The 46,529-nt window shown below is 68.7% G+C and carries 40 protein-coding genes, 2 tRNA genes and 1 other RNA gene (1 of these 43 only partly in view); 12 read left to right on the top strand and 31 right to left on the bottom strand.

Going from position 1 to position 46,529, the window contains the following annotated elements:
* Positions 1 to 71: 71 nt before the first annotated feature.
* Positions 72 to 1,382, bottom strand: a complete 1,311-nt coding sequence (locus tag ACYVK3_RS08985) for a type 2 periplasmic-binding domain-containing protein (protein WP_460496925.1) — start codon at positions 1,380 to 1,382, stop codon at positions 72 to 74.
* 333 nt (positions 1,383 to 1,715) lie between these two features.
* Here ACYVK3_RS08985 and ACYVK3_RS08980 point away from each other — a divergent pair, with 333 nt between their 5' ends.
* From ACYVK3_RS08980 to ACYVK3_RS08970, 3 genes are all read left to right on the top strand, one after another.
* Entirely contained in the window at positions 1,716 to 1,970 is a 255-nt protein-coding gene (locus ACYVK3_RS08980) for a hypothetical protein (protein WP_460496924.1), read from the top strand.
* A gap of 405 nt (positions 1,971 to 2,375) precedes the next feature.
* Positions 2,376 to 3,065, top strand: a complete 690-nt coding sequence (locus ACYVK3_RS08975; RefSeq protein ID WP_460496923.1) for an ABC transporter ATP-binding protein — start codon at positions 2,376 to 2,378, stop codon at positions 3,063 to 3,065.
* 5 nt (positions 3,066 to 3,070) lie between these two features.
* A complete protein-coding gene (locus ACYVK3_RS08970) occupies positions 3,071 to 5,305 on the top strand; it encodes a hypothetical protein (protein WP_460496922.1) in 2,235 nt (744 codons plus the stop codon).
* 321 nt (positions 5,306 to 5,626) lie between these two features.
* Here the strand turns inward: ACYVK3_RS08970 and ACYVK3_RS08965 are convergent, their stop codons facing one another.
* The 10 genes from ACYVK3_RS08965 to ACYVK3_RS08920 all read right to left on the bottom strand — a co-directional run bounded on the left by ACYVK3_RS08965 (position 5,627) and on the right by ACYVK3_RS08920 (position 15,501).
* Complete coding sequence (locus ACYVK3_RS08965) at positions 5,627 to 6,856, bottom strand: MFS transporter (RefSeq protein ID WP_460496996.1); 1,230 nt, start codon at positions 6,854 to 6,856, stop codon at positions 5,627 to 5,629.
* A 194-nt stretch (positions 6,857 to 7,050) separates the two neighbouring features.
* Entirely contained in the window at positions 7,051 to 7,653 is a 603-nt protein-coding gene (locus ACYVK3_RS08960; protein ID WP_460496921.1) for a TetR/AcrR family transcriptional regulator, read from the bottom strand.
* 334 nt (positions 7,654 to 7,987) lie between these two features.
* Positions 7,988 to 8,363: a transfer-messenger RNA gene (gene ssrA / locus ACYVK3_RS08955) on the bottom strand.
* Positions 8,364 to 8,504: 141 nt separating this feature from the next.
* Entirely contained in the window at positions 8,505 to 9,008 is a 504-nt protein-coding gene (gene smpB / locus ACYVK3_RS08950; protein ID WP_460496920.1) for an SsrA-binding protein, read from the bottom strand.
* 47 nt (positions 9,009 to 9,055) lie between these two features.
* Positions 9,056 to 10,291 (bottom strand): peptidoglycan DD-metalloendopeptidase family protein, encoded by a 1,236-nt coding sequence (locus tag ACYVK3_RS08945; RefSeq protein WP_460496919.1) that lies wholly within the window; start codon positions 10,289 to 10,291, stop codon positions 9,056 to 9,058.
* A gap of 71 nt (positions 10,292 to 10,362) precedes the next feature.
* Complete coding sequence (gene ftsX, locus ACYVK3_RS08940; RefSeq protein WP_460496918.1) at positions 10,363 to 11,238, bottom strand: permease-like cell division protein FtsX; 876 nt, start codon at positions 11,236 to 11,238, stop codon at positions 10,363 to 10,365.
* Positions 11,239 to 11,260: 22 nt separating this feature from the next.
* Positions 11,261 to 11,941 carry a cell division ATP-binding protein FtsE gene (gene ftsE, locus ACYVK3_RS08935; protein WP_026928872.1) on the bottom strand — a complete coding sequence of 227 codons (681 nt, stop codon included), beginning with the start codon at positions 11,939 to 11,941 and terminating at the stop codon, positions 11,261 to 11,263.
* A 239-nt stretch (positions 11,942 to 12,180) separates the two neighbouring features.
* Positions 12,181 to 13,293, bottom strand: coding sequence for a PCRF domain-containing protein (gene prfB / locus ACYVK3_RS08930; RefSeq protein WP_460496917.1), 1,113 nt, complete (start codon positions 13,291 to 13,293; stop codon positions 12,181 to 12,183).
* A 124-nt stretch (positions 13,294 to 13,417) separates the two neighbouring features.
* A complete protein-coding gene (locus ACYVK3_RS08925; RefSeq protein ID WP_460496916.1) occupies positions 13,418 to 13,927 on the bottom strand; it encodes a PadR family transcriptional regulator in 510 nt (169 codons plus the stop codon).
* 251 nt (positions 13,928 to 14,178) lie between these two features.
* Complete coding sequence (locus ACYVK3_RS08920; protein ID WP_460496915.1) at positions 14,179 to 15,501, bottom strand: serine/threonine-protein kinase; 1,323 nt, start codon at positions 15,499 to 15,501, stop codon at positions 14,179 to 14,181.
* Between the two features lie 283 nt (positions 15,502 to 15,784).
* On the opposite strand from ACYVK3_RS08920, the gene ACYVK3_RS08915 reads away from it, so the two are divergent.
* Positions 15,785 to 16,594 carry a PP2C family protein-serine/threonine phosphatase gene (locus tag ACYVK3_RS08915; protein ID WP_460496914.1) on the top strand — a complete coding sequence of 270 codons (810 nt, stop codon included), beginning with the start codon at positions 15,785 to 15,787 and terminating at the stop codon, positions 16,592 to 16,594.
* A 16-nt stretch (positions 16,595 to 16,610) separates the two neighbouring features.
* Here ACYVK3_RS08915 and ACYVK3_RS08910 read toward each other — a convergent pair whose 3' ends face one another.
* On the bottom strand, positions 16,611 to 17,303 hold the full coding sequence (locus ACYVK3_RS08910; protein ID WP_460496913.1) for a TetR/AcrR family transcriptional regulator: 693 nt from the start codon (positions 17,301 to 17,303) through the stop codon (positions 16,611 to 16,613).
* 130 nt (positions 17,304 to 17,433) lie between these two features.
* Here ACYVK3_RS08910 and ACYVK3_RS08905 point away from each other — a divergent pair, with 130 nt between their 5' ends.
* Positions 17,434 to 18,102, top strand: a complete 669-nt coding sequence (locus ACYVK3_RS08905; RefSeq protein WP_460496912.1) for a hypothetical protein — start codon at positions 17,434 to 17,436, stop codon at positions 18,100 to 18,102.
* Between the two features lie 399 nt (positions 18,103 to 18,501).
* Here the strand turns inward: ACYVK3_RS08905 and ACYVK3_RS08900 are convergent, their stop codons facing one another.
* The 4 genes from ACYVK3_RS08900 to eno form a co-directional block, all read right to left on the bottom strand.
* Complete coding sequence (locus ACYVK3_RS08900; RefSeq protein ID WP_460496911.1) at positions 18,502 to 19,410, bottom strand: Ppx/GppA phosphatase family protein; 909 nt, start codon at positions 19,408 to 19,410, stop codon at positions 18,502 to 18,504.
* Between the two features lie 5 nt (positions 19,411 to 19,415).
* Positions 19,416 to 19,949, bottom strand: a complete 534-nt coding sequence (locus ACYVK3_RS08895; RefSeq protein ID WP_460496910.1) for a DUF501 domain-containing protein — start codon at positions 19,947 to 19,949, stop codon at positions 19,416 to 19,418.
* Complete coding sequence (locus tag ACYVK3_RS08890) at positions 19,946 to 20,464, bottom strand: FtsB family cell division protein (protein ID WP_460496909.1); 519 nt, start codon at positions 20,462 to 20,464, stop codon at positions 19,946 to 19,948. The genes ACYVK3_RS08895 and ACYVK3_RS08890 overlap by 4 nt, the downstream gene beginning before the upstream one ends.
* 74 nt (positions 20,465 to 20,538) lie before the next feature.
* Entirely contained in the window at positions 20,539 to 21,822 is a 1,284-nt protein-coding gene (gene eno, locus ACYVK3_RS08885; RefSeq protein ID WP_460496908.1) for a phosphopyruvate hydratase, read from the bottom strand.
* A 240-nt stretch (positions 21,823 to 22,062) separates the two neighbouring features.
* Between eno and ACYVK3_RS08880 the strand changes: the two genes are divergently transcribed.
* Both ACYVK3_RS08880 and ACYVK3_RS08875 read left to right on the top strand, forming a co-directional pair.
* Complete coding sequence (locus ACYVK3_RS08880; RefSeq protein WP_460496907.1) at positions 22,063 to 22,698, top strand: hypothetical protein; 636 nt, start codon at positions 22,063 to 22,065, stop codon at positions 22,696 to 22,698.
* Between the two features lie 240 nt (positions 22,699 to 22,938).
* Positions 22,939 to 23,011 (top strand) — tRNA-Glu (locus ACYVK3_RS08875).
* A 181-nt stretch (positions 23,012 to 23,192) separates the two neighbouring features.
* On the opposite strand, the gene ACYVK3_RS08870 is transcribed toward ACYVK3_RS08875, so the two are convergent.
* The 5 genes from ACYVK3_RS08870 to ACYVK3_RS08850 form a co-directional block, all read right to left on the bottom strand.
* Complete coding sequence (locus ACYVK3_RS08870; protein ID WP_460496906.1) at positions 23,193 to 24,236, bottom strand: restriction endonuclease; 1,044 nt, start codon at positions 24,234 to 24,236, stop codon at positions 23,193 to 23,195.
* Positions 24,237 to 24,663: 427 nt separating this feature from the next.
* A complete protein-coding gene (gene argS, locus ACYVK3_RS08865; RefSeq protein ID WP_460496905.1) occupies positions 24,664 to 26,427 on the bottom strand; it encodes an arginine--tRNA ligase in 1,764 nt (587 codons plus the stop codon).
* A gap of 452 nt (positions 26,428 to 26,879) precedes the next feature.
* Positions 26,880 to 27,173 carry a hypothetical protein gene (locus ACYVK3_RS08860; protein WP_460496904.1) on the bottom strand — a complete coding sequence of 98 codons (294 nt, stop codon included), beginning with the start codon at positions 27,171 to 27,173 and terminating at the stop codon, positions 26,880 to 26,882.
* A 218-nt stretch (positions 27,174 to 27,391) separates the two neighbouring features.
* Positions 27,392 to 27,889 (bottom strand): hypothetical protein, encoded by a 498-nt coding sequence (locus tag ACYVK3_RS08855; RefSeq protein WP_460496903.1) that lies wholly within the window; start codon positions 27,887 to 27,889, stop codon positions 27,392 to 27,394.
* 117 nt (positions 27,890 to 28,006) lie between these two features.
* Entirely contained in the window at positions 28,007 to 28,414 is a 408-nt protein-coding gene (locus tag ACYVK3_RS08850; RefSeq protein ID WP_460496902.1) for a hypothetical protein, read from the bottom strand.
* A gap of 235 nt (positions 28,415 to 28,649) precedes the next feature.
* On the opposite strand from ACYVK3_RS08850, the gene ACYVK3_RS08845 reads away from it, so the two are divergent.
* Positions 28,650 to 29,309 (top strand): HNH endonuclease family protein, encoded by a 660-nt coding sequence (locus ACYVK3_RS08845; RefSeq protein ID WP_460496901.1) that lies wholly within the window; start codon positions 28,650 to 28,652, stop codon positions 29,307 to 29,309.
* Between the two features lie 57 nt (positions 29,310 to 29,366).
* Here the strand turns inward: ACYVK3_RS08845 and ACYVK3_RS08840 are convergent, their stop codons facing one another.
* The 8 genes from ACYVK3_RS08840 to cobA form a co-directional block, all read right to left on the bottom strand.
* Entirely contained in the window at positions 29,367 to 29,879 is a 513-nt protein-coding gene (locus ACYVK3_RS08840; RefSeq protein ID WP_460496900.1) for a DUF4190 domain-containing protein, read from the bottom strand.
* A gap of 9 nt (positions 29,880 to 29,888) precedes the next feature.
* The gene (locus ACYVK3_RS08835; RefSeq protein WP_460496899.1) at positions 29,889 to 30,104 is read right to left on the bottom strand and encodes a DivIVA domain-containing protein; all 216 of its coding nucleotides are present in this window, start codon (positions 30,102 to 30,104) and stop codon (positions 29,889 to 29,891) included.
* A 94-nt stretch (positions 30,105 to 30,198) separates the two neighbouring features.
* Positions 30,199 to 32,328 carry a transglutaminase TgpA family protein gene (locus tag ACYVK3_RS08830; RefSeq protein ID WP_460496898.1) on the bottom strand — a complete coding sequence of 710 codons (2,130 nt, stop codon included), beginning with the start codon at positions 32,326 to 32,328 and terminating at the stop codon, positions 30,199 to 30,201.
* Positions 32,325 to 33,527, bottom strand: a complete 1,203-nt coding sequence (locus ACYVK3_RS08825) for a DUF58 domain-containing protein (RefSeq protein ID WP_460496897.1) — start codon at positions 33,525 to 33,527, stop codon at positions 32,325 to 32,327. The genes ACYVK3_RS08830 and ACYVK3_RS08825 overlap by 4 nt, the downstream gene beginning before the upstream one ends.
* Positions 33,524 to 34,504, bottom strand: a complete 981-nt coding sequence (locus ACYVK3_RS08820) for an AAA family ATPase (RefSeq protein WP_460496995.1) — start codon at positions 34,502 to 34,504, stop codon at positions 33,524 to 33,526. The genes ACYVK3_RS08825 and ACYVK3_RS08820 overlap by 4 nt, the downstream gene beginning before the upstream one ends.
* Before the next feature lie 53 nt (positions 34,505 to 34,557).
* Positions 34,558 to 37,182, bottom strand: coding sequence for a fibronectin type III domain-containing protein (locus ACYVK3_RS08815; RefSeq protein WP_460496896.1), 2,625 nt, complete (start codon positions 37,180 to 37,182; stop codon positions 34,558 to 34,560).
* Positions 37,183 to 37,413: 231 nt separating this feature from the next.
* Positions 37,414 to 38,502, bottom strand: a complete 1,089-nt coding sequence (locus ACYVK3_RS08810) for a DUF1611 domain-containing protein (RefSeq protein ID WP_460496895.1) — start codon at positions 38,500 to 38,502, stop codon at positions 37,414 to 37,416.
* A gap of 241 nt (positions 38,503 to 38,743) precedes the next feature.
* Positions 38,744 to 39,943, bottom strand: coding sequence for a siroheme synthase family protein (gene cobA / locus ACYVK3_RS08805; protein WP_460496894.1), 1,200 nt, complete (start codon positions 39,941 to 39,943; stop codon positions 38,744 to 38,746).
* 216 nt (positions 39,944 to 40,159) lie between these two features.
* On the opposite strand from cobA, the gene ACYVK3_RS08800 reads away from it, so the two are divergent.
* Positions 40,160 to 42,334 carry a transglycosylase domain-containing protein gene (locus tag ACYVK3_RS08800; protein WP_460496893.1) on the top strand — a complete coding sequence of 725 codons (2,175 nt, stop codon included), beginning with the start codon at positions 40,160 to 40,162 and terminating at the stop codon, positions 42,332 to 42,334.
* On the opposite strand, the gene ACYVK3_RS08795 is transcribed toward ACYVK3_RS08800, so the two are convergent.
* Positions 42,297 to 43,073: an SURF1 family cytochrome oxidase biogenesis protein gene (locus ACYVK3_RS08795; protein ID WP_460496994.1), complete on the bottom strand. Its 777-nt coding sequence runs from the start codon at positions 43,071 to 43,073 to the stop codon at positions 42,297 to 42,299. The genes ACYVK3_RS08800 and ACYVK3_RS08795 overlap by 38 nt on opposite strands.
* A 39-nt stretch (positions 43,074 to 43,112) precedes the next feature.
* On the opposite strand from ACYVK3_RS08795, the gene ACYVK3_RS08790 reads away from it, so the two are divergent.
* On the top strand, positions 43,113 to 44,453 hold the full coding sequence (locus tag ACYVK3_RS08790) for a M20/M25/M40 family metallo-hydrolase (protein WP_460496892.1): 1,341 nt from the start codon (positions 43,113 to 43,115) through the stop codon (positions 44,451 to 44,453).
* A 49-nt stretch (positions 44,454 to 44,502) separates the two neighbouring features.
* On the opposite strand, the gene ACYVK3_RS08785 is transcribed toward ACYVK3_RS08790, so the two are convergent.
* The gene (locus ACYVK3_RS08785) at positions 44,503 to 45,498 is read right to left on the bottom strand and encodes a M48 family metallopeptidase (RefSeq protein WP_460496891.1); all 996 of its coding nucleotides are present in this window, start codon (positions 45,496 to 45,498) and stop codon (positions 44,503 to 44,505) included.
* A gap of 364 nt (positions 45,499 to 45,862) precedes the next feature.
* Here ACYVK3_RS08785 and ACYVK3_RS08780 point away from each other — a divergent pair.
* Positions 45,863 to 45,936: transfer RNA gene (locus tag ACYVK3_RS08780), tRNA-Arg, on the top strand.
* A 284-nt stretch (positions 45,937 to 46,220) separates the two neighbouring features.
* Positions 46,221 to 46,529: the 5' portion of a VOC family protein gene (locus ACYVK3_RS08775; protein ID WP_460496890.1), read on the top strand. 132 nt of this gene lie beyond the right edge of the window; only the first 309 of its 441 coding nucleotides appear in the window; it begins with the start codon at positions 46,221 to 46,223; its stop codon lies off the right edge, out of view.

Below are 46,529 nucleotides of genomic sequence, written 5' to 3'. Positions count from 1 at the left end.
CCGCGCGGGGCGCGGTCCGAGGCCGACGCGGGGACTTCGGAGGTCTCGGTGGTGCTCACAGCGGCCGATCCCTAGAGTCCGTGCAGCTCGTTGTAGGTCGCCACTGCCTTCTCCTGGGCGGCGGCGGAGTCGGACAGGCCGTCCCACACGTCGATGACCATCGCGTTGCCGGTCTCCCAGAAGTACTGGGGCACCTGCGGGATCAGCTCGGCATAGGCCGACTGCTCCACGATGCCGGCCACGTGCGGATCATCGGCGATCCCCTCGATCCCGGCCAGCAGCTCGGCGTCGACGGCCGGAATCTGGCCGGTGGCGCCGTAGACGGCGGCGGCACCGGCGTCGGAGGCGAGGAAGTTCGCGAAGACGCGGGCCGCGGCCGGGTACTGCGAGTATCCGGAGACGACGGCGACGTGCATGCCGGCGAAGGACCCGGCGGGCTCGCCGCCTTCGACGCTCGGCAGGGTGGTCACGCCGTACTCGAAGCCGTTGGCCTCGGCGCCTTCGTCGAAGGTCGCGAAGCTCCAGGGGCCGGTGATGACATAGGGTGTCTCGCCCTTGGCGAAGCCCTCCTCGATGGTCTCCCACGTGCTGTCGGCGCTGGGCACGTCGTAGATCTCACGCAGGCCGGCGTAGTAGTCGAGTGCGGCGGTCAGCGACGGGTCACCGAAGCCGGGGTCGTCCACGTCACCGTCCGGATAGACCTGCCAGCCGGCGGCGGAGAGGATCGGGTAGGCGCGGTAGATCTCGCTGGTGGACATGCGCAAGGTCCACCGGTTGGCGGCCGGGTCGTTGTACTCGGCGGCCAGGGCCCGGATCTCCTCCCAGGTGTCGGCCGGCCGGTCGGAGCCGGTCAGCTCCTCGAGAAGGGTGGTGTTGTAGATGAGCGCCAGCGACTCGGTGGTGACCGGGACGGCGTACATCTGATCCTCGACGGAGACCACGCTGGTGAAGGTGTCGCTCATCCGCTCGGCGAGCACGCCGGTGTATTCGCCCAGCGGAGCGGCGGTGCCGTCGTCGACGGCGCGGGCGACCTGGTCGTAGAAGCTCATGTAGACGTCCGCGCCGTTGCCGGCCTCGCCGGACAGGGACATCTTCTCGACCGCGTCGTTCTTGGCGACGAGCTCGTACTCGATCTCGATGTCCGGATACTGGTCCTCGAACTCGTCTTTGAACGCGGCGATGGCCGCCTCGGCGAGGTAGTCCTCCTCGAACCAGACCTTCAGCGGCACTGCGCCCGAGGCGATCTGTTCCTCGATGACGTACTGCTGGGACTCGGCGTCCCACTCCAGTTCGGAGGCCTGCTCCTCTTCGGCGGGCCCGCCGCAAGCGGCCAGCCCCAACGCGGCTGCCGCCACGACGGCGATAGCTCCTTTGCCTCGCATGCTCTGTCCTTGTCTCAGTTTGAGGGATGCCGTCGCTGAACTTCAGCGGCAGACTGTGAACGTTTACATCAAAGTAGCGACATGCGCCACTGAACGCAAGACGTGTTCGCACCTTAAGCGGCTTTGGCCCGCCACTTTTTCGATATAACGATGACAATTTCATCACGAAGGGCGAAATGAAATCGCTTTCCTCAGCATGAGCGCCAAAGTTGCGTGCACGTTCACAAGCCCGGGCTCGGCCGCAGAGCAGCGAGAGGCCCGGCCCGTCGTGGTCGGTCACGCGCGCGACGTGGGCCCATGGGCGCGGATCCCCTGCCAACTTACGGAGACACGATGACCATCGAGATCACCAACCCCGCCGACCTCCACGACCCCGTCGCTTTCGGCTACAGCCACGTCGCCCGCGCCTCCGGCGAGCTGGTCCTCATCGCCGGCCAGTACGACTCGGACGCGGAGGGCCACACCACGACCGACGATTTCCACGAGCAGGTCGAGCGCGCCTTCGCCAACCAGGCTGAGGGCCGCTTCGCGCTGGGCGCCAAAGCGGTTTCACCGAGCCTCATTCCGGGGCCGCCGCCAGACGACTGACGGCACCGCGGTGGCGTCATCTCCGGTCCCGGTGGCGCGAAATGGCGCTATGGCGCCACTTTCCGTCGGCCACTTGCCAAAACGAGTTTGCGGCCGATAACTTGTAGTCATCTTCTCGCGCCGAGGGAGAAGAGGTGGAACACTCTGGCGCAGCAGCGTACCGACCGTATTCACGGCAGTAACAGCGAGAATCGGATCGAAGCCGTCACCGGCGAAGGCACGAGCGACCAGACCAAAGACTACTCAGCAGGGATCAGCAAGCAACGCCTGCGACAACGACAACGACTTTCCGGACGACTGTTCGAGCTGGGCCGACCCGTAGGGCACCTTTGCAGTAACCGGTTCGCGGCGCGGCGGTTGCCTCCGCGCCGCGAGCATTGACCGAATCAAGACGAGAGGCTGGCAGTGGGTGACGACCGACAGGCGCCACTTTCCATACGAGAGCTCTCCTACCGGGTCCGCGAGCGCGCGCTGTTCGTGAACGCCGAACTTGAAGTGACGCGGGGGGAGTCTGTGGCGATCATGGGGCCGAGCGGATGCGGCAAGAGCACACTTCTCTCGATCGTGCTGGGACTGGTGCGTCCGGACAAAGGCCGGGTCGAATTGATGGGGCACGACGTCGTTCGGTCCCGCGGAGACCGACTCGCAACGTTGAGGGCAGAGCACCTCGGCATGGTCTTCCAGTTCGGAGAGCTCGTCCCCGAGCTCACTCCGTTGGAGAATGTGCTCCTCGCCGCGCAGCTATCCGGCCGAGCGGGTCCTGAGGCGCGGCGACGGGCCGAGGCGCTGCTGGAGGAGTACCGGATTCCGCCCGCCGCGATCACCGATGACCTCTCGGGAGGCGAGCGCCAGCGCGTGGCCGTCGCTCGCGCGCTGATGAACCGCCCTTCGCTGATACTGGCGGACGAACCGACTGGCTCACTCGACCGAGCGAACAAGGACCAGGTGGCGGACAGCCTCTTCGCGCTGCCGGAGCAGCACGGTTGCGCGATAGTGGTGGTCACACACGACCCCGCTGTGGCAAGGCGGGCACACCGATGCCTGGCGATCGAGGCGGGCACGCTCGTGCCCCTCGATGCGGCGGAGGAGCGGTGAAAGGCGTGCCCGAGCGGATCCGGGTGCTGTGGCGGATCGGACGGCGTATCGCTGCGGAGTCCGACGCTGCCGCACTGCGACGGGCGATGCTCGCGGTCGCGGTCGCTTGCCTGGTCCTGGGCAGCGTCGCGGCGACCGCCGTGCTGGTCCTCGACTCTGCGCGCGACAGGCGTGCGGACGGCTCCGGCCTGTTCTACGCGAACGAGGCGGCGGCGAGCGAGGAAGTGACTCTGATTTCGACTACCGCCGACTCGGTTGGCGAGAGCCGGCAGTACGGCGTGATCTACGTCGATCCGCTCGGATCCGAATCGCCGCTCCCTCCCGGGCTGCCGGAAGCGGGGTACACGACCGGGGACGTCTTCCTCTCCCCCGAACTCCGCCGCTGGGCTCCACATGTCGCCGAACGGTACGGGACCACGCTCAAGGGGACGATTTCTCCCGAGGGTTTGGCCGACCCGGGCGAGCTCCTGGTGATTGCGATAGCCGAGCTGGATGACCTATCGCGAGTCTCCTCGGTCGTCGGCGACGATTCGCCTGCATCCACGGGTTCGGAGGTCAGCTTGCATACACAGTTGGTCTCCCAGGACTTTGTCCCCACCTCGATTTCGGTGCTCTTGCTCGGCCTGGTCATCGTTCCGGCGATGCTGCTGCTGATCGTGGCGGCACGCGTCGGCGGTCAAGCGCGTGACCGGCGCTTGATGGTCTTGACTGTCTTGGGCGCCAGGCGGAAAGACCGCCGGTGGATCGTGCTGGCCGAGTCAGCGGGGCCACTGGCGTTGGGCGTCGCCCTGGCTTGCGTTCTGGTGCTGCCCTTCCTGTTGTGGGACCTCCGGTTGCCCTTTGTCGGTTATCTCGTCTCCTCGGACGACTTGCGCGGTGGACTGTGGATGCTGAGCCTCGCCGCAGCGGGAGCCGTCGTGCTGTCGCTCCTCATCGCCGCCGCCGGTGCCTACGCTGCCCAATCCCGTGAGCACCGAACGCGCCCGAAAGCCCGGCAATCCATCCGCGTGCCATGGCTGTGGACAGGACTTTTCGCGGTCGCCATCGTCGGAGCCGTAGTCCTGCCGAGCTCCTACCATGGCGGGCGGCAGTTCTACACGATGGTCTGGTTGACCACGTTCACCGTGATCATCACTGTGGCCCCGATGGTGACCGCACTGACCTATTGGATCGCCCGCCGGGCGGCACGGGCGGCGGATGGCCGTGACCGACCTGTTACAACGCTGATCGCACGTCGCGTCATGGCCGCTCCGAAACCGTTCGGCCGGCCTTTGGCCATTGTCACCATGGCGAACCTGCTGATCATCTTGATCGCCACCCTGCAGGGCCTCTTGGGGGAGGCCGGCTACAAGACCAAGCAGTGGCTCGAGACCAGCACTCGATCGATGGTCGTCGTACACGGCGCCGGGAACGCCGATATAGACAGTCAGGCACAGTGGCGCCAATCGCTTCCCGAGCGCCTCGAAGTGCTCGGCTACGGCATTACCGAGACCGAGACTCCGACCGAACCCATCTACACGCTGCAAATCTATGCCGACTGCGACCGGCCCGAGCCGCAAACGGAATGTGAGCGGGAGATGGGCCCCTCCGAGCTGGCTAACGTTCTGTCCGCTATTGGGAATGCCGATGTCATGCGCGCCCTTCAGGAGGAATCCGAAGTTCTCGAGGTCGAGACCGCTGTGCTACATCCGCTTGACGAGGTGGATCCCGCGCAAGCCAGAGTGACCTATCTGGTCTTCGATCCCGAGGAGGGCCGCGTCGACTCGGAGGCGGTGAAGAGCGCCGGATCGGTGCTCCCGGCAGGCGCGCAAGTGCTCTATCCACGAGAAGAGCAGGTTCTCGGCACGATTCCGAATATCGAGCAGTCCCGTTGGGTGACCGGCATCGGCGCCATCGGGGCCTCGATCCTGGGACTCGCCATGACGGTCGCCTTCTCCACAGTCTTCGGACGCGAAGCGCGCCGGCTCGCACCGCTGTCGATGTTGACCGGCGACCGGACGGTGTACCGGAAGCTGGCCATCGGATCGGTGGCACTTCCGATCATGCTCGCGATGAGCGCGGGGCTCGTCATCGGGCAGGTCGCGACCACCGCGATGCGGCGCTACATCGAATCGTCCGCCACGATTCCATGGACAACGTCGCTGATTCTTGTCAACATGGCCGCCGCCCTCATCGTGAGCGTGTGGGCCGCTAGCGCCGTCCTGCGGTACCGCGACCACTGGAAACCATCAAACAACTGAGGGAGCTCGCCAGCTACTCGCAAGGCGACCGAACCTGACGGCAGAGCTGTGCCGTCAGCAGACGAGCGCCAGGAATTGTGTTCGTCTGTAACCGGCCACTGCCGGTCACAGACGAACACATGGGCAGGTCTCGATGCCGACCAACGGTTCATGCTGCCCTACGACACCGAGTCGCCGCGAGCCGAATGACTCGCGGCGATCACATGCCGGCGAAGGCCTCACCGATGGGCTTCGGGCCTCGGCTCGGTCACGATCGCGGTGACAGGCGAGGCCGTCGACGTCACGGCCGAGGACGGTTCGGCTATTGAACGGTGCGGCACGTCACTGCCCATGCCCGACCGTCTCCAGACGCCCGTCGTGCGCGGCCGAAGTGGTGCTCGGTGGCTGGCTGCCGTCGCGCAGATGCTGATCGCGCAGCGCGGGCAGGATGGCTGCGATCGCCAGAACGGCCAAGACGACGCCCAGCACGATCGGCGCGCGCAGGCCGTAATCTGGGATGAGGGCGGAGCCGATGGCCGAGCCGAGGATGACGCCGAGGGTGATGAACGAGGCGTGCGCCGTGTTGACGAGTGGTCGGGTGCTGCCGGCGCGTTGGACGCGGACGGCCATCGCCGGGTTCATGGTGACGCCGACGAGCCCGATGCCGAGCATGAAGGCGAAGGCCAGCGGTGGAATGTCGGTGAAGGCGGCGAACCCGGTGAGGCATGCGACGTTCAGCAGTGTGCCGGTCAGGAGCGTCGAGACGGTGTGGCGGTCGGCGAGCCGGCCGACCACGGTGTTGCCCACGACGGTGGCGGCTCCGTAGGCGAGCAGCAGCAACGGGACGGTGCCCTCGTCGAATCCGCTGACTCCGGTCAGGATGGAGGCGGAGAAGCTGAATACCGAGAAGGTGGCGCCGATGATGAGGGTGCTGGAGACGAGTGCGAGCAGCAGCTGGGGGCGGCGGAACACCTTGAATTCGGCGGCGAGGGTGGAGCCGACGTCGGGTTCTTCGGCGACCGGCTGAGCGGGGTTGCGTACGAGCGCGGCGGTGAGGGCGGCGGCGAGCGCGGTGAGGACGGCGATGGTCCAGAAGGCGGCCTGCCAGCCGAGACGGCCGCCGACGTATGTCGCCAGCGGCAGGCCGAGGAGGGTGCCGAGCATGAGTCCGTTCAGGACCACGCCGACGGCCCGCCCGCGCACCCGTTCGTGGACGAGTTGCGAGCACAGTGAGATCGCGATGCCGAAGAACGCCTGTGAGGCCACGCCGCTCACCACGCGGGCGGCGACCATCGTGGAATACGAAGTGGCGAGCGCGGCCAGCAGGTTGCCGACGAGGAAGATCGCGAAGACGGTCATCAACGCCGTCTTGGGCCGTACGCGGAGGAGCGCCAGCGCCAGGACAGGGCCGCCGACGGTCATGGAGACGGCGAAGACGGTCACGAGGTAGCCGATCTGCTGGATCCCGGTGTCCAGGCCCTCGGCGAGCTGGGGCATGAGCCCCGCGACGGCGAACTCGCTGGTCACCATGGCGAAGACGCCGGCTCCCAGGACGTAGACGGCCGCCGGCACCGCGCGAGCGGGGCGGGTCGATGTCGTTGCGGTCAAAGTCGACTCCTGTCAATCATTTTGTAATGTTCATTTCAAAACTTGAGCGCGCGACGCCCGTGGCCGGTCGCGCGGCAGGGAATTTGGTCGAGCATGATTTGGAACGCTCAGTGCATAATGGCGCGGGTCGAGGACGGTTCATCGCCGATGGGACACGTCTATGGGTCCAAGGCCCGCAGTGTCGTCGCGACGATGTCGTCCAGCAGGTCCGACGCCGTGCCGCCCTGCGAGGTGATGCGCAGGCCCGCTATGGCCGCGTTGACGAACGCGGCGAGGCCCTCGGCGCTCACCTGGTCGGTGATCTCGCCTGCGGCCTGTCCGACGCGCAGCACATCGGACAGTAGGTGCAGGCGTGCCGTGGTGTCTTCATCGACGCGCCGCATGCTCTCGACGTACTCCGGGTCGTCGGCCAGCTCGGCGACGGTGTTCACGGCCAGGCAGCCTCGCGGATCGCCGGCGGCGACGCGCTCGGTCTCCTCCGAGGCGATCAGCCGCAGCAGGGCCGCGATCCGGTCCCGCACCGGACGAGCGGTGTCGCTCAATATGGCTTCACCGCGCTCGCGCGTCTGGTCCAGGTAGGAGTTGAGGCACTCGGCGAACAGTGCGTCCTTGCTGCCGAAGCTGTTGTACAGGCTGCTGCGCCCCAGGCCTGTCGCCCGGCACAGGTCCTCGGCGCTGGTGGCGTGCAGTCCGTGGCGCAGGAACGTCCTCGTCGCCGACTCGATGACGCGATCTCGCTGGAAGCTCAGTGGTCTGGCCATGGGCGTACCGTACCAGATTCTGTAACGCAATGTCCATAACCGCTCGCGGCAGGGGATCGACTCGGTCATCGGTTCGGTCCGGGGTCGGCTTCGAGGTAGTCGAACCCACCGCAAAACATGATCGCCTGTGACCAGCTACCGCCCGGCCATGGGCAATCTCAAGCGGTCACATGGGCCCCATGAGAGGGCCGGTGGTGTGGACTCCATGGCGATCGAACCCGCCACCGGCGTCGTTTGGATAACCGACGACCGCCATGAAGCGTGATCGCCTGTGACCGGCAACCGGCCACAGGCGATCAACAACGGTCACATGGCCCCCATGAGGGGGCCGGTGGTGTGGAGCTGCAGGGAATCGAACCCTGGTCCTCCGCTGCCTTTGTGAGGCTTCTCCGGGTGCAGTCCGCTGTGCCTTTTCTCGAGCCCCACCGATCTCGCGGACAAGTCGGTGAGACGGGCTCCAGCCGCCGAAAGTGTCGTGCGACGACCCAGCGACCAAGTCGTCGACCTAGCGTCCTAGATGATGCCGCGAATCCGGAGCGGACGCGCCTCCGGTGCGACAGAGTACGCTATCGCTTAAGCAGCGAGGGCGTACTCAGAAGTGCTTTTTGCGTTGGCACTTGTTGTTTTCCAACGTTGGTTTACGAGACAGCGTTGGCTTCCTCGACCCGCTTCCCTCACATCAACACACGGAGTCGAAACCGATCAGCCCCTGGTTGAGGTGAGATACCCCTGTTGAGTTGTGCTCAGCGATTCTAGCGCAGTCCGGCTCCGGAGAGCCACCGCATTACCGCGGGGCATCTCCCCGCACTGCGTCTCAACGAAGCCTACCTCGCGGATATTCCCCGCTGCCGCTAACCGCCGCGCTTGGCGGCGCGGCCGATGGCCCGCTCGATCTCCCGGTCGGCCTCACGCTTGGCGATGGCCTGCCGCTTGTCGTACGTCTTGCGGCCTCTGGCCAGTCCCAGCTCCATCTTCGCCCAGCCGTTCTGGAAGTACACCGACAGCGGCACCAGCGTCAGGCCGGCCTCGTCGAGCTTCGGCTCCAGCTTGGCGATCTCGCCGCGGTGCAGCAAGAGCTTGCGGATGCGGCGCGGCGGGTGGTTCGTCCACGTCCCGTAGTCGTACTCGGGGATGTGGAAGTTATGGACGCGCGCCTCGCCGTTGCGGACCTCGGCGTAGGCGTCGACGATGTTGCCGCGCCCTTGGCGCAGCGCCTTGACCTCGGTCCCCGACAGGACCATCCCGGCCTCGTAGGTGTCCAGGATGTCGTAGTCGTGACGGGCCTTGCGGTTCGTGGTCACGACGGTGCGCTCGGGGCCGGAGTGCTTGGGCTTCGGCTGCTTCTTCTTGGACACGGGCCAAGCTTAACGATCGAACAGGCGTATGTCGAAAGGAATTGCCGTCACCTGCACAGACAGGACGGGAGGTACCCGAGCGGGTCGACGCGCTCGCCGCCCACGCGGACCTCGAAATGGAGGTGTGCTCCGGTGGACGCCCCGGTGGAGCCGACCGCGCCGATCTTCTCGTTGCGGGAGACGTGCTCGCCGTTGTTCACCCAGATGCTCGACTGGTGGGCGTAGCAGGTGGTCAGGCCGTCGCCGTGGCTGATGCAGGTGAGCATCCCGTACCCGCCGTTCCAGCCGGAGTACACGACGGTGCCGGAGGCGGCGGCGTAGATCGCCGCGCCGTGCCCTGCCGCGAAGTCGGTGCCGCCGTGGAATCGGGAGGTGCCGTAGATCGGGTGCGTGCGCCACCCGAAGTCCGAGGACTTCCAGCCGTTCACCGGCTGGGCGAAGCCCGAGCCCGAGCCGCCGGACGAGGAGCCGCCGCCGTCGCTGGAGCCGTTCGAGTCGTCGGCCGCCCGCAGCTCGTCGGCGAGCCGCTCCGATTCGGCCTCGAGCCGCTCGTACTCGGCCGCTGCCTCGTCCTCGGCGGCCTCGGCGACTTCGAGCGCGCTCGCGCGATCGGCCACGAGCTGCTCGACCTCCTCCTTCGCCGCTTCGGCCTCGGTGTAACGCGCCTCGGCGGCGGCCAGCGCCTCCTGGGCGGCGGCCTCGGCTTCGGCGGCCTCGGTCTCGGCGAGCGAGGCCGCGCCCTCGGCGTTGGACGCGATGCGGCGTTTGAGGGTGACGTCCTCGACCGCGACGTTCTTGCCGTCGATCATGAACTCGAGGTAGGAGAGCCGGTCGATGGCCTGGGAGGTGTCGTCGGCGGCGAGGATCGCGTCGACGGTGAGCAGCTCGACGCCCCGGTACGTGGCGGTGAACATGTCGGCGCGCGCTTCCTGGGCCTCTTCGACGGCCGCTGCGGCGGCCTCGAATTCGGCCTCGGCCGCTTCCAGGGCCTCGCGGGCCTCGTCCGCTTCCCGCTCGGCCTCGGTGGCGACGGCTTCGGCGGCCGCGACCCGTCCTTCGGCCTCGGCGACGGCCCGCTCGGCGCCGGGCAGTTGGGCCTCGGTCTCGGCGAGCGTCTGGCCGGCCTCGACGACCTCTTCCGAGGCGCCTTCGAGTTCGGCGGCGATGCGGGCCTTCTCCCGCTCGATGGCGTCGAGGTCGGCCTGCGAGGGGGTGCCGGAGACAGGGCTGCTCGCGACCGCTCCGAGGAGCAGGGCCGCGAGCAGCAAACCAATCCGTCTCATGTGACCCGAAGCTAGTCCATGAGTGACTGTGGCTCGGGTCTTTGGGACTTACTACACCTTTCGGGTGACACCTAGACCTTGATGTTGAACCGCAGGGTGATCCAGGCGGTGATGGCGCTGATGACGGCCGAGATCGCGGCGAGGATCGGCAGCAGCATGAGCACCGAGTTCCATTCGATCGGCGGCATCAGGCTGAACAGGTTCGAGAATTGGCCGTCGATGACGAAGACCTTCGCCGCGCACAGGGTGCCGAAGGCGAACAGGGCGCCGATGATGCCGGCGAAGACCGCCTCCATGACGAACGGCGCCTGCACGAACCAGTTCGGCGCGCCCACCAGCTTCATGATCGCGACCTCGCGGCGCCGCGAGTAGGCGGCGACCTGGATGGTGTTCGCGACGAGCATCAGGGCGGCGATGCCCTGGACGAGCGCGACGATGAGCGTCAGGCGCTGCGCGCCGCCCAGGATGTCGAAGACCTGCTGGAGGATCTCCTTCTGGTTGGTGGCCTGGTAGACGCCCTCGCGGTCGACGAACTGGGCGATGAGCTCGTCGGCGTCGTCGATGTTGTTCATCTTGATGCGGAAGGCGGCCGGGAGGACCTCGGCGTCGACCGAGGCGACCAGCTCCTCGGATTCCTCGAAGGTCTCCTGGAACCGTTCCCAGGCCTCCTCCTTGGACTCGAATTCGACCTCGGCGACCAGCTCGTTGGAGCGCAGGTCCGACTCGATCTGGTCGGTGACCTCCTGGTCGACGTCCCGGTCGAGATAGATGACCACCTCGAGGTTCGTCTGGTAGTACTCCTCGATCACATCGACCTGGTTGTACAGCAGCAGGCCGGCGCCGAGCATGGTCAGTGACACCGCCATGGTGATGATCATGGCGACGGTCATGGAGATGTTGCGCCAAAGTCCGAGGAACACCTCGGACATCACGTACTTCGCGCGCATGTGCTCTGTCTCTGCCTTCCGCTTAGCCGTAGACGCCGCGAGCCTGGTCGCGGACGATCTGGCCGTTCTCGATCTCGATGACGCGACGGCGCATTTGGTTCACGATGTTGGAGTCGTGGGTGACCATGACGATGGTGGTGCCGGTCCGGCTGATGCGGTCGAGGAGCCGCATGATCTCGATCGAGGTGTCGGGGTCGAGGTTACCGGTGGGCTCGTCGGCCAGCAGCAGCAGCGGGCGGTTGACGAACGCCCTGGCCACGGCGACGCGCTGCTGCTCGCCGCCTGACAGTTCGTGGGGGTATCGGTGCTCCTTGCCGCCGAGGCCGACGAGTTCGAGGACCTCGGGCACGACCCGGCGTGCGACCGACCGGGGCTTGCCGATGACCTCGAGCGCGAACGCGACGTTCTCGGCCGCGGTCCGGTTGGGCAGGAGCCGGAAGTCCTGGAAGACGCAGCCGATGCTGCGCCGGTAGGCCGGCACCTTCCACCTGCGCAGCTTCGTCACGTCCATGTCGCCGACGGAGATCTTCCCCTTGTCGGGGACTTCTTCGCGCAGCAGGAGCTTGATGATCGTGGACTTCCCCGCGCCGGTCGGGCCGATGAAGAAGACGAACTCTCCTTTGTCGATGAAGACGTTGACGTCCTCGACTGACGGACGGTTCGACCGGGGGTAGTGCTTGGTTACGCCCTCGAGCTGAATCACGAGCCGGAGTCTAGCCGCCAAAGCCCCGCCCCGGTCGGGCGGCTCCAGTACATGCGTGGCATACCGTGGCACTTACAGCCCATATGTCCCGTCCGTGCGGGAGTAACGACTCGATTTCGCCCGAACGGGTGAAGCGACTATGGTCACGCGGCCTACTATGTGCCGCTATTCGCCATAATCCGCCGCACGCTCGACCCGCTCCCCCGCGTCGCGGCCGGCGGGCCGCGGCGCCGGGGACCCTAGGCGGATTTCTCGCCGCTCTTGCGCCAGCGGATCCCCGCCTGCAGGAAGTCGTCGATGTTGCCGTCGTAGACGCCCCGCACGTCGGAGGTCTCGAAGCCGGTGCGCAGGTCCTTGACCATCTGGTAGGGGTGTTCGACGTAGGAGCGCATCTGGTCGCCCCACGAGGCGGTGACCGAGCCGCGCAGCTCGTCGACCTTGGCCCGCTCCTCCTCACGCTTGAGGACGAGGAGCTTGGCCTTGAGCAGGGCCATGGCGGTGGCCTTGTTCTGCAGCTGCGAACGCTCGTTCTGGCAGGCGACGACCAGGCCGGTCGGAATGTGGGTCAGGCGCACGGCGGAGTCGGTGGTGTTGACCCCCTGGCCGCCGGGCCCGGAGGAGCGGTAGACGTCGACGCGGATCTCGTCGTCGGGGATGTCGATCTTGTCGGTCTGCTCCAGCGCGGGGACGACCTCGACGGCGGCGAAGCCGGTCTGGCGGCGGCCCTGGTTGTCGTATTTGCTGATGCGCACGACACGGTGCGTGCCCTGCTCGACCGAGAGGGTGCCGTAGGTATAAGGCCCCTTGACGGCGAACGTGGCCGAGCGGATGCCGGCCTCCTCGGCGTAGGAGATGTCGTAGACCTCGGTGGCGAAGTCCTGGGCCTCGGCCCAGCGCAGGTACATGCGCATGAGCTGCTCGGCGAAGTCGCAGGCGTCGGCGCCGCCGGCGCCCGAGCGCACCGAGACGACCGCGTTGCGCTCGTCGTACTCGCCCGAGAGCAGCGTGCGCACCTCGAGTTCGTCGATGGACTTGCGGATGGAGCCCAGCTCGGCGAGGGCCTCGGCCTTGGCGCCGGCGTCGTCCTCGGAGCCGGCGAGCTCGAACAGGACTTCGACGTCGTCCATGCGCTCGTGCAGGTCGGCGAGCTTCTTCAGCTCGGTCTGGACGTAGGACAGTCGGGAGGTGATCTTCTGGGCGTGCTCGGCGTCGTCCCACAGCCCCGGGTCGGCGGCGGCGGCCTCGAGCTCGTCCTTCTCGCGTCGCAACGCGGGAAGGTCGAGCACGGCCTCGACGCTTTCGAGGGTCGCCTTCAATTCACGCAGATCGGCGGATACATCGACACTGGTCACAACTGATCAGGGTACGCCTGTATGCCCGCTCATACGAAACGGGACGCTGGACCGAATGCGGTCCGCGTCCCGTTCCGTGCTTGAAGTGCTGAGCCGTTGTTCGCGCGCTGCCTAGTGCTTGAAGCTAGGAGGCGCGCTTCTTGAGCCAATTGAGCGCGGCCCGGTGGTAGCCGATCGCGAAGTCCATCGCGGCGGCGGCACCCGGGTCCTCGGACGAGTAGTCCTTGGCCGCCGCTCGCGCCTCAGACAGCGCCTCCTGGTGCTGCTCGGTGGCATCGGCGAGCATGTCGTTCAGCGTGTCGGCGGACATGTAGTCGGTGAAGGCCGTGCGCAGCGCGACGGGGTCGCGCAGCTGGCCGATGCGGGCCGGCTCGTTGAGCCAGCGAGTGAAGGCGCGCTTGCCGTTGGCACTGATCGTGTACGGCACCGAAGCGCGCGGGCCCGGCTTGCCGACGCGGACCAGGCCCGCCTCGGCCAAGGCCGGGAGTTCGCGATAGACCTGTGAGCGCGTCATGGTCCAGTACGGACCGAGACGACGGGTCGCCTCTGCCATGAGTTGCCCGCCGGTCATTGGACCTTCGTGTAGCAAGCCCAGCAATGCTGCTGAGGTCGCGTTCAGTTCTTTTCCTGCCATGCCCGACAGGATGCCATGTGGATACGATTCTGACAAGTGGACGGCTCCAATGTGTCGATTGACCGCCACGAATACGTAGTTGTGGACTGTGCATCGAACTCGTTGCCGGGCTTATGGTCCGGTCGGAAGCTTCCAGCTCGGTGCAACGTGTGTTTGGAGAATCTCAATGTTGTGATCCCGATCGCCTCACGATTCGGCAAACACAGTGTCGCGCTCTAGTTACGCAACATTATCGACGGTCGACGTCTCATTCAGTTGCCCGGCATTTGCGAACCGATGATGTCCGATCCGGGGAACTCATCGACAGGAGTGCCCTCATTGGATTCTTCATTGCCGTCGCCGGCGCCCTCTGAATCGGACAAATCATCCGTTTCAGTAGCGGCACCGTCGCTATCCGTCTCCGGCCCTTGGGGACCGGGCGAGACCGTGTCGTCCTCGGAGGGATCCTCGGCGGGTCCCTCGGAGACCGGCTCCGTGGGCGTGTCGGACGCCTCGGGACTCTCGCTCGGAGCGGTCGACTCGGCCGTGGGCGACGGGTCGGCCACGTCGGCGCCGTCGCCGCCGACCCCGGGGAGAGCGAAAAGGACGAATGCCGCGACCGCCGCCAGACCGACCGCGCCGGCGCCCGCCAGCGCGAGAGCGCGGCGCTTCGGACGTCGGGCGCCCTCGCGCACCTCCTCGGCCGCGAGATCGGAGGCGGGCGGCGTCAGCGGCGAGTAGGCGATCGGGTTTCCGGCGCCCCGGTCGCGCAGCTCCGGCTCGATCGGCGCGGTCGCCTGATCGGACAGGCCCGGGGCGAGGCGCCGCAGTTCCGCGGCGATCCTGGTGAGGTCGCCGCGGTCGGCCGGATCGAGCGAGAGGAGCGTCTCGACGATCGCCCACAGCTCGCCGTCCACGGCGCCCGGCTTGACGGGGATCTTGGCGCGGTGGCGGTCGAGCACGTCGGGGATCGAACCGCCGCGGTAGGCGCTGTGGCCGGTGAGCGCCTCGTACAAGACCAGTCCGAGCGCGTAGTTGTCGACGCCGGTGCGAGCGGGCTCGCCGGCGGCGACCTCGGGGGCGGTGTACTCGGGAGTGCCGTGGGACGGCGTGGCCTCGGCACCGGCGGCGCGGGCGATACCGAAGTCGATGAACTTGACGCCCTCGGCGCCGTCGAGCATGAGGTTTCCGGGCTTGACGTCGCCGTGGAGGTAGCCGGCGCGGTGGACCGCGGCGAGGGTCTCGGCGGCGACGGCGCAGCGGCGGGCCGCCTCAGCTGCCGGGAGGGGGCCGTGGCGTCGCAGGTGCTCACGCAGGTCGGACCCCTCGGCGAGCTCGAGGACGATCGCCAGGACCGCGTCGGTGACGATGAAGTCGCGCACGCCGATGACGCCGGGGTGCTCGATGGCGTTGAGGATCTCCGCCTCGGCGAAGAAGCTCTCGACGATCTCGGGCTCCGAGCGCAGCTCCTCGCGGAGGACCTTCACGGCGACCGGTTCGCCGGTGACCTGGTCGTACCCGCGCCATACGACGCCGACCGCGCCACGGGCGATCTCGGTCTGGAGGACGAAGCGATCTGCCAGGACGGTGGTCATGGCGGCTCCTCGGGTTGGTGCGGGCCTTGGCCATTCCACTGTAAATCCAGTCTTCACCCAGGTCAGGGGCCGAATGGAAGGGTGGCACGATCAGGGGATACAAGGCGCTGAGCGCGGCGCGCGGGGCCGCCTTCCTGGGGGTCTGCGCCGCTCGCGCGGCTCGGCGGCGCTCGACGGTGGCCTCTCGTGTCGGGCCAACCACTACACTTGCGCCCATGTCCCTCGAACGGCCATGCTTCATACAGAATGCCGAATCCCGGTGCGAGCTCAGTGGTGATCGCCTGTGACCGAACTACGTTGGCGCTATGGCGCCGCCACCGACGTGGGCAAAGTCCGCGACCTCAACGAGGACTCCCACCTCGCGTCGCGGCGCCTGCTCGCGGTCGCCGACGGCGTCGGCGGGGCCGCGGCGGGGGAAGTGGCGAGCGGCGTGACCATCGCCGAGGTGACGCGACTGGCCCGACGGTCGCCGGTTGAGGCCGAGGCCGAACTGGGCGAGGTCGTCGACGCGGCCCGCGACCGGATCCGCGCGGCGGTGGCCGAGAACCCCGAGTCGGAGGGCATGGCGACGACGCTGACGGCCCTGTGGCTCGGCGACGGCTCCGTCGACATCGTCCATATCGGGGACTCCCGGGCGTACCAGTTGCGCGGCGAGGACTTCGTGCAGGTGACGGTCGACGACTCCTACGTCCAGCATCTGGTCGACGAGGGTGCGATCACTCCCGCGGAGGCGCAAGACCATCCGTACAAGTCCGTGGTGACGCGCGTGCTCCAGGCCAATCCCGCGCCGGCGCACTTCGAGACCCGCCCGGCGGCGCTCGGCGACCGGTACATGCTCTGCTCGGACGGGTTGAGCGACGTGGTCGACGACGCGGCCATCGAGGAGACGCTGCGCGACTTCGCCGATCCGCAGGCGGCCGCCGACGAGCTGGTGCGGCTGGCGCTGGAAGGCGGCGGTCCCGACAACGTGACGGTCGTGGTCGGCGATGTCTCCGAGCACAAGCGGTTCAGGCGCTGGCCGTGGATCGTGGCGGCGATCGCGGTGGTGCTGGTGGTGGCGGCGATCGCGCTGGGCTTGGCGCTGCGAGGCTAGAGCCGCTCTCGCCGCCTCATTCGATCCGCAGGCCGGTGAACGCGCCGCAGACCCGAGCGGTGTAGTCGAAGAACCCGGCGTCGTCGACGGTCACGTTCTTCAGGTGGCCGTGCAGCTCGTAGGAGACGATGCCGACCAGCCGGTTCCAGGCCAGGATGATCCGCGCGGTCTCCTCGGCGGTGAACTGCGCGCCCGGCAGGACCGAGGTCATATCGGCCTCGATGAGCGCGGGGTCGCACGCGGGCGCGGAAGGCGGTCGCAGCTCCCCTGCCGCTTTCGCGTCGGCGACCACGCGCGCCAGCGCGAGCGGCATCCGCCCGGCCGCGACGGCGGTCTCCTGCGGTGCCGCGTACCCGGGCACCGGCGTACCGAACAGCAGCGCGAACTCGTGGCGATTCGCCAACGCCCACGCGCGCACGCCCCTCCAGACCGCCAGCCACCGCTCCCCCGGCTCGGCCGCCGGGTCGTCGGCGCTTTCTGCGGCGTGCCCGATGTCGTTGTAGGCCTCCAGGATCAGGGAGGTCAGGAGTTCGTCGCGGCTCTTGAAGTACCGGTAGATCGCCGAGGACGCCATCTCGAGCTCGCGGGCGACGGCGCGGAGCGACAGCGCCGAGGGCCCGACTTCGGCGAGCTGGCGCCGCGCGGCGGCGAGGATCTCGCGGGTGAGCTCGGCGCGGGCGCGTTCTCTGGCGGTTCTCGGAGCGTTCATGAGATCAGTGTACAGATAACAGAGCACTGCTCTTGCGCTTGCTCGACAAACATGAGACTATCGATCTGAAACCAGAGCGCCGCTCTCAAGTGCAACACCCCGGGAACGGCCCGACTCCAGGAGAGCAACCATGAACACCCACCCGACCCGCATCCGCCTCGGCGCCCTCGGCATGGCCGTCGCCGGCATCCTGTTCGTCCTCTACGAAGCGGTCGCCCCCAGGACCGACCAGACCACCCTGGAAGGCGCCGAGTCCTGGGCGTCCGCCGGCTGGGCCTTCTCGCACATCGCCGCGATCGTCGGCCTCATCCTCATCCCCATGACCTGGGGAGCCCTGCGCATGCACCTCGACGGCATCGGCGCCGCGAAGCCCGAAAGGACGGCCTTCCTCGCGGGCGCCCTCGGTGTCATCGGCTCGGGCCTGACCATCTCGTACTACGGCGCCGAGGTCTACGGTCTCAAAGCGATCGGCGCGCGGGCCGTCGCCGACGGCGATGCCTCGCTGACCGAGGTCGGCGAGGCCTTCCGGATGGACCCGACGGCCGCGACGGTCTTCGTCATAGGCCTCGGACTCATCGCGGTCGCCGCGGTCCTGGCCGCTGTCGCGGTGTGGCGCTCGGGCACGATGCACCGCTGGAGCGCTGTCCCCATGGCGGTCGCCATGGTGCTCTACCTGCCGCAGTTCTTCGTTCCTCAGCCCGCCCGGATCGCCTGGGGCGCACTGGTCGCCGTCAGCGCACTGTGGATCGCCGTTGAGCTGTGGCGGGCCGCGGCCAAGCAGCCGACCGGGAAGCCCTGAACGCATAGGCGGCTCCGGCTTCCGCGTTTTGGTGGTGGGCAGGGGTCGGCCGGCTAGCCCCCGAAGCCTGGTCCTGCCCACCGGTTCCTGCATCGGCGCTTGCGGCCGGGCCCTCGGGCCCTGCGGGCCCGGCCGCTCGCGCTTACTCCCGGGAGTCTGGCGGAGGTGCCGCAGCGCGGGACGCTATCCCGCGCTGCGAACTTTCGGCGATCCGCGGTCTGACCCCCCACTGACCGCCTACCTACACCAAAACTCCGGCCAGCGTTACACAGCACCGCAACACACTCAAGGAACGTTTTTCCCGCCTGTGGACAACGCACGAGTCCGGGCCCGTTCACCCAGGTGGCGGCCGACACGCCGATCGGTCACGGTCGGCTTCACCACCTGTGGATATGGTGCTCAGGCCGAGAGGGCGATGCCGTCGAGGATGTCGTGCTCGCTGATGAGCACGGCGTCCGCGCCGCTGCGCTCCATGATGGTGCGCAGCACCAGCGCACCTCCCACGATCACGTCGGCACGGCCCGGGTGCATCACCGGGATCGCCAGGCGCTCAGCGTGATCGGCCGTCGCCAGATCGCCGGTCACCTTCTCGACCTGCTCGTAGCTCAGCCGGGTACCGTCGATGACGTCCGGGTCATAGGCCGGCAGTTCGAGGGCGATACCGGCGATCGTCGTCGCCGTTCCGGCCACGGCCACCAGCTCGACGGCCACGCGCTCGGGGTCGGCCACCGCGAGGCCCTGGTCCACGATGGAGGCCATGTCGGCCACGGCGGCCTCGATCTCGGCCGGCGCCGGCGGGTCGGAGCGCAGGTGGCGCTCGGTCATCCGCACGCAGCCCACGTCCGTCGAGATCGCCGCCAGCACGCGCGATCCCTCGCCGCGCACGAACTCGGTCGAGCCGCCGCCGATGTCGACCAGCAGCCGCTGGCCGTCCAGTCGCGGCAGCGTTGCCGCCGCTCCGGTGAAGGACAGGCGCGCTTCCTCGTCACCCGAGATCACCTCGGGGCTCGCGCCGAGCACGGATTCGACCATCGACGTGAACTCGTCGGCGTTCTCGGCGTCGCGACTCGCCGAGGTCGCGGTCATCCGCACCGCCTCGGCGCCGTGGGCGCGGATCTGCTCGGTGTAGTCGGCCAAGGCCGCCCGGGTCCGTTCGAGCGCGGCCGCGGAGAGGCGCCCGGTGTCGTCGACGCCCTCGCCCAGGCGGACGACCTCCATGCGCCGCACCACGTCGTGGAGTCGCCCGTCGGCGTCGATGTCCGCGATGAGCAGACGGATCGAGTTGGTCCCGCAGTCGATTCCCGCCACGCGCCTCATTCGTGGGCCTCCTGGTCCGTCACGCAACTGCCGTGCTCCCACCATTCGCCGAGCCGCTCGATCGCCTCGTCGCCGAAGGGGTCCACGCCCGGGCCGGCGGCCAATGCGTGGCCGACGAGGGCGTGCAGGCATTTGACGCGCTCGGGCATGCCGCCGGCCGAGATCCCGTCGATCTCGGGCACATGACCGAGCTTGGCGCGGCGCGCGATGTAGTCCTGATGGGAGAGCCGGTAAGCGGCGGCGAGGCTCTCGTCCTCGGCGAGCCGGTCGTTCATCTCCTTCATGACCCCGCCGCCTTCGAGCCGCCCGATGGCCGAGCAGGCTTTCGGGCACGTCAGGTAATAGGTGGTGGGGAAGGGTGTCCCGTCGGGCAGTCTCGGCTCGGTCTCGACGACGGCCGGCTGCCCGCAGGGGCAGCGCCAGGCGACGGCATGCGCGCCGCGGATCGGGCGTCCGAGCTGATCGGAGACGGCGGCCGCGTCGGCCTCGCTCACCGGTTCGTGTTCTTGGGGCCACGCGTGGGGCTTCAATCCTCTACTTCCTCTTCGTCGAGCTGGTCGGCGTCTTCAAAAGTGGTGACGAGATCGTCGTACCAGGGCTTGTCGTCGGCGTCATCGCTTTCGTCGTCGCCGGTGCGCCCGGGGTCTTCCTCTTCTTGGACGATGACGAGGTTCTCACCGGGTTCGACGAGGAGGAGGCTGGAGCGAATCTGGGCCTTGACGTATTCGTCGTCTTCCCACTTCATGCGTTCGGCCTCGAGCTCCTCGATGCGGTCGCGCTGCTCTTCCTGTTCGGCTTCGAGCCGGTTGATCTCGATGCGCTGCTCGACATAGGTGCGCAAAGGGTAGGCGTAGGCGAGGGCGAGCGCGGAGAGGACGAGGGCGATGACGGCGGCGCGGCGGGAGAACTTGCTCTGGGCGCGCACGCGGACGCGTTTGACCTTGGGCTTGGCGGGGCTGCCGGGGGCGGACCTCCGACCGGCGCGGGTGCGACCGGGGCCGGTCGATCGTGCTCCTGGGCGGCTGGGTCGTCGGCTGGCGCTCACCCGCCCAGCGTAGTCGATCCGGGTGCGAAGCGGCCCCCGCGCCGATCGGCGCGGGGGCCCGACGGCGGTGCCGCTTAGGCGGCCTTGTACTTGGGGAAGGCGGAGGCACCCGCGTAGCGGGCGGCGTCGCCGAGGCTCTCCTCGATGCGGAGCAGCTGGTTGTACTTGGCGACGCGGTCGGACCGGGCGGGGGCGCCGGTCTTGATCTGGCCGGTGCCCATGGCGACGGCGAGGTCGGCGATCGTGGTGTCTTCGGTCTCACCGGAGCGGTGGCTCATCATGCAGCCGAAGCCGGCGCGGTGGGCCATCTCGACGGCGTCGCTGGTCTCGGTGAGGGAGCCGATCTGGTTGACCTTGACGAGGAGGCCGTTGGCGGCCTGCTCCTCGATGCCGCGACGCAGGCGCTCGGGGTTGGTGACGAACAGGTCGTCGCCGACGATCTGGACCTTTTCGCCGACGGTGGCGGTGAGGGTGGCCCAACCGGACCAGTCGTCTTCGGCGAGCGGGTCTTCCATCGACACGAAGGGGTAGGCGGCGAGGAGCTCCTCGTAGTAGGCGCTCATCTGCTCGGCGGTGCGCTTCTCGCCTTCGAAGACGTAGGCGCCGTCGGTGTAGAACTCGGTGGCGGCGGCGTCGATGGCGAAGGCGATGTCGGTGCCGAGCTTGTAGCCGGCCTTGTCGACGGCGACGCTGATGAGGTCGAGTGCGTCGCGGTTGGAGGCGAGGTTGGGGGCGAAGCCGCCCTCGTCCCCGAGGCCGGTGTTCAGGCCTTTGTCCTTGAGGACGGACTTGAGGGCGTGGTAGGTCTCGGCGCCCCAGCGGAGGGCCTCTTTGAAGGTGGGGGCGCCGACGGGCGCGATCATGAACTCCTGGATGTCCACGTTGGAGTCCGCGTGGGAGCCGCCGTTGAGGATGTTCAGGCAAGGCACCGGCAGCAGGTGGGCGTTGGGCCCGCCGACGTACCGGTAGAGCGGCAGCTCGGAGGAGTCGGCGGCGGCCTTGGCGACGGCGAGGGAGACGCCGAGGATGGCGTTGGCGCCGAGGCTGGACTTGTCGGGGGTGGCGTCGGTGTCGAGGAGGGCCTGGTCGACCAGGCGCTGCTCGGAGGCTTCGAGGCCGATCAGGGCGTCGCGGATGGGGCCGTTGACGTTGTCCACGGCCTTCTCGACGCCCTTGCCGACGTAGCGCTTGGGGTCCTTGTCGCGCAGCTCGAGGGCCTCGAAGGCGCCGGTCGAGGCGCCCGACGGGACGGCCGCGCGCTGGAGCGTGTCGTCGTCGAGCAGGACCTCCACCTCGATGGTGGGGTTTCCGCGGGAGTCGAGAATCTCCCGTGCCCGAATGTCTTCAATTGCAGCCAATGTCACTCCTGGTATAGCCGAGTCTGACTTGGGGCCCGATTCCGGGGCCCGTGTCCCGATGGTTTCGACCGACCCGACACTGCGCCGGCCACAGCTTCTTAGCGTACGCCCAGGGGTGTCGACGGCGCGCTATAAGGTGGAGTCGAACCTCAGATCAGACACCTGTGCTAGGCGTGCCCCGTCGATGTCAGTGCGCCACTGGCATCTCCGAACGCCCGCACCATTGGGAATTGGAGCCCCATGCCCATTCAGAACCCCATCCGCCGCTGCGCTGTCCTCGGTGCGGCGGCGGTGCTCGCGCTCGCGGGCTGCACGGACGACGCCGGCGAGAGCCCCGAGGACGTCTCGAAGGACCAGGCCGCGCTGGTGGAGCTCGGCGAGCGCTTGGCGGGCGCCGACGAGCACGCCTATACGGCCGAATACCTGGTGGAGGCCACCGGCACGTCGGTGCTCGTGGCAGTGGACCCCGAGGCCGGCACGGCCGCGGTGGTGATCGATGACCGGGCCGTGTTCTGGGCCGGGGAGGGTGCCGAGGACTTGTCGGTCTGGTTGAGCGAGGAGCTCGCCGGGATGCTGCCGACCGGCGACGAGGTGTCGGACTGGTTGACGGCGACGTCGGACGACGCCTCGGCCAGCGCCGAGTTCTCGGACACGACCCTTGCCGGGCAGCTGTCCGACTGCGTGACGGTGCAGGGCGCCGCGGAGTCGCCGGTGGGCGCCTTCGAGGTGTGCGTGACGACGGTCGGGGTGATCGCGTCGGTCGCGGCCGATGTCGGGGACTTGGCGTACATGGTGAAACTGGTGAAGTACCACGACGGCGTGGACGGGGCGTGGCTGGACGACCTCGCCGGTACGAGCGCGCACAGCAACGAGTAGTTCCGGCGGCGGTGCGCCGCGGACCGGGTTAGAGTCGCTCGGCGGGCCGGGCTCGGCGCTACGGGGGTTTCGTCCGAGAGGGCGGCAGCGCCGGCCCGGTCCGCCTCGCACCCGGCGGCCAGCTCGGAGGAGCGCCGGCACGTATGCCGCGTCACAAGCGCTATCCCTGTGGAGGGGGCGCGAAACCGTCAGGTAAGCTTGTCGACGTTGCCGCGGTACGAGGTGCGGCGACAAGGCCAAGCTCCCGTCGTCTAGGGGCCTAGGACGCCGCCCTCTCAAGGCGGAAACGGCGGTTCGAATCCGCTCGGGAGTACAGATAAATACGCAGCTCAGGGGCCAACTCCGGTTGGCCCCTGACTGTTGTCTGCCCTTAAGGCGACATCGTGGTGGGGGAGCCGCCCCTCATTGACGGTGGACCGAGCCCGCGCCGAGCTGGTTCTGCCATTCGAGTCCGCCCGGGAAATAGCTGCATGGAGCCATGCCCGACTGTGTGTTCAGCCCGGCACGCTCGCCCCGGGCTGCTCCGGACGGTGCAGGGCGCCTTCATCACCACTCGGGTCATATGGCAGATACCAAACCCTTCTTCTGATGACGAACGTGTGCACGTTCGCGAGGATCCACGAGAAGACCAGCCAGAGTTCGAAGGCCAGGCCGTCGACGGCGCCAGGTCCGCCGTCTGCGTACATCCACACGGAAAGGCCGAGGTACACGGCCGCGTAGGCGACCATCTCGAGGCTTCTGCGCCGGACCGCGGCGATCCCGAAGGTGATCGGCGTCCCGAATCCCAACGTCACGAGCGGGCTCAGCGACCAGGCGATCGAACCGATGACCCGGCCCGGCCGCGGCTTGTACCAACGCGGAATCGCGGGTCGCGCAGGAGGCGGCGCGAAAACACCGGGCGTTGCCGCTTGCGTGGCATCCGGCGTGCCTACGGAGCGCACGGCATCGACCGGCGATGCGGATGCGGCCACTGGCGGCGACGAAGGCGGATCGAAATAGGAGGAAGGCGAAGGGATCGGTGGAATCGGGGCGGGATTCAAGGGAGGAGAGGGTGGGACAGGCGGCGGAATCTGACTGTGGTGGACCGATGAGGAGGATCCGGCTTCATATGGACTCGGCGTTGTCTGGACAGGGGGTCGATAAACGTGCGGCACCGTTTGCGGAGGCTCAGGATCCGATAGCCCCTTGTCCAACTGGATCGCGACCGAGGTGACCGGTTCGGCGACATAGTCACTCAAATCGAAGACAAACAGTGCAATGTTGTTCTCCTCGGCCCAGAGCTTCGCCTCCCTGGAATATCCTGCAAGGCTGTAGAACAACCGGAGCTTGTTCGCCGGTGCGGCACCGTGGAAGCGTTGCACATCGGGGCGTGAGACCTTGCTCCGCAAATGCTTCACTTGGCCTGCCGCCGCAGCGGATTCAAGATCGATCCCGCCATCGGCTCCGCCGCTATTCATCCTGGCATCCTTGAATCCCAGGTGGCGCATGTGATCGAGGGCGAATTCCTCGGCGAGTTCCCAATCGCTGCTGTGCTGCATCGAGGTAGCCGTCTTTCTGGCGCGCATACCGCACCGATCGAGGGGTGCCGGTCGAATCCCCTTTCTGGGGCGCCCGGCCGAAAAGCACAGGGTAGACAGGAACCCCGTCCCAGTGCACCCGTCAACACCCGCAGACCGAGTTCTGTCGGAATACGGACACCTCTGGCGCATGGGCTCCCTGAGAGAGCAGGAACCAACGCCCTGTCTTCTCCAGAACGCGTGGCACTTGTCGAGTCAGGACTCACCATCGAGCTGACGACGACCCTTGCGCGTAGTTCGCGAAAGCGCGGATCTTCCGACTCTTTGAAGACGTGGGGATCGCTCAAACAACATACAGCTGCTCGAAGGGGAAACGATGCTTCGAGGCTCGAAGTACGAATTGGGCGGTGCAGGATCCGCTGTCATACACCGCCCAGTCAGATGAGAGCTACATTCGCTCGGGCGCCGCAATGCCCAGAAGGCCGAGACCGTGAGCCAGCGTTTCCTTCGCGAGGCGGACCAAGGCCAGGCGGTTGGCCCGGGCGGATTCTGTCTCGGCTTTCAGGACCGGGTTGGCTTCGTAGAAGCCGGTAAAGGTCCGGGCGAGGGTGTAGAGGTGGCCGCAGAGGCGGTGGGGCTCGCGTTCGGCCATGGTTTCGGTGAGGACCGCGCCGTAGGCGTCGAGATGGAGAGCGAGGGCCCGCTCTTCCTTCGACATCGGAGCCGTCGAGTCCACTGCCGCACGGTTCTCGCCTGCCTTGCGGAGTATGGAGGCGAGGCGAGTGTGGGCGTATTGGAGGTAGACGCCGGTGTCGCCGGTGAGGGAGACCATGCGGTCGGTGTCGAAGACGTAGTCCTTGATGCGGTTGTTGGAGAGGTCGGCGTACTTGACCGCCCCGATGCCGGTGGCTGCGGCGAGCGTGGCGAGGTCATTCGGGTCGGCGTCGGGATTCTTCTCCGAGATGACCTCGCCGGCTTTGGCGATGGCTTCATCCAGGAGGCTCATAAGGCGGACGGTGCCGCCTGAGCGGGTCTTGAAGGGCTTACCGTCGGGGCCGAGCACGGTGCCGAACGGCACGTGGACGGCTTCGACCTCGTCGGTGAGCCAGCCGGCGCGGCGGGCGGTGGCGAAGACCTGCTTGAAGTGGAGGGCTTGGCGGGCGTCTACGACATAGAGGATCTGGTCGGCCCTGAGGTCGCCGATGCGGTAGCGGATCGCGGCGAGGTCGGTGGCGGCGTAGCCGTAGCCGCCGTCGGCTTTCCGGAGCAGGAGCGGAACCGGGTCTCCGTCGGGACCGGTGATGTCGTCGAAGAAGACGCACAGGGCGCCTTCGGACTCGACGGCGATCCCCGCTGAAACGAGTGCTTCCACGACGTCATCGAGCAGGTGGTTGTAGGTCGATTCTCCCGCGAGGTCGGCCACTGTCAGGCTCACACCGAGCCGGTTGTACATCGCGTCGAACGCTTCGGCTGAGACCTCGACCAGGTCCCGCCAGACTGTGCTGGTGTCCTCGTCACCGCTCTGGAGTGCGACGACGCGGGCGCGGGCGCGGTTCTTGAAGTCGGAATCGGCGTCGAAGACGGTGCGGGCCTGCTTGTAGAGCCGGTCGAGGGCGGCGACGTTCGCGGTCGGATCGGCGTCGTCGGCGTGGTGCCATTCGGCTTCGGGATGCTCGTTCAGGTATTGGATGAGCATGCCGAACTGGGTGCCCCAGTCCCCCAAGTGGTTCTGGCGGATCACGGTCGCGCCGAGCGCTTCGGCGAGTCGTGCGAGGGCGTCGCCGATGATGGTGGTGCGCAGGTGGCCGACGTGCATCTCTTTGGCCACGTTGGGGCCGGAGTAGTCGACGATGATCCGCTCGCCCGCCAGCGGGAGTCCGAGGCCGAGCCGCTCGGCGTCGAGCCGTGCGGCGAGCTGCTTCCAGATGGCTTCGCTGGTGAGGTCGATGTTGACGAAGCCGGGACCGGACACCTCGGCCGCTGCGATGAGTTCCGGGGCGTCGATGGCGGCGGCGACGGCTTTGCCGAGTTCGCGTGGGTTGCGGCCGTGCTGTTTGGCGAGCGGGAGCGCACCGTTGGCCTGGTGGTCAGCGCGGTCGCTTCGTCGCACCAGCGGCTCCGTCCTGCCGGCTTCGGGCAGGGCTCGTCGGAGGGCGTCGACCACGGCGGTCTCGACGGCCTCGGCGAGCGGAGTCACTGGTGCGACGTTCACGAATGCTTCCTTCGATATCGGATTCAGTACCGCGATATGCGGCTTGAGATGTTTTCGCAGGTAAGGGTATCTGAGCTCAGACCGCGGCGGTGATCGCGGGCCGCCGGGGGCTGTTGCCGGTGGTCGGGCACCGGTACTCGTAACGTCCGCGACCTCGCGGGCCGATCATGCGAGCGCCAGCGGTTCGGCGATCACCCCGGGCACGATGGCCGGGCCAGGCAGGTAGCCGAGACGATCACTTCCGGCCGCGCCGGTCGGATGGATGAGCAGCGCCTCGCGTACAACGCGGTCCTCCGTTTTTCACGCATGTCTGCTCGGGCGAGATTGTGGGGCCGGTGGTTCGCGGACTGCGTCAGTCGGTGGCGTCTTCAGTGTGTCGGGGCCGTCTCCGCCCGTGGTCGTCGCTCAGAACAGCGCGGTCCGTCTCCAACTTCGAATCGGTGCCCGCCCGCTCATCTGTAGGACCAGGACCACCGAAGGACGGTGCCGAAGTGGCTGGCCACCAATCGTCCACACAGCAGGTATGAGCTGAACGGCACGATGAGCATCACTGCAGTCATGTCCTGTTGTGAGACGGCGAATGCGAAGATCGTGGCGGTGACCGTCGGTTGCACGGTCAGGAGTTGCTGCTGGGCCTTCACTCGCTCCAAGATTTCTTGACGCAGTGCCGAGAACTCAGCGAGCGGCCCCTCACAGCCGTCGGCCGCAATCGGTTCGACCGCTGTGTGCTCTGATGACACCGACATGCCATCGACATTAATGCATACTGCGGGGCTGTCTCAATGTAGCGGGCCTGCGTTGCGCAACAACGGGAGAAGCGGGACTTCGCTCGGTCCGTGCATTCGGCCGGTGGCGCTCTCCGAGCGCCACCGGGATCAGCCCTATGCGGTTGTATAGGTCGATCGCGGTGGGAGTGTGAGGGAACGCCGCGCGGCGGCGACTCGGGAGGCGACCTCGGGCGGGTCTAGTAGGTGTACGCCTTGTAGACCAGGCGGTCCTGGTCGAACTCGGTGAAGTTGTTGCCGTTGACGAAGGTGTTGCCTGTGAGCACGAAGTAGGTGTTGTTCAGGCCGGAGTGGGTGTGCTGGCCGGTGAAGTGCTGGCTGCCGCCGTAGCAGGGCGCGGATCCGCTCCCGCCGGAGGACTGCATGTAGTGGGTGGCGACGGTCGTGCCGTCCGGGTTCCATGAGGAGGAGTTGACGGCGACGGTCAGTCTCGGCGGGGTGTAGCTGGACTGGCGGCACACCGTGATGGAGTACCTGAACGTGGTGCCGCCGGTGTCGTACTGGACCCAGCCGCTGGCGTACCCGAGCTGGTGTCCGTTGCCGGTGACCTGGATGGTCACGGGGATCTGGCTTCCCCAGGCGGCCTGGGCCGGGGACGGCGCCATGACCGCCGCGGCGGTCATGGCGAGGATTGCGGCGAGCGCCACGATCGCGCGCCGCAGGAAGTTCTTTCGCATCGCATTCCCTTCGATCGAAACATCGAGCATTGTCAATGCAATGCCCTCATGAGACTGTAGCAATGCGACCGTTCCCGGCCATCGGCCGAACGGTTGGTGTTGCCCTCGCGGCGGGCTTCAGCGTTCGAGGAGCCGCAGGCCCCTCGCCACGCGCCTGACCTCTTCGATGCCCTGGCGCCCGAACGGGTCGCGGACCTCGGCGGCCAGGCCCGGCTCGAGCAGCACCACCGCCTCGCGCTCCCCCGAGAAACCCCTGTCGCCCAGCGGTTCGGGATCCCAGTCGGCGTCCTTCTCGTGATACTCGATCAGGAACTCCCGCAGCTGCTGAGCGTCGCCCAAGCGCGGCCCGCGCATCGCGTGTACCTGGAGGTCGACGCGATGCGTCCCGTCCTCCAACTGCGATTCCCACACGCGCTGCGCGAACTCGACCTTGCCCCATTCGAACTCGAAGTCGGACGGGTCGCCCAGCCCGTCGGGGAGGTAGGTGACGGCGAGTCCGTCGATGTGCTGCTGTCCGGTGCTCATGTCGACATTGTACGTTCTGACCGTCCTACGCGCCTTCTTCGCCGAGATCCCGGATGTCCGTACCGCGACCGATTCGTAAGGAAACCGTGGCCTATGGGTGAAGAATTACCTTGCGGTCTTGCTCGGGCCTGTCATCCCATGATTCGATCAATGCGGACCGGTCGGCGCCCGCGCCGCGTCCGATCCGCCATTCCGGTTCCCCACTTCCGTTCCTTACCCCACAGGAGAATCGAACATGCTCACCCTCCGCCGCCTCAGCTCCCGCGCTGTCGCGCTCATCGCAGCCGCGGTCCTCGCGACCGCCGCGGTGCTCGTGTTGCACGCCGAACGCGCCGAAGCCGTCCGCCCGCCGGGCATCCCGTCGGACTCCGCCGCGCAGTCCCAGCTCAACGCGCTCACCGTCGCCGCCGAGTCCCACTCCAGCACCTACAGCCGCAGCCTGTTCCCGCACTGGTCGAGCGTCGGCGGCGGCTGCACCGCCCGCCAGCACGTGCTCGCCCGCGACGGCGTCAACGTCCAGACCGGCTCGGACTGCCAGCCCGACTCCGGGCGCTGGCAGTCCGACTTCGACAACACCTGGACCACCTCGGTCTCCAACGCCACCATCGACCACGTCGTGGCGCTCAAGGAGGCCTGGGAGTCCGGAGCGTGGTCCTGGTCGACCTCGCGGCGGCAGGCCTTCGCCAACGACGTCAACTCGCCGCAGCTGTGGATCGCGACCTCCTCGGTCAACTCCTCCAAGAGCGACAAGGACCCCGCGCAGTGGGTGCCCCCGAACACCTCGGTGCGCTGCGACTACGTCAAAGCGTGGATCAACGTGAAGTACCGCTACGGCCTGTCGGTGAACTCCGCCGAGAAGAGCGCGATGCAGTCGCAGCTCAACTCCTACTGCTGAGCGGCGTGAACGACGCCGGCCCGGGTGTCGCTGTCCGGGTCGGCGTTCGGCGTCCGGTCAGATCGCGAAGACGCTGATCAGCAGCGTCAGGCCCGCCAGCGCGGACGCCACGATGCCGAGGATCAGGCCCGTCGTCGCCAATCCGCGCCCGGAGATCCCTCCGGCGGCCCGCCTGATCTGGCGGCGCGCATACGTCGCCAGCAGGATCGAGGCGACGCCCAGCAGCGCGGAGAGCATGAAGAACGTCAGGCCGACCCAGGGGTTGAACGCGGCCGCGAACAGGCCGGGCAGCGCGGCGGGGATGCCGCCGATCCCCGCCACGAGCGACCCGATCGCCGGTCCCGAGGGGATCGGTTTGAGTCGCGGCTGGACGAGGTAGAACCCGTCGACCATGGCAGGTGCTGGGACTGCCATCGGCGGCCACTGGACCGAATGCAATTGATAGCCGGGTCCGGGGTGCATGCCGAATCCCGGCTGCGCGTGCTGCTGGGAGTGAGGGGGTCGGGGCCAGCCCTGGTGCTGCTGCACGGGCGGCTGCATCTGGGGCTGGTACGGGTCGTGAGCGGTCACGCCCCAACACTATCCATTACGCAGCGAACGTGCGACTTCCTCGAAGTATTCGTCGACCTCCCCGGTGTCATAGCCGCGCATGGTCATCTGGAAGCCGAGATTGGTGAGGGAATCGGGGTGCGGCGGAGCGCCGTGCTCGGTCGCCTTTCGAATGCGCGCCACGGCTCTGTCGACTTGGGCTCGGTCGTATCCGCGGAAACGGACAGAGAAGAAGGGGTTCTCCATAGGTCACAGTCTGCCAGGTCACCGCCGTCTTTCTCGGAGCGACCCACCGTTTGCGTCACTACTTGTTCACATACCGGCAACTAACGGGCACAAGCTATGCCACGACACGCCGCCAACGCCTGACACGCGAGTTCGTGTCGCGTCGGTAACCGAGCGCGATCGCGCCCGCCGCCTCGGCGTCGGCCTCGTTCACCGAGCCGGGCGCGAACGCCGCCTGGTTCACCAGCGCCGGCAGTCGGCCCAGGTCCGCGTCGAGTGTCGCCGCTCGGGCGGCGGCCTCCTCGGCGTTGGCGTGCGGGCCGATCGTGACGCCGGCGCGGGCGGCCTGGTCGAGCACTTCGGCCCACGCGCCCGCGACGCGTTCGGCCGGTGAACCGCGCCGCAGCCGGCGCCGCTGCCGCAACCGTCTGCGGGCCTTGAGCACCAGCGGTATCGAGGCGATCGCGAGTGCGGCGAGCGCCCACCACAGCCACGTCGGGACGCCTTCCTCCTCGGCGGCGTTCTCGCCGTCGAAGTCGCCCTCCTCGTTCTCGAGCGCCGGGTCGTTGTAGTCCTCGGCCTCGCCGTCGCCGGCGTTCTCCTCGGGCTCTTCGCTCGGCTCCTCTTCGAGTTCTTCCAGGGTCTGCTCGGGTGGGACGGGCGCGACCCCGGCGGCGGGCATCGGGTCGAAGCGGACCCAGCCGACGCCGTCGAAGGCGATCTCGGGCCAGGCCAGGCCCTGGGCGGCGGTGACGGTGGAGGCCCCGGCGGGGACGTCGAAGCCGACGACGACGCGGGTGGGCAGGCCGACCAGGCGGGCGATGACGGCGTACGCGGCGGCGAACTGCTCGCTGGTCCCCCGCTGCCCGCCGGCCTCGACGGGGCTCTCCAGGAAGAACCCGAGCGCCGGGTAGTCGTGTCCCGAGGGCGCGTCGGCGTCGTAGGCGTAGTGCTGGGACAGGAAGTCGGCCAGGCCCCGGGCGCGCTCGTAGGGGGTGTCGTAGGTGGCGGTGATGTAGTCCGCGATGGTCGTCATGATCTCGGGCGCGCCCGGCGGGATGGCAACGCTGACCGGGTCGGACAGGTCGATGCGGGCGTCGGTGGCGGCCTCGGGGTCGACGGTGAGCAGGTCGGAGCCGACCCGGTAGCGGTCGCCGGTGGCGAGCCCCTCCGGGGTGAGCAGCCCGCGGGTGTGGAGGTTGACGGCGATGGGCAGGTCGGCGACGGTGGCCGGGTCGGCGACGGCGGGCACGAGTTTGCCGCCGAGATCGATGATCTCGACCTCGGCGGTGAAGTCGCCGTCGCCGGAACCGGGCAGGACGGACCCGGCAGTGCGGAAATCGCCGCCGGCCTGCCAGGTGACGCCGTCGTATTCGGTGAGGACGCCCAGGCGCATCGCGGCGTCGCCGTCGATGTCGGCTCGGAACAGCTCCGTGTCGGGGTATTTGGCCCATTCGGCGATGCGCACGAGCGGGTTGAGGTCGATGTCGGTCAGCTGCGGCGGCTCGACCAGCTCGCGCGGGTCGCCGGGGCTGGTGGTGACCAGCCGCGTCGCGAGGGGCGCGAGCGCGACGACGGCGAGGAGCAGGACCGCGGCGCCGACGACCGAGCCGAGCATCCTCGCGCTGCGCTTCGGGACCGCGACGTCCATCTGGGCGTCGCGGTCGGGCCGGCGGCCCGGCGGGGCGGACGTCACCGCGAGCGCGAGACCGGCGAGCAGACAGTAGACGACGGTGAGGGCGGCGGCGGGAGCGGCGTTGGGGCCGACGAGGTAGAGGCCAGCGGCGTACAGCAGTGTCGGCGGCAGGCACCCGAGGAGGACGCGGCCGTAGCGGATCGCGAATTCACAGGCGAGGGTCGCGGCGAGCCAGGTGAGGAAGATCGGGACGCCGACGGTGTCGGGCGCGGCCTCCACCGGGATGAGCGCCGTGAGCGTACGCGGGACGGCGTTGACGATCGCGTCGACCACGACGGTGCCGAGCGGCTCGGTGCCGTCGCTCGTGAGGGCGAACGCGCCGAGCAGGTAGGCGGCCAGGCCCCAGAAGGAGACGGTCGGGGCGAGCCAGGGCGGCTTGTTGCGCAGCAGGAAGCCGATGCCGAAGGCGGCGAGCGCGGCCACGGCGACGAGACCGGTGAGGAGCAGGCCGTGGTAGACGCGGGCGGCGACGGTCCCGGCGAGCGCGCACAGGGCCGTCAGGCACATGGCGACGACGGCGACGCGAAGGCGGTAGCGGCTCAATCTCATAGGGCCGTGCCTCCGCCGTCCCAGGCCGCGGCGAACTGCTCGCCGTCGGCGGCTCTGAGGAAGGGCAGGCCGCCGACGAGTGAGGCCGAGGTGTGCAGGCCGCCGGCGAGGTGGACGGCGATGACGACGGGGTAGGCGCGTTTGAGGGCGGCGAGGCGGGGCGTGGGCGGCTCGGTGCCGGTGATCCACACGAGCGTGTCGCCGAAGCGGCCGGCGGTGAGGCGGGCGATGAAGGTGTCGAGGGTGTCGCTCGCGTCGCAGGCGAGCTCGGCGAGCAGGTCGCCGTAGGCGTCGCGGCCGGAGCCGGAGACGGCGCTGCCCGAGGCGGTGACGAGCGCGGCATGGTATTCGGCGCGGAAGCACGCGGTGAGGACCGAGTAGGCGGCCTCGCAGGCGGCCTCGAAGGCGCCGGTGTCGGGCCGGGCCGCTTCGGAGCCGTCCGGGATCCAGGCGTCGGGGCGGTCGTCGAGCGCGATGGCGACGGTGGGCAGCGAGGTGTCGACGTGCTCTTTGACCATGAGCTGGCCGATGCGCGCGGAGGTGCGCCAGTGGACGTGGCGCAGCTCGTCGCCGATGACGTACTCGCGCAGGGAGTGGAACGTCAGCGAGCCCTGCTCGACCTTGTCGGCGGTGCCCTCCAGGGAGCGGGCGAGGCCGTCGGGGGTGCGCCCCAGGTTCCACAGTCTCGGGTGGACCCACAGCCGGGCGGTGGGCCCGAACGATCCGGCGGTGGCGGCGAGGCCGAGGAGGTCGCGCTTGCCGATCCCGAGCGGGCCGGACTCGATGACGCCGCGCCGCTCGGTCGTGACCGAGTAGGTGGCGCTGGTGGACTTGCCGGGGCGCAGGCGCGCCAAGGGAACGGCGACGCGGCGACTCGCGTGCGTGGCGCCGCCGTAGGTGTCGACGGCGCGGGCGTTGACGGCCCTGAAGCGCCCGGCGTTGCGCACCTCCAAGGCGACCGTGGCGCTCTGGCCGGCCGAGACGCGGTCCGGCGCGATCGAGCGCTCGACCTCCAGGCGCGGTCTGGCGGCGATCACCGAGGCGGCGGCGACGCAGGCGAGGCCCGCTGCCGTGCCGATCGCGACGAGCTCGGGATAGCTCCACCGCCAGCCCGCGAGGAGCAGCACGGCCGCCGCGGCGGCCAGTCCCACTCCCCGCGCGGTCACCGGGACCGCACGGAGGAACTCGAGCCGGTTCATGCCGCCGAAGCGGGCAGGGGCACGGGGACGGACTCGAATACGTCGGCGACCACCGCGGCGCCGGTGGCGCCGCGCATGGCCGCGTCCGGGGCGAGCTGGATGCGGTGCGAGAACACCGGTTCGGCCAGCGCCTTGACGTCCTCGGGGATGATGTACGTGCGGCCTTGCGAGAGCGCGAACACCGAGGCGGCCCGGGTCAGCGCGATGAGTCCGCGCGGGCTGACCCCGACCGCGACCTGCGGGTGCTTGCGGGTGGCGTTCGCCAGCTGCACCAGGTAGGTGTACAGCGGCTCGGCGATGTAGACGCTCTTGGCGATCTCGGCCATCTGCTCGACCGTGTCGGTGTCGACCACGGCCGGGATGTTCTCCGGGGAGCGCTGGTGGGTGCCGCGCAGCACCTCGATCTCGGCGGCCTCCACCGGGTAGCCGACCGACAGCTTCACCAGGAACCGGTCGAGCTGGGCCTCCGGGAGCCGGTAGGTGCCGTCCATCTCGACCGGGTTCTGGGTGGCCACGACGATGAACGGGGACGGGACCGAGTGCGGGTGGCCGTCGACGGTCACCCGCCCCTCCTCCATGACCTCGAGCAGCGCCGACTGGGTCTTCGGGCTGGCGCGGTTGATCTCGTCGGCGATGACGAGGTTGGCGAACACAGGACCGGGGTGGAACTCGAAGCCGCCCGAGGCCTGGTTGAAGATCGTGACGCCGGAGACGTCGGAGGGCAGCAGGTCCGGGGTGAACTGGATGCGGCGCCACTTGCCCGAGACCGCCGAGGCGATCGCGCGGGCCAGCGTCGTCTTCCCGGTGCCGGGCACGTCCTCGAGGAGGATGTGGCCCTCGGCGAACATGGCCGTCAGCGCCAGGCGCACCACTTCGGGCTTGCCGAGCACGACCGTGTCCACCGCGGCGGCGAGGCGTTCGAACGTCGCGGCGAACGCCTCGGCCTGCCCGGCGTTGAGCGTCACCGGCTGCTGCACGGGCCGAGGCAAGTGCAACGGATGGGTCTGCTCAGTGTCCATCGTTTCTCCTGCTAACAGGCGGGGAGATCCCCGGTCGAGTTCTTGCCTACGCCGTCGATGTTGATCCAGACGAACGGAATGTAGGCCTTGGCGGCATGGTCGATCTTGATCCACTTGTCGGAGGCGTTCTTGCCCGGGTGGTAGTCGTTGTTGCCATCGATCTCCGGACCGCCCTTCTGGATGACCGTATCGCCGGTGGTCCAACAGAAGGCCTTGTAGCGGTCACCGGTGTTGGTCGTGCCAATCTCATTGCCGGCCTGGTCGGGTTGAGGGTAGATGCTGACACCGTCGAGGGACCGACAGTACTGCGTGTCCTGCGAGTCGCAGCCGAAGTACACCTCCCCGTTGACGACCGTGGTCGAGGCTTTGTAATTGTTCGTCGTGGAGCTGCCGGCGGGGTTGTTGATCCGAACCTTGTAAGTGTGCTCGGTCGAGGCGTTGAGCCCGCTCTCGGTGAGCTTGTCGCACGAGCCGTTGTCGACCTTGACCGCACCGTCGCGGAGCAGGTCGCAGGTGGCGGTGCCGCCGCCGTCGTCGTACGTCAGGTTCAGCGTGATCGAGTTGGCGGTCGAGGAGTGCCCCTGGATCGCGACCGTCGGGGCGTCCATGGTGTTCGACGTGGTCTGGGCGGGCTCGGACTCGCCGGCCTCGTTCACCGCCGTGACGGTGACGTTCACCTCCGCGCCGTTGGAGAAGCCGTCCATGCGCACGTTCGTGGCGTTCGCGACCTCCTTGGTCTGGTCGCCAGCGCGCACGATGTACTTCTCGATCGGCCGTCCGTTGTTGACCGGCTGGTCCCAGATGACGTCGATCGACCCTGCCGCGTTCGCGGCGGTCTGGGCGAGCAGCTCGGTCGGAGGCTCGGGCGCCTTGAACGGCGCCACGGAGTTCGACAGGTCCGACGGCTCGGAGGCCGACGCGCCGGACAAGGTCGTGACCGAGAAGGCGTACTGGACGTTGTTGTAGGCCAGCGTGTCCTCCGGGACCACGAACGTGGTGCCGTCGGACTGCCCGACCACGGACCGTTCGCCGCCGCCGGTCACGGACTCGACCTGGTAGCCGGAGACCTCGTTGCCCTGGCCGTTGGCCTCGTCCCACGTCACCTCCACGGTGCCGTCGGGCTTCGCCACCGCCTGCACGTTCTCGACCGGGTCGGGGACCTCGGCCGAGGGGATGATCGACGGCGAGGTGGCCGTGTCGCCGGGGCCGTACTCGTTGTGCGCGGTCACGGTGAACGTGTAGGGCTCGCCGTTGGTGAGCCCGTCGATCTCCAGGATGCGCTGGCCCGGGGCGATCTCCCACGTGTCGCCCGCGCCCTCGATGACGTACTTGGTGAGCGCCGAGCCGTTGTTCGGGGCGGCGTCCCACGAGAGGTTGATCAGGCCGTCGCCGACGGTGCCCGCGAGGTTGGTGACCGCGCCGGGCGGGCCGACCTCTTCGCCGCCCTCGCCATCGCCCTCGTCGCCCTCGTCGCCGGAGCCGTCCTCCTCGTCTTCGGGCGGGGCGTTGCCGCCGAGGATGTCGTCGCGGTCCTTCTCGGCCAGTCGGGCGTTGCCGTCGGAGGAGACGACCACGGCGTTGTTGGTGTTCACCGCGTTCGCGAACAGGGTGTCGCCGGTGTGGTACAGCTCGATCGGGCCGCCGCCGGAGTCGACTTCGATCCGGTCGAGCTCGTTGCCCTCCAGGTCGTAGACCCACACCAGGCCGGCCGCGCCGTCCGGGACGTACACGCGCTGGTGGAACTCCATCGAAGCGCCGAGCAGCTGCGAGGGGCCGGCGGCGATGTCGAAGCGGTGGGACTGCTCGTCGTCGACGGTGATCACCGACGGCGGGTCGGTGACGGTCACGGCCGCGACGGTGCCGGGGCTGGTCTCGGCGGTCTGGGTCGGTCCGAGCAGTTCGATGTCGGACTGGTGCATGCGCCCGTCCCCGCGCAGCGTCGTCATCTGCTGCACGGTCGAGTTGAGCACGGCCACGCCGTCGCCGAGGACGGTCAGGGCGAGGTCTTGGCGCGGCTCGGCCACGACCTGCGTGTTGACGGCGTTCGCGCCGCTGTCTCGCGGTTCGATCTGGACGATCGTGCCCTCGCGCGGGACGCCGACCCACAGCTTGCCGTCCTTGTCGAAGGCGCCGCCGGTGAGCCCGGCGGGGAACGCCAGCGGGTCGCCGACCGGCTGGAGCGAGACGGGGTCGACCTGGTTGACCAGGCCTTGGGTCTGGTCGACGATGAACGCGCCGTCGTCGTGGAGGGCGACGCGGACGCCCTCGCCGGGGGCCGTCTCGGCCTCGCCGGTGAGCGCGAGCGTGGAGAGGTCGATCGCGCTGACCTGTCCGGTGGCGATGTTGCGCAGGAGGAGGTGGGTGTCGGTCTGCTCGATCTGGACGGCGTTGCCCGCGGCGTCCTCGATCTCGAAGCGGGCGTCGGTGGCGGCCGTCAGGCCGTTGACGCGCGCGATCTCGCCGGCGGGGGTGGTCCACAGCCACAGGCTGGCGTCTTGGCCGTTGTTCTCGCGGCTGAAGGCGCCGGTGCCGAGAAGTGTGGCGACCAGAGCGCCGACGAGCACGACCGGAAGTCCAACCGCGATGAGGAGGCCCTTGACGTTGAGACGCCGGGCATCGGAGTTGAGATTGGTCATTGAGGCGGTTCCTCTGTGGGATCAGCTATGGTCAGGGCGCTTGAGCGCGGGGTCGGCTCCAGAGGGGTCCGATCGTTTCCGGAGGGTCGGCACACGAAGTTGAGCCTAATTCGCCCACGCAACCGCAACCAGCTTCCCAATATCACAAGAAGGTCTCGGAGCCGGGTGGCTCGAAGTGGGATCTGCCCTATACGACGGGCGGCGCGCCGGGCGCGCCGCCCTGCTGTCGCCCTAAGCGGCCTCGCCGACCTCGAGGATGCCGGCGCGTCGGCCGCGGCTGACCTCGGCCAGATTGAGGACGGACAGCGCCACGTCGGCCTGCGCGAGTTCGGCGGGCGTGTGCACGGGCGCGTCCATGCCCGCGGCGGCCTCGCGGATCGCCAGCGCGGACTGGGTGAGGCGGCCGGAGGCGGCCAGGACCGGCAGGCCGAGGCCGCGCAGGTGGAAGGCGCCGTAGCGGGCGCCTGCGGCGTCGGCGGCGGCGAGGACGACGCCGTCGATGAGCTCGCGCATGACCGGGAACTCGAGCAGGGCCGAGGTCTCGGTCTGGAGGATGCCGTCGGCGATCTCCATGACCACGGCGTCGACGTCGCAGGCGGCGACGTGGTGGTAGAGGGTCTGGGCGAGTTCGGCGAGTTCGGGCACGGGGACGCCGGCGGTAGTGGCGTAGCCGCCGTCGGTGAAGTCGGCGGCCACCGCGGCTCCCGAGTCGCGGAACATCCACGGGTCGCCCCCGGCGCCGGTGCCGGTGACCTTGATGCCGGCGACGCGGCGGCCCGAGCGGGTCAGGCCGCGGATGAGGGAGGCGGCGGTGGTGGATTTGCCGGCGTTCATGGAGGTGCCGACGACGGTGATCACCGGCGGGTGGTCGCCGAGGCCGAAGGGGTTGAGCACGGAGTAGCGGCGCAGGTCGAGCGGGACGCCTTCGCGGTCGGCGAGGACGCCGATGGCTTCGAGCGCGGTCGGCGGGGCCATGTCGGCGTGTCGGCTGGTGACGCGTCCGGCGACGCCGCCGGCGGCCACTAGGTCGACGGTGGTGAGGTCGGTGGGTACGGCGGCTTCGTACTGGTCGGGTGCGTAGCGCTCGCCGAAGGCGAGGAGGAGCTCGTCTCCGGGGTAGATCACCGATTTGCGGCCTGATCCGAGTTCGAGCCAGTTGTGGTGTCCGATGGCGTCGACGCGGGCGGCGAGGATGTTGCCCGGGCGCGGGGTGCAGTCGTCGACGAGTGTGAGTCCGGGGGCGGTCAGGTCGACATTGCGGACGGTATAGGCGATCTTCAGTCGCGATACGAGCTCGTAGGGGAATTCGCGAATGCGCACGCATACTCCTAATAGGACAGATAGGGGTCGGCTGAAGAGCCCCTGTGAATGGAAGACACGAGCGGTCGGATTCAGAGACCGCGGTGGCGGACACTGCGAGTGCAGCGCTGTTGATGAGCGAATATTACGGTCTCTGCTCCGGCTTTGTAAAGGGTGGATTCGGTGAATGTGCGAAGGCGTCTAGACCACGCGGGAGCGAAGGGCCGCCCTTGCGGGCGGCCCCATCGCTGAGCTGGGAAGACTAGAGTTCTCGGCTGCGTCCGGCGACGGCGCCGATGACGATCACCGCGGGATGATTCGCCTCGGTCGAAGCGAGCGTTCCGAGGGTGCAGGCGCGCACGGTCTGGTTCTTCGTCGTGGCGTTCTCGACGATGCGAACCGGGCTCTCGGAGTCCCTGCCGCCGCCGATGAGTGCCTCGGCGATCGCGGCGCGGTTCTTGACGGCCATGAGGAGCACGAGCGTGCCGTTGGACCGCGCGAGGGCGTCCCAGTTGACGCGGCTTTTCGGGTCGGCCGGCGGGACGTGCCCGGTGACGACGGTGAAGTCGTGGACGATGCCGCGCTCGGTGACGCTGATGCCCGCGGCGGCGGGACCGGCGATCGAGGAGGACAGGCCGGGGACGACCTGGACGGGGACGCCGGCCTCGAGGCAGGCGTCGAGCTCCTCGGCGCCGCGGCCGAAGACGAAGCCGTCGCCGCCCTTGAGGCGCACGACGAACTTCCCGGCGAGTGCGCGCTCGACCATGACGGCGTTGATCTGCTCCTGCGTGGTGTGCCGGCCGTAGGGGAGCTTGGCGGCGTCGACGATCTCGGCGTCGTCGGCGAGCAGGTCGAGGAGCGCTTGGGGGGCGAGGCGGTCGGAGACGACCACTTCGGCCTGGCGCAGCAGTTCGAGGCCCCGCAGGGTGATGAGGTCGGCGTCGCCGGGGCCGGCGCCGATGAGCGCGACGCCGGCGGGCCGCCGCCGCGCGCGGGTGCGGGGGGCGTCGAGCTCGCCGGTGCGCAGCAGCGCGGCGATCGCGTCGCGGACGCCCGCGGCGCGGGCGGGGTCGCCGCCCGCCGAGACGGCGACCGAGACGTCGTCGAAGGCGGTGGCGGCGAGCGTCCAGGCGTTCGAGGCCTCGGCGTCGTCGGCGCGGACGCACCAGATCCGGTCGGCCTCGGCCTCGGCGGCGACCGCGGCGTTCACGGCCGGGTCGTCGGTGGCGGCGAGGACGAACCAGGCGCCGACGGTGTCGCCGCTCGCGTAGGGGCGCTCGTCCCAGTGGAGCTCGCCGGAGGCGGCGTAGTCGCTGAGGGTCGTGGTGACCTCCGGGGCGACGAGCCGCACCTGGGCGCCGGCGTCAAGCAGGCGTGGGACGCGCCTCGCGGCGATGGCGCCGCCGCCGACGACGAGCACCGGTTTGCCGCGCAATCGCAGCCCAACCTCGTAGACCGACACGTCTGCCTCCTCCGCTCCCTGTCACTGACGCCAAGCGTAGGCGGATCGCGTGGCATGCGGCTAACCGACTCGTTGCGAACCTGTTACGAGCCTCCGGCGACCCTCGCTGCGCTCGAGCGATACCGAGCCGTAGCGCTTGCACGCCTGCGTAAACGCGTTTCACGCGGGCGTGAGTTTTTTCACCTTCCCGTGGCTGTTGTGGCCTAAGCTGGGTATATGCGCAATCGACCCCGCCAGCGGCACATGACCGGCGTCGACTCCCAAGACACCGGAGGCCCGAAGACGCACGCCGACGGGGTATATGCCCTGCTCCGTACCAGTCTGCTGTGCGGACTGGCCATAGCGGTCCTCGTGTTCCCGATGGTGGCCATGGCCAGTCTCAGCGCGAAGGCGGGCTTCGACGCGATCGACGTGCTCTCCGAAGAGGTCGCCGACACCGATCCGCCGCTGACATCCTATGTGTACGCCTCGGACGGCGAGACGCTCGTCAGCCTGTTCTACGACGAGTTCCGCCGCCACGTCGCGCTCGACGAGGTCGCGCCGGTGATGCGCCAGGCGATCGTCGCCGCCGAGGACGCGCGGTTCTACGACCACAACGGCATCGACTACCGCGGCATCATGCGCGCCGCGGTCGCCAACCAGACCTCCGGCGGCGTCGAGCAGGGCGCCTCGACGATCACCATGCAGTACGTGCGCGGAGCGCTCCAGCTCAACGCCGAATCGATCGACGAGGTCATCGAGGCCACCGAGCAGACCGCGACGCGCAAGCTCCGCGAAGCGCGCCTGGCGATGGCCGTCGAGGAGCAGATGACCAAGGACGAGATCCTCGAGAAGTACCTGAACCAGGCGTACTTCGGGCACAACGCGTACGGGATCTTCGCGGCCAGCCAGGTGTACTTCTCCAAGCACCCCTCGGAGCTGAAGCTGCAGGAGGCCGCGCTGCTGGCCGGGCTCGTCCAGGCGCCCTCGTCGTACGACCCGATCTCCTCGGACCAGACCTCGGCGCTGAGCCGGCGCAACTGGGTGCTCGACCGGATGGTCGAGGTCGACTACCTCTCGCGCGGCGACGCCTCGGAGGTGCGGGGCCTGCCGATCGAACTGGACGTGTCCGACCCGCCGAACTCGTGCATCGGCGTCGAGGGCACCACCAGCGAGTACGGTTTCTTCTGCGACTACTTCCGGCGCTGGTGGCGCGAGCAGGACGCCTTCGGGGAGACCCAGGCCGAACGCGAGAAGGAGCTGCGCCAGGGCGGGTACACCGTGATCACCACCCTCGATCCCGAGCTGCAGAAGCTCGCGAACGACACGGTGAACGACGCGAAGGACCAGGACGATCCGCTCGCGCACGGCGCGGTGGTGATGGAGCCCGGCACCGGGCGCCTCAAGGCGCTCGGACTGAACCGCACGTTCTCCTACGACCAGTCCGGCAACGGCCCGCACTCGAACCCCAGCTACGACAAACGCAAGGGCAACTACCCCAACACCGTCAACCCGGTGCTCGGCGGCGGCGACACCGGCGGTTACCAGGCCGGCTCCACGTTCAAGGTGTTCACGCTGCTCGCCGCGCTCGACGCGGGCTACACGCTCGACCACAACATCCACTCCCCGCACCGGGTGGCGACGAGCTTCGTGTCGGCGACGACGGCGTGCGGCGGACGATGGTGCCCGAAGAACGGCTCGGCGTCCATGGCCGGCGACCGCGACATGTGGTCCGGCTTCGGGATGTCCGTCAACACCTACTTCGCGCAGCTGATCGACCAAGTGGGCGCCGACAAGGCCGTCGAGATGGCCGAGCGTATGGGTCTGCAGTGGCGCAGCGAGGGCGACGCCTACTACGCGTCCGAGGAGCGCCGCGCGGGCTGGGGGCCGTTCACGCTCGGCGTCTCCGACGTGCAGCCGATCGAGATGACGAACGTGTTCAACACCCTCGCCGCCGAGGGCGAGTACTGCGAGCCGATACCGACGCTGCGGGTGATCGACCCGAACGGGCACGAGCTCGACGTCGCCTCGCCGCGGTGCCATCAGGAGCTGGACAAGGACGTGGCCCGGGCGGCCACCGACGCGGGCAGATGCGTCACCGAACAGGAACGCAAGGGCGTCGAGTGCGGCGACTGGGGCACCTCGCGCGTCGTCGGCGAGATGGTCGACCGGCCGGTGGCCGGGAAGTCCGGTACGACCGACGACGACCGCGCCTCGTGGTTCCTGGGCTACACGCCGCAGCTCAGCGTGGGGGCGTTCATGGCCGATCCGGACTACATCTTCAACCCGGTGGGCAAATCGAACTCGATCGTGTCGAAGGAGACGGTCGGCACGATCCTCAAGGAGGCGCTGGAGGACGAACCGGTCGAGGACTTCACGCCGCCGTCGAAGGCGATCCAGTTCGGGGGCTGATCCGCTCGTCCCCTGCCGGGCCGTCGGGCTCGCCGCGCAGCTCGCGGCGGACCAGCACCACCCAGCCGAACGGCACGAGCACGGCGAACAGCGCCCACTGGACGGCGTACGAATAGTTCTGCCACGACCGGAACGACGGCGTCTCCAGCGCCGTCAGGCCCTCGCCGGGCTCGACGTCCGCGATCCAGGCCGCGCGCAACTCGTGGTCGACGTGCTCCCCGAGCTGGTCGAGGCTCAAGCGCCGCGACGTGAGCACACCGTCCTCCTCGCTGACCTCGCCCCCCGCGGGCTCGGACTCATAGACCCGGCCGGTCACCGTGACCTCGCCCGAAGGCGCGGCCGGGTAGTCAGGAATGCCGCCGTCGCTCGCCGCGGGCACGAAGCCCCGGTCGACCAGGACCGCGGTGCCGTCCTCCAGCACCAGCGGCGTCACGATCTCGTAGCCGTTGACGCCGTCGTTGGTCTGGGCGCGCAGCACGATCTCGCCACCCGCGTCGTACTCGCCGGTCGCCTCGACCAGGGTCCAGCGGGCGGACTCGTCGAGGCCCTCCCCCGGCGGGATCACATCATCCACCGGGTGCGACTGGTCGGCGGCCTCGATCCGCTCGTTCGCCTCGGCACGGTCGAGGGCCCTGCCCCACTGCCACTGCGACAGCAGCGCGCACACGACCATCACGACGATCCCGGCCGCGGACAGCACCAGCCAGCGAGGCGTCCCCAGGAACCGGTACGACTTCATCACGACGACGAGTCTAGACGCGGCATAGGATTGCGCCCCATGAGCGATGTCGTGAATGCGGTGCGCGCCGCCATGCCGGCCGTGCGCGCCGATCTGGAAGCACTCGTGCGGATCCCCGCAGTGGCCTTCGACGGATTCGACCACGAGCCGGTCCGTCGCGGCGCCGACGAAGTGCAGCGCCTGCTCACCGAGGCGGGCGCCCGCGAGGTCAGGCAGCTGCGGCACGGCCGTGGGCAGCCGAGCGTGTTCGCGCACTTTCCCGCCCCGGCCGGGCAGCCGACCGTGCTGCTGTACGCCCACCAGGACGTCCAGCCCACCGGCGACCTGTCGCTGTGGGACCAGGACGACCCGTTCGAGCCGGTCGAGCGAGGCGGACGGCTGTACGCCCGCGGCGTCGCCGACGACAAGGCCGGGGTCATGGCGCACATCGCCGCCCTGCGCGCCTACGGCGGGAAACCGCCGGTCGGCGTCAAGCTGCTCATCGAGGGCGAGGAAGAGTTCGGCTCACCGACCCTGGAGGCCCTGCTGCGCGAGCACCAGCGCGAACTGGCCGCCGACGTCGTCGTCATCGCCGACTCCACGAACTGGCGCACCGATGTCCCGGCGCTCACCACGTCGCTGCGCGGTGTGATCAACGTCTACGTCGAGACCGCGGTGCTGACCGGCGCGGTCCACTCCGGCATCTACGGCGGCGCCGTGCCCGACGCGCTCACCGCGCTGTGCCGGCTCGTGGCGACCCTGCACGACGCGAACGGCGATGTCGCCGTCGACGGCCTGGTCACCGCCGCGCCGATCGACCTCGACTACGAGGAGGCGAAGCTGCGCGAGGAGACCGGGATGCTGCCGGGCGCCGAATTCCTGGGGTCCGGGTCGCTGACCTCCCGGATGTGGACCAAGCCGACCGCGACCGTCCTCGGCATCGACGCGCCCGGCGCGGCCGAGGCGGCGAACGCGCTCCAGCCGACCGCGAGGGCGAAGGTGTCGTTCCGGCTCGCGCCCGGCGACACCGGCGCCAACGCGATCAAGGCCGTCACGGAGCACTTCGAGGCCCACGTCCCCTGGGGCGCCGAAGTGCGCGTCGTCCCCGAGGACGGCGTCGGCGACCCGTGCGTCATCGACTCGACCGGTCCGGCCTTCGACGCGGCGCGGGCGGCGTTCACCGAGGCCTGGGACGGGACGGCACCGGTGGAGATCGGCATCGGCGGTTCGATCCCGATGATCGCGACGTTCCAGGAGCTCTTCCCCGATGCCGCGATCCTGGTGACCGGTGTGGAGGATCAGCTGTCGAACCCGCACGGCCCCAACGAGTCCCTCGACCTGCAAATGTTCGAGCGGGTCTGCGTGGCCGAGACGCTGCTGCTGGAGAAGCTCAAGCGATGAGCGCGAGAGGACGGACGCCGAAGCGTCCGACCTCTTGCCCGAGTCGTCGCTAGAAGCTGTCGCGGAGCTTCCGCATCAGCTTGGCGAGAGGGTCGCCGGAGGTCTCGAAGACGTCCTTGTAGGACTTCGCGGCGGCCCTGGCCTCCTCGGAGATCGAGGCGTTCGCGTCGTCCTCGCGCCGCGGGTAGTTCCCCGAGAGGTAGTCGCGGTACTCGCCCTCGTCGATCCAGCGCTTGAGCGAGGCGGCGCGGGCGACGGAGAAGTCGTGGCTGCGCTGTTCGAGCAGCATGAGCTTGAGGAAGCTGTCACGCAGGTCCCCGCCGGTCTCGAAGTCCTTGGCCTGCTCAAGGAACGCGGTGGTGTCCACGTCGGACAGGTCGCCGCCGCCGGCCATCTTCGCCATGACCCGGATCGCGGCGGCCGGGTCCTGGACGGCGAGCATGCCGGCCCGGTCGGCCGACAGCTCCGACTTGCGGCTCCACTCCTGCAGGGCCGCGGTGATGATGCGCAGGCCGACGACGCCGACCGGAATCCACGCGACCGAGGTCGTCAGGCGCAGCAGCACCATCATCAGCGTCCGGTACAGGCCGTGCCCGGACAGGGCGTGGCCGAGCTCGTGGGCGAGCAGGAAGCGCAGTTCGGTCGGGTCGAGCAGCTCGAGGGACCCGGAGTTGATGACGATCAGCGGCTTGTCGATGCCAATGCACATCCCGCCGAGGTCGGGATTGCGCGTGATGTAGAGCTCGGGGAGATCGCCTTCGACGTCGAGGGCCGCGGCGACGCTCAAGTAGGCCTCGTGGACCCGAGCGTACTGGTGGCGGTCGACCCGGATGGCCGAGCCGAGGAACATCAGGCGCAGGGTCCGCTCGGACACCAGGCCGGAGAGCCGTCGGAGCACGATGTCGAAGCCCCGCAATTCGCGCAGGGCGACCAGTGCGCCACGGTCGGCCGGGTGCTCCCACGCTCGAGTCGATATGCCCCGCAAGACCACCGGCTCTCGCGGGGCCGGTTGGGACTCGGTTCGGGGTGGCTGCTGGTCGGACATGCCCGCTCCTCACAGATCGTCTGAGGCCAGTGTGACACAGCGGTCCCGCTCCGTGGCCCCGCGGCGGAATCCGGACCGGCCCGCCCGCGACCGCAAAAAGGTCGCTGCCGCTCGTCAAGAGCCGCAACCGCTCTCGATGGGACGCATGGCGACTTGCCACTTAGGCCTTCGTAACAACTTGGCGACAACACGCGGCACGGCGCTTGACACGCTCGCGCTCAGCGACTACTCATTGACTTGGGTCAGCAATTCCGGGGCGTCGCGAAGAATCGTTTGGGGTGTTCTTCCGACGCCCCGTATCCGTGTGTTCGCTCCCAGCGGGTATCCTTGCGCTGGCGTGGCGTCCGTTCAGCGAGCGCGCCGGGCGCCAGTAGCTCAGCTGGATAGAGCACCGGACTTCTAATCCGACGGTCGCAGGTTCGAATCCTGCCTGGCGCGCCCATTCGCCCTGGTCAGTGGCCTATCGGGCAGTTCGATAAGATCTCCGGTTCCCGAGACGCCGAGGCCCTGGGACCGAACCGCCGAAACGAGCTCGGGAACGCGGCCGCAGCTGGCGGCACGGAAACCGCGGCCGCGCCCAGGATCGGGCCTATGCCCGGGAGCGAGGCGATCACCTTCGACTGAGCACGGGCCGTCGGTCTCGGCGGGCCGCCCCTGGGCGACTCGGAGTTCATCGCCGCCGGAGTCCTCGCCGGGAGCATTCGGTCGCTACGCTTCGGTGCATGACGATTCAACGCATGGACAACGTCCTCATCGTGGTCGAAGACCTCGACGCCGTCATCGAGTTCTTCGTCGACCTCGGCATGACGCTGGAGGGCAAGGCACCGCTCGAAGGGTCATGGGCGGAACGGGTCATCGGACTGGAGAACGTCCGGCAGGACATCGCCATGCTCCGGACCCCGGACGGCCACGGCAAGATCGAGCTGGCGAGCTTCCACGAGCCGGCGCCGATCCGCTCGGAGCCGGCGAACGCGCCGTCGAACACGTTGGGGATCCGCCGCGTCATGTTCGCCGTCGACGACATCGAGGAC

Source organism: Glycomyces tarimensis, assembly GCF_054776215.1.
The sequence above is the reverse complement of the archived record's forward strand: the minus strand, read 5'-3'. Positions and strand labels throughout refer to the sequence as shown.

Coding starts and splice junctions, on each gene's coding strand:
- ACYVK3_RS08985 (WP_460496925.1), bottom strand. CDS start 1,382: ATGCGAGGCAAAGGAGCTATCGCCGTCGTGGCGGCAGCCGCGTTGGGG.
- ACYVK3_RS08980 (WP_460496924.1), top strand. CDS start 1,716: ATGACCATCGAGATCACCAACCCCGCCGACCTCCACGACCCCGTCGCT.
- ACYVK3_RS08960 (WP_460496921.1), bottom strand. CDS start 7,653: ATGGCCAGACCACTGAGCTTCCAGCGAGATCGCGTCATCGAGTCGGCG.
- ACYVK3_RS08945 (WP_460496919.1), bottom strand. CDS start 10,291: ATGAGACGGATTGGTTTGCTGCTCGCGGCCCTGCTCCTCGGAGCGGTC.
- ftsX (WP_460496918.1), bottom strand. CDS start 11,238: ATGCGCGCGAAGTACGTGATGTCCGAGGTGTTCCTCGGACTTTGGCGC.
- ACYVK3_RS08925 (WP_460496916.1), bottom strand. CDS start 13,927: ATGGCAGGAAAAGAACTGAACGCGACCTCAGCAGCATTGCTGGGCTTG.
- ACYVK3_RS08920 (WP_460496915.1), bottom strand. CDS start 15,501: ATGACCACCGTCCTGGCAGATCGCTTCGTCCTCCAGACCGAGATCGCC.
- ACYVK3_RS08910 (WP_460496913.1), bottom strand. CDS start 17,303: ATGAACGCTCCGAGAACCGCCAGAGAACGCGCCCGCGCCGAGCTCACC.
- ACYVK3_RS08905 (WP_460496912.1), top strand. CDS start 17,434: ATGAACACCCACCCGACCCGCATCCGCCTCGGCGCCCTCGGCATGGCC.
- ACYVK3_RS08880 (WP_460496907.1), top strand. CDS start 22,063: ATGCCCATTCAGAACCCCATCCGCCGCTGCGCTGTCCTCGGTGCGGCG.
- ACYVK3_RS08870 (WP_460496906.1), bottom strand. CDS start 24,236: ATGCAGCACAGCAGCGATTGGGAACTCGCCGAGGAATTCGCCCTCGAT.
- ACYVK3_RS08860 (WP_460496904.1), bottom strand. CDS start 27,173: ATGTCGGTGTCATCAGAGCACACAGCGGTCGAACCGATTGCGGCCGAC.
- ACYVK3_RS08855 (WP_460496903.1), bottom strand. CDS start 27,889: ATGCGAAAGAACTTCCTGCGGCGCGCGATCGTGGCGCTCGCCGCAATC.
- ACYVK3_RS08850 (WP_460496902.1), bottom strand. CDS start 28,414: ATGAGCACCGGACAGCAGCACATCGACGGACTCGCCGTCACCTACCTC.
- ACYVK3_RS08845 (WP_460496901.1), top strand. CDS start 28,650: ATGCTCACCCTCCGCCGCCTCAGCTCCCGCGCTGTCGCGCTCATCGCA.
- ACYVK3_RS08835 (WP_460496899.1), bottom strand. CDS start 30,104: ATGGAGAACCCCTTCTTCTCTGTCCGTTTCCGCGGATACGACCGAGCC.
- ACYVK3_RS08830 (WP_460496898.1), bottom strand. CDS start 32,328: ATGAGATTGAGCCGCTACCGCCTTCGCGTCGCCGTCGTCGCCATGTGC.
- ACYVK3_RS08825 (WP_460496897.1), bottom strand. CDS start 33,527: ATGAACCGGCTCGAGTTCCTCCGTGCGGTCCCGGTGACCGCGCGGGGA.
- ACYVK3_RS08815 (WP_460496896.1), bottom strand. CDS start 37,182: ATGACCAATCTCAACTCCGATGCCCGGCGTCTCAACGTCAAGGGCCTC.
- ACYVK3_RS08800 (WP_460496893.1), top strand. CDS start 40,160: ATGCGCAATCGACCCCGCCAGCGGCACATGACCGGCGTCGACTCCCAA.
- ACYVK3_RS08795 (WP_460496994.1), bottom strand. CDS start 43,073: ATGAAGTCGTACCGGTTCCTGGGGACGCCTCGCTGGCTGGTGCTGTCC.
- ACYVK3_RS08790 (WP_460496892.1), top strand. CDS start 43,113: ATGAGCGATGTCGTGAATGCGGTGCGCGCCGCCATGCCGGCCGTGCGC.
- ACYVK3_RS08785 (WP_460496891.1), bottom strand. CDS start 45,498: ATGTCCGACCAGCAGCCACCCCGAACCGAGTCCCAACCGGCCCCGCGA.